This window comes from Acetobacter pasteurianus, assembly GCF_009914215.2.
Classification (GTDB): Bacteria; Pseudomonadota; Alphaproteobacteria; order Acetobacterales; family Acetobacteraceae; genus Acetobacter; species Acetobacter pasteurianus.
In genome coordinates, this window is record NZ_CP039846.2 from 746,246 (window position 1) to 803,916 (window position 57,671).

Sequence of the window (57,671 nt, forward strand, 5' to 3'; positions counted from 1 at the left end):
TCCAGAAGCCGCATCAGCAGCATGAAAACGAAAAACACGAACGCCAAATCCTGCTTTGCTGAAAAACCGGGCACACCCTTATGGCATGCCCGCATATCTGCCATTGGGCGCCTACAATACAGCTTGACAGCAAATTGGTAAGCCCTATACACCCAAAAATCTATGGAACAGGCGGGGCTGTAGCTCAGATGGGAGAGCGCCTCGTTCGCAATGAGGAGGTCAGGGGTTCGATTCCCCTCAGCTCCACCACCCTCCTGTTCAACCCCTTGTTTTTATTGGGGTTTTTGGTGGAAAGTGAAAACTTTCTTCACAAAGTTTTCACACCCCCCCCTCTTTTTTCATACCTTTTTTAGACCGTTCTGGGCTCATGCTTCCCAGCTTTTTCCATGCAGATTCAGTCAGCAGTTTCTGATTAGCTTCTCTAGTGTAACGCTCCACTTCTGAGAGCGTGTTATGGCCGGTAATGGCCTGAATTTCTGATGGCGTGCAGGCCCCATGCGAATAACATCGCTCCGCCGCTGGCCGGTGTAGAGAAACCGCGCTAACGTCAGGCGTGCGCGTGATCCGATAGGCCAGAAGTTCTCAAATATCCGAATGTCCTCTTCCGACCAGATGGGGAATGGGTTTTTCCGGTATTTCAGCATCTTGATATCCTTAACCGGATTATCCTGCCGCCAGCCGTGTTCAAATGCGTACTGAAACATCTGGCGCAGCACATTACGCAGAGCATTCGCCTGGGCGGGTGTATCGCTCGCTCATGCTTTCCAGTATTGCCAGAATATGGCGTGGCTGTAGCTTTATGGCCGTGCCATTCCAGAAAGCTCTCTATTAGCCTGTTGTAGGTTTTCTGTGATGCCGCAGTCAGCCCCTTAAACTGGCTGGAAGCCCTCCACGCAATGGCAAGCGCCTTCATGCTGAGTGGGATTGTTCTGGATGCGCCAACCTGTTCCCGCTCAGTCGTCAAGGCTTTCTGATAGGCCGCCCTGAATGGTTTTGAACCCGGATAGAAAAGGTAATTAGAGCGCATCCAGTGTGAAAAATTTACTTCCACGTTAAGGAAATAATTCTCACATTAATTATTTGCATATTTGACATCATTTTTTAACGGCACTCTATTTTGATCACTATTACTTACCTGCGGAACTACGTCTGCATTACGACTTTCAGCAATCGAACTATTTTCAAGCTTATCTATAAATAATGATATATTATTTTGGAAAGCGCGATTAGCTGATTCTCTAGCCCTAATAGCCCCTAGCCATGAGAAACCCATGGGCACTTTTCCTTTCGAGGCGATATTTTCTGAAAATAAAGAATTACCACTATCTCGATCAACAATGTTGTATCGGCACTCCATGTCCGTTTCCATCGTTGCACCAAATGTAGGAGTGTCCATCTTCATAATTGTTGCCTGAAGATTAACGTGTGTCTGTGCATTATCCCTAAATATTGCTGCTTTATCTATGGCTTCAGTTAATGCCTCTTTGAAGGCCGGCAATGTAAGATGCGTGCCTGAATCGATGGATCCAGTTTTTTCATCAGGATGCGCAATGCCTACTGTAATAGATTTCAAATCCTCTTTAATAATGTTTTTTGAAATCTGAATATTTTTGGCAGAAAAATTAAATGGCGGCAAACTACTACAGCCAGATAAAATAAAAGATAAAATTAATGCACCCGAAATTTTCGAAAAATATCTCATAACTACTCAACACCTCATTTACATTCTTTTCTAAAATAATAATTATTTTAAAAAAGATCAATTTTAACATATTTTATTTATTTTAAGAGATTCCTATATTCCTTTTTTTAGGCACACCCCTCCGCTTTTGATTATAATTTATTTGCCGACCAACTCTTTTTGGTTGATTTATGTAAAATAAATCTCACGGATTTTTTGCATGCCTTTCATACAAAAAACACATTACTACCTGCGCAATTATCGCTGCTTGATTTTATTTATCGGTTTGGCTTCATCCAATACACAGCTATCCCTAAAAAGGGTAATAGGACTTTCTGAACCAGAAAGAAAACACTACTCCTCTCAAGTCGCATTTACGCGTCCTCGCTAAACATCTTTCAGAAGCACCACAAGCTCTTCTAAGGTCAACCAAGGGCGTTGAGCATGGATCATACGATGACAATTCGCACATAATAACGCCAAGTCACCTAGCTTCGTAATTGTAGTTTCCGTCAAGTCGGCAAGAGGCTTCATGTGGTGGCATTCTATAAAACCTTCCCCACGTACGCCGTATTTTTCACCAAAATCGAAGCCGCAGGCTTCACAAGCTAAACGTCCTTTTCGGCGAAGGACATCGTTCTTTTTGGTCTGGATAATCTTATGAGAGCGCTCCCGCAAGTGATGCATACGGGTAAGAAGTCCTCCTTCTGATGCCTCTACTTCACCAGGCTCTAATAGCTCTCTATCCGCCGTTTTTACGCCTAAATTAAAGCCTGCATCTATCGCACATCGAATAGCATGTGCAGTTCCGGTAAGACGCTCAAAATCTCCGGCAAAACTGTCCCATACTTCACGCTCTATTCGATTTCCTGCCTTTAAGCCCGCTTTGGCTGCGTATAGAGGATCATGCGCACGGAGGTTCATTAGCTTCATTTTCACTCCGTTCTCATTCCGAAGTGTCGATCCTTCATGACCCTGAGCATGCCAGAACCGATTCAACATTTCGCTTAAGGCTCTCACTCTTGAATCGCCTTCTCGCGGCCAGGCTCCCTTTAGTTGTTTATATAGCTCAAGCGCCAGAATGATTTCATCACGTGTCCAAGGCGGATTACGTCTAGTGGTTTCTGATGCCATACCTTCAGTGAAGCCTTTTTCTTATTCAGGAATAAAATACACAAAAACAATATGCTGTTGCGCAATCCGCTTGAACATCTAACCTGAAAAGCGCTTGAAAACAGGCTCTATCTTTACGGATAGGGCCTGTTTGATACATTCATGCGCCTTATTGCAGGTGCGATGCTTCGGCTGAATATTCTTTTACTATTTGTAATGCTTCGGCCATTCCGGGAATTTCCACACTGCCTGCGCACACTTTTTCAAGGGCTTCGCGCAAGTTCTGTAAACTTTGCGGAGGCAGCCCGCTTACGGCAAGTTTTAAAACGTCTTTCAGCCCTTCAACCTGCATATAAAGCTTTTGCGGGTCTAGCTCGGTGCCAACCAGCATGCGGGCTTCATCATCAGTCATCTCAAATCATCCTGTTGTGTCTTTTTCCTGCTGCATCATGAACGCAGCACGCTGCCGTAGCAATGCTGGGCATCAACGCTACAGATAGCGGCATTGGCACGCTGAACCGAACAGTGTGCGGGAAATCTGCATATCTATTTAATATTAGATACCTATTTTCAGAACAGTATGAATCTATATTTTAAAAATTCTTGTATATAGAGAGCACACAGCGCCCTAACACCTTCACACGTCCCAAAAGACATACATCAATTTCAGCCAAGACACGTCTATGTTAAGGGGTAAGGTGTCTCTGAAAATTGTGTTGCCTCTTATCAGCAGATCACGTCAGACCGGATAAGTGTTGTCAGTGTATGGGAATGAAAAATCATATATAGATTTTCGGAATATTTCTTATTGATGACGTAAAAGAGTGTGGAAGATAAATATGCCTGCTAATATTAACACCCCGCCGCCGCCAACACGCAAGCCCACAACTTCAAGCCAGACACCCTATATTATTGCATGGTTTTTGTGCCTGGTTTTTTATCTTCTGCAATACTCTACACGCTCCGCCCCCAGCGTTATGGTGAGCGAGCTGGTTTCCTCCTTCGGGCTGACAACGGTGGGTTTGGGGTCCTTACTCGGGCTGTATTATTACACCTATTCCTTCTGCTCCATTATCTCGGGCGCGGCGGTAGACCGATGGGGGGCAAAATATACCATCTCGTTTGGGGCGCTGGTGCTGGCCGTGGGCACCTGCCTGTTTGGCTGGGGAGAAGAATGGATGGCAAGCCTTGGCCGCCTTATGCAGGGTGCGGGCTCGGCTTTTGCCTTTGTGGGCGCGGTTTATCTGGCGGCGCGGGGCTTTCCCAAAAAGTATCTGGCCACGGCTGTGGGGGCCACGCAGTGCGCGGGCATGCTGGGCGGCGCCATGGGGCAATCTACCGTGGCATGGCTAATTCATGGTGTTATCAACTGGCATTTTTACTGGATTGATACCGGGCTGCTGATTGCCCTGATAGCCGTTTTTCTGTTTGTCATGACCCCACAGGAAAAAAAGGCAGATACCACGCATGTGGCCCCGGCTTCTGGCTCCATGTTTGCGCCGTATAAAAGCGTGCTCACCAACCCGCAGTCCTATCTGTGCGGGCTGTGTGCGGGGCTGCTGTTTTTACCTACCACCGTGGGCAGCATGACATGGGGCATTACGTTTTTAACCCAAAGCTGGCACGTTGGGTACCATGAGGCCGTAATGCGGGCCGCCATGGTGCCTGTGGGCTGGATGTTTGGCTGCCCTGCCCTTGGCTATTTAACAGACAAGATCGGGCGCAGAAAACCCGTGCTGTTGGGCGGCATTATTGTTATGGCGCTTACGGTTGCGGCCATTATCTACCTGCCGGGCAACACCTTTCCGCCTTATGTGCTTGCCTTGCTTCTGGGCTTTTCTTCCGGTGCGGCCATGATCCCCTACACCATCATCAAGGAAGTAAATGCAGATGATGTAAAGGGCAGCGCCACAGGGGCCATTAACTTTTTGGTGTTTGTTATGAGCGCCATTGTCTCTCCGCTGTTTGCCGCATTCCTGCAACATCTAGGGCATGGGCGGCCGCTCAACGGGGCGGACTTTACAGAAGGCTTTAGCTTTGGCCTAGCCGGTATTGTGCTGGCAGGCGTGCTAACCTTTCTGCTGCGTGAAACCGGGCAGAAAAAGCCGTAAAACGCTGCAACTATTCCCAACAAAAACAGGCCCTACCCATAAGGGTAGAGCCTGCCTTTAAACATACCGAACTGATAAAATCAGGCAGAAAGCAGGTTTAAGTTTGCAGCTTTCTGATCTTCAGCAAGATACGGACCTGCTTGCTGAATGGTCATGGAAAGAATGCCCATATTGCCGTTGGTCAGATAATCCCCAAGCGGCAGCACGGCATCACCATTGGTCCATGCGCAATCTGTCCAATCTGAAGCATGCCAGCCAGCGGGCTTTTCAGCCTGAAGATGCGCCGTAATGTCATGCGTCAATGTAGCGCAGAACAGGCGCACATCCATAACAGCCACACCCATATAGCGGCGATCATCCACAAAAGGCCCAATCACATCTGCCGGGCGGCTGGCGCGGGAAACAACACGCACAAACTGCGTGCCAGAAGGCAGCATAAAGCTGTATTTCTTGGTTTCCTTACGCAGGGGCCGCACAATGGCACCTGTGTTTGTAACCAGATGCAGATCTGGATCTGTGGTTGTTTTTGCCGTTTGGGCACATACCGCGGGGCTGGCAATCTTACGGGCGCGTGCGCTCAAAGCATAAAACAGAGGCTCAACAAAAGCCCGCTCAACCCCCAGAGGGGCCCCTGCATCGTGCGCCCAGCTTTTGGCCTTACCACGCAGCGCAACAACCTTGCCAAGCTGGCGGAAGGAGGAACGGTTGCCTGTATCCAGATAGCTTTCTGTCTGCACGCCATCGGCCGTGATAACGGCGTGCTGCTCTGTTTCTACGTGATAATAATCGTAAGAGGTGATGGATTTATCGTAAAAGATGGAAACGCCATTCACCAGCATACGGGCTGGCACAAACTTGCCATTAAAGAACAGGCAATGTTCTGCCGTAACCAGCATATCCTTATAAGGCACGCCCGGGGCAATGGCGTTTTCAAGAATGCGCACAGGCCAACCGGCTTCATCATCCGCAAGATCGGCCTGCACATGTGCATGCGCTTTGCCTGCCCACACAACCGTGCGCGCAACATTTTTGTTATGCTGCCAATCAAAGGCAAGAACGTCATCACCAAGCTGGATGTTTTCAACCGCTTTTTCACCTTCTGGCGTGCGGATCATGCTGCCAGCAAGAAAGCAGGTAACGGTTACGGTATCTCCGTTAAAGGAATAATCATCCTTGGTGTAACCATCGGCAAAGGTCACGTTGGCCAGCACATCTCCGTTCTGGTCCACAATTTCATTGCCGTTATCGCTCCAGCTCAGGCTTGTGGTTTGACCATTGGAGAAAACAATCTGATCACGCGGAGACAGGTTGTTGATTGTGAGCGTTCCGCTGGCCGCATAATTGTTCACAATTAACGTATTATACGTACTGGAATCTGAGGGAGACGCCCCGAAGGTAACGGGAGCAGTCAATGTGCCAACAGACAGGGAACCACCATTTGCAATGGTAACGGTATTGCCCGACAGAGTGCCATTTACCGAAAAGTTGGTTGATTCAACGGTGAAGGATGTCGCATCGTTGGTAAGATTATTATTAATAGAAAGATAACCATCCCCCGTTAGCGTCACATCGCCTTTAACGGTCATGGTGACATCATGAAAATTCGAATTTTCAGTATCGCCTTCAGTCCAGCCACCGTAATTATGCGCAATAATATTGAGTGTAATGGGAGAGGCCGTACCGTCTAAAATAATATCGGTACTATCAGTGGCAAGATCACTCCAATTACCACTTGAATTGATTGTTACGGCCACGCCCTTACCCCCCATTTAAATATGACAAAGTGTATACAGTCGGGGAGGATGTTTAAGGTTTTCTTAACCTTATTTCAACAAAAATGTTTATGTATTTGCAACAAGTTAACTATGTTGAAACATATCTTCCCTTTTTTAACGGTGCACAGTATCGTTTCCGGCCAAATTTGCGGGGCATTCAGGCCGTTCCCACCATTCATCGCTTAAAAATGGGACTGATCTGGTTCTTTTTCTGTTACTGGATATGCTGAGGCATCAAGCAGGCTGGTGCCTTAAATGGTATATAAACCGGCCACGCCAATAAGGTGTATAATCCGTGCGGCCTTGTTTAACCCATTCCCCAACATGCGCTACACAGAGCTGAAACCGCTTTTGCCCAGCACAAGGACCGCACATGATAAATGCCCCCTCCCCCACGCCAGAAGAAGACTGGACAGAGGAAGACCCCATAGACGCAGAAATTGATGCCCGCGTGGCGCAGGTGCATCAGGCTGCCGGGTTGCCGCCAGAACGGCCCGCGCGCTTTGGCCCGATGGTTACCATTGTGCTGCCTATGATTATTGCGGGCATTCTGCTGATTATAGGCATATGGATGTTTGCTTACCCGATGTTTTTTAGCTGAGCCGGCTCTCCGCCTTATTTGCGCCGCAGGCCAACAACCTTACGCAACGGGGCTGTGAGCTTCCATGATGAGGACGCCCGCATGATCTCCACATCCCGCCGGGCCTGCTGCACTTCCTGCGCCAGATGTTCTTCGCGCAGGCTGCCATAAAACTGCGGGCCCTGCTTTTTAACACCTTCCAGCGTAGAACCCGCACAAATCACCTTTTTGGCTTCGGGGCTGAGCTCTGTGCAGAAAGGCTGCTGCATCATGTCCGGAATGGGGGAGGACAAAAAGTCATCCACCCGCATGTTGCCAAACTGGGCTTTGGCATCATCTGGCAGGCCGTTTTTCCAGTCCTCCATCATCCAGCGCAGGGCGTGGATAGGGTGAAAGTGGTCTTCCACAATGCAGTACTGGATATCACACCATTTTTCAAAAAGGCTGATATTTCCTTCAGGTGTGGCGTTAAAGTAGTGTGATGGATAACCGTGCACCGGCTGCAAAAACGGATAATCTATGCGCACAATGCCGCCGGGTTTGAGCACGCGGCAAATTTCAGCCGCAACCTCCCACGGGCGCTTGGTGTGTTCCAGCGTTGCGGCACACAGCACAAAATCAAACTGGGCATCGGCAAAAGGCAGGTTTTCGCCCACACACACCACATCGGTGCTCAGGGCAGGAAACACATCTACATTCACCATCTGCTCGGTTACGGTATCACGCAGCCCGGCCCCTACATCCAAAAACATCCAGTCCGGGTGTTCTTTTTGCAGGCCCGCAATATAGCCACCGTAATTATGGGCCGAAATAGGCGGAAAAGGCGGAATATGGAACTCCTGCCTTATGGCGTCTGTCATGTAATTGGCGGGCTGGCCATAGGTGCGCGGTGTTACGGGGTTCTGGCGGAAGGCAATGCGTTCCAGCTTGCGTTCACGCATGGCGGCCACCAGATCCTGATTGGCAGCCTGCATCCGCCCTTCGTGCTGGCCATGCTGGGCATAATGCTGGGGGGCAGAAAGCCCACACGCGGCCACATCCGGGTTGGCCTGCCAGTAGGCCAGATCATCCGCTGGAGTTTTAAAAACCGGTGTTCTGATAACTGGTACTTCGTTATAGGAACCGTCTTGCATCCGCTCTACCTTGCATACTGTGCGCGCCAAAGTTCCGCCCTATTGCCTGAACCCAAGCCCCACCCCTATACTTGGCACACCCTTGCCAAACGCTAAAGCCCCCTGCCATGTCTGTGTCTCTTTCTGCTTTTCCTTGTGTATTTCAGGCTGCTGGAGGCCGGGGGCTCATTGAAACCTCACCCCGCATGGGGGGAAACTTTGCCTTTGGCGGCACCCTGCCCGATGGCACCCACAGCCTGCTGACAGACTGGCACACAGATACCCCACCCATATACCGCTACAGCTTTGGCCCCGCAGTGTTTGACCCCGCACTGGCCCTGTTTGCGTGGGAAGGCCACCCCCTGCATGATACGGTTTACACCCAAGGCCTTGCAGCATTAGAGCGCTGGCACGCAGCCCCCACCAGCACACCGGTGGAGCAGCACCATTGCACCGCATGGGCCGGGTTTGACCACTGGAACACCAATTACTATCACTGGGTGGCACACACGGTTCCGGCCCTTTACTATTTTCTAAAACATGCTGGGCAGAACGATGTGTTTTTGCTGCCACCCCTTACCCCGTGGCAGGAACAGTTTGTAACCCTTGCAGGGCTTGCGCCAGAACGACGGCTGATCACCCACCCCGGCACGCGCTATGCCTTCCCCCGCGTGGTGTATACAGATTTTGTGCGTGGCAAAACGGATTTTACGGCATCCGCAACATCTCTCGCAGCCTATGCCGCGTTGCGTCAGGCCGCCAGCACCACGCCCACACGCGGGCGCTACCTGTTTTTGGAACGCGGCGAGGCCGCAAACCGCCATATGCCCAACGAGGCCGAATTGGCCGAGGCGCTAAGCACACTTGGCTTTACCCGCGTGCGCCCCGAATGCCTGCCCATAGCCCAGCAGATAGACCTGTTTGCACAGGCCGATATGGTAATGGGCTTTTTGGGCGCGGGCCTTGCCAATGTGGCGTGGTGCCAGCCCGGCACGCTGGTGTACGAACTGGTGCCCAGCCATCATCTCAACCCGTGTTTTCTGGCCATGTGTATTCAGGGTGGCTTGCAATATTGGGCAGACAAGGTGGAAACCGGCGTTGCGCATGAAGACCACTATACACCCGCCACCCTGCCCCTGCCTGTGGGCGAAATTGTGCGCCACGCACAAGCCCTGCTGCACTGGCGCAAAGGGCAGATTGGCTCAAGATAGCTGTCTGTATTTCTGTATATATATTCAATAAGATTCCGTTTCCGTTCCGAAAATGTTAGGCTGGTTTTTCATACGCCAAAAACCACCTAGCAGGAGCCCCCCTCATGCCAACCCTTATGATAAACGGCCAGCCGCACAGCGTGGACGTTGATGCCGATACGCCGTTACTTTGGGTGTTGCGCGATATTCTGGGCCTGAATGCCGCCAAGTTTGGCTGCGGCATTGCCCAGTGTGGGGCCTGCACCGTGTATGTAGATGGCAAGGCCGTGCGTGCGTGCAACCTGCCTGTTGGGCTGGTGGGAGAGCGCGCCATTACCACGCCAGAGGGGCTGGATATGGCAGACCCGATTGTACGGGCCATCAAATCTGCGTGGGTGGAACTGGATGTGGTGCAGTGCGGATACTGCCAGCCAGGGCAGGTTATGGCCGCCGTGGCCCTGCTACGCACCACCCCCAAACCCACGGATGAACAGATAGACAGCGCCATGTCTGGCAATATGTGCCGCTGTGGCACGTATATGCGTATTCGCGCAGCCATTCACCACGCAGCGGGAGAACTGGCATGAGCACACATTCCCCCTCATCCACCACGCGGTTAAAAACCAGCCGCAGGCGCGTGCTGCAAGCAGGCGGTGCATTGTTGCTGGCAACGCTATGGCCCACAGCACGCGGGCGGGCGGCTCAGGCCTCGCAGGCAGGCACCGGCGTGCTGGTGGAAGATGTTGCCACCCCCTTTGCACCCAATGCGTTTATTCGTATTGCCGCAGATAATACCATTACCCTCATTTTGCCAAATATCGAGATGGGGCAAGGTATTTACACATCATCCGTAATGCTAATGGCGGAAGAACTGGGGATAGACCCCTTTGCCGTGCAGATAGAGGCCGCACCCCCCGGTGGCGGTGCGGAAATTACCGGCGGTTCTACCTCTATCATGACAGAATGGTTGCCGTTGCGCCAAGCTGGTGCGTCAGCGCGCACCATGCTGGTACAGGCCGCGGCCTCACACTGGGGCGTTGCACCAGAAAGCTGCACAACCGCCAACGGGGCCGTGGTGCATACGCCCACTGGCCGCACCGTACCATTTGGTGATGTGGCAGAAGCTGCCGCCAAACTGCCCGTGCCCAAGGAGCCAAAATTAAAAGATGCCGCCAATTACACGCTTATTGGCCGCAAGCACCATCGGCTGGATAGCCAGATCAAGGTAGATGGTACCGCCCGCTTTGGCATGGATGTGCAGGTGCCGGGCATGAAAATTGGCACCGTGGCCGCCTGCCCCGTGCAAGGTGGCACTGTGCGCAGCATGAACCGCAACGCCGCCTTGGCTATAAATGGCGTACATGCTGTTCTGGTAACGGATAATAAAGATACCGTATGCGTGGTGGCAGAGCATTACTGGGCCGCGCGCAAGGGCCTGAAAGCCCTGCATATTCAGTGGGATTTTGGAAAAAACGCGGCCATTACCACCCAGACCATTTATGATGATCTGCACGCGGGGCTAAACGGCCCGGCCATTGTGGCCAACGCCAAGGCAGATGCGCCGGATGTAATTGGCAAATCTGGCACCACCTACACAGCCACCTATCAGCAGCCCTTATTGGCCCATTCCCCTATGGAGCCCATAAACTGCACCGCCCATGTGCGGCCAGATGGGTGCGATGTATGGGCAGGCACGCAGGTGGCCGAGCGCGCGCGAGATACCGCAGCCGAAATAACCGGCCTGCCTGCCAGCAAGATTACGGTGCACAGCCAGTATATTGGTGGCGGTTTTGGCCGCAGGCTGGAGCATGAATACGTCACCCAATGCGTGCAGTTTGCAAAACAGGTGCCCTACCCGCTGAAAATTATCTGGAGCCGGGAAGAAGATGTTACAAAGGACAGATATCGCCCAGCCTATGTTGATAAACTCACCGCCGCGCTGGATGACAAAGGGTATATCACCGCACTGCAACATCGCATTGTTGGCCCGGCCGTGGTGGCGCGGTGGGACCCGCCAGAACTGACAAAGGATGGGTATGATGAAGACCTCTCCCTTGCCACAGTGGTAACACCCTACACCTACCCCGCGTATCGGCTGGAATTTGCCCGGCGCGAGGCCCCCGGCATCACCACCGCATGGTGGCGCGGTGTAGGTGGCACACGCGGCCTGTTTGTGGTGGAAGGTTTTATAGATGAACTGGCCGCCCGCGCGGGGGCAGACCCGGTAGCCTATCGGCGCGCCATGGTGCAGAACAACCCGCGTGCGCTGGCAGTGCTGGAACGTGCCGCAGCAGATGCAGGCTGGGGCACACCCGTGCCCAAAGGCCGGGCGCGCGGTGTGGCCCTGCAGTTTGCGTTTGGATCCTACATGGCCAGCATTGCGGAAATTGAAATGCCCAGCCCGGATGAAGTAATTATCCACCGCGTGACTGCAGCCGTGGATTGCGGGCAGGTTATCAACCCGGACCAGGTGATTGCGCAAATAGAGGGCGGGCTGATTTTTGGCTTTTCCGCCGCCCTGTATAATGAGATCACGCTAGAAAACGGGCGTGTACAACAGCAAAACTTTAATACATGGCGCGTGATGCGCATGAACGAGGCCCCACGCCGCATTGATGTGGTGGTGATGCCCAGCAAGGAAGACCCCGGCGGCATTGGTGAGGTTGGCACCGCAGCCGCAGCCCCATTGCTGGCCAACGCCATGGCGGCGGCACAGGGGCGGCGTTACCGCAGCCTGCCCCTGCTTTCTGCCCGCAACACGGAAGAGAAAGAATAAGACCATGACACACGCTTTTTCTTTCCCACCCGCAAAACGTGTTTCCCTTTCTGGCACAGGTGCATTGGCCGCCCTGCTGCTGGCAACCTTATGCCTGCCCACACACGCAGCCCATGCCAACGCTGCGGAAGACGGCACACCCGGCAGCACACCGGTAGAACGCGGGCAGTACCTCACCCGTGCATCAGATTGCGAGGTCTGCCACACAGCCCCCGGCGGCATGCCTTATGCAGGCGGACGGGCGTTTAAGTTGCCGGGCATGGGGGTGGTGTATTCCACGAACATTACGGCAGATAAGCAGCATGGCGTTGGCGCATGGAGTGATGAGGAATTTGTTGCCGCCATAAAACAAGGTGTTTCCCCCGGCGGCAAGCACCTTTACCCCGCCATGCCCTACCCTGCGTATTCCCGCCTGAGTGATCAGGATGTGCGCGATATTCGGGCCTATCTGGCCACATTGCCTACATCTGCCAGCGCGGCACCAGAAAACAAGCTGCGTTTTCCTTTTTCCATACGCAGTTTGATGATTTTCTGGAACATCGTAAACGGCCCGGCCTCTGCCTACCCGGATGACACCACAAAATCCGACCAATGGAACCGTGGCCGCTGGCTGGTGGAAGGTGCAGGCCATTGTGCAGATTGCCACAGCCCGCGAACACTCACCTTTGGGCTTTCCACCAGCAAGGCATTTGGCGGGAATATGCTGAATGGCTGGCGCATCTATAACATTTCGTCCGACCGCAAAACCGGTATTGGCGGCTGGACAGATGCCGAACTGGCGCAATACCTTTCCACCGGCCATGCCGATGGCCATGGCACGGCATCTGGTGATATGGCGGATGTTATTGGCCACAGCCTGCGCTACCTTACCCCGGCGGATATTCAGGCTATGGTAACGTATCTGCGCAGCACAAAACCCGTGAGCACACCGCAGGATGCCGTAACCTTCCGCAATGTGGCCAGCGGAGATGCCAGCCTGCCGCAAAACAGCCGTGGCGCACGGCTTTATGCATCAGCCTGTGCGGGGTGCCATCTGCCCGATGGTACCGGGCGGCAAAGCAGCTTTGCCAGCATTGCGGGCGGGCGCTCATTGGGTGCGGATAATGGCCGTAACCTGATACAGGTTTTGGTAAATGGCAGCGGCCTGCAAACCGCAACAGGCGTGCAGATTATGCCGCACTTTACGGGGGGTGGCCTCAGCAACCGTGATCTGGCCGATCTTGCCGCGTTTGTGATGACACACTTTACCACCGCCCAACCGCATGATCTGGAAAAACAGGTTGAGCAGATTAAAAAAGATCAGGACTAATCTTTCCTGAAAACACAAAAAAACCGTGCCGGATGCGTTCTGCTCCGGCACGGTTTTTTGTATCTGCCACGCTTAAAGTATGTGGCGTGGCAGAGTTTGGATATTACGCGTTCAGGTAAATGGTTTTGGTGCGCACATAGGCTTCCAGCCCGTGCTGGCCGTCCTCACCCCCCAATCCGCTTTCACGATACCCGTGGTGGAAGCCCTGCGGTTCTTCACCCGATCCGCGGTTGACGTAAATTTCCCCAAAGTCCAGTTCCCGGCCCATACGTAGGATACGGGAGAGATCATTGGTGAACAGATAGGCGGAAAGCCCATAGCGACTATCATTGGCGCGGGTTAGGGCCTCATCAAAGTCTTTCACCTTGATAAGGGAGAGCACGGGGCCAAATACCTCGTCCTGCACAATGTCCATATCCGGGGTAATGTCTGTTAGCAATGTGGGGGCGTAGAAGGTGCCTTTATCAAAGGCGCCACCCGTTAGGCGTTTGCCACCCAGTTCCAGCTTTGCACCCTGTGATATGGCTTTTTGCACAATGCCATCCACTTTTTCCAGCTCGGTTTCGTTTACCTTGGGGCCCATATCTGTGGCATCATCCATGGGGTCACCCACCTTCAGGCTGGCAATGCGATCTTTCAGCGCTGTAGCAAAACGATCATACACATCTTCATGCACATAGGTGCGTTCGTTGGCTGTGCACACCTGCCCACCGTTGAAGAAGCGTGCTGTAACGGCGGCTTCCACCGCGGCGGGAATATCGGCATCTTCCATGACAATAAATGGGGCTTTACCACCTAGCTCCAGCCGCACTTCCTTAAGATGTTCGGCTGCGGCTGCCATGATTTTCTTACCCGCGGGGGTAGAGCCTGTCATGGTAATCAGCGGGGTATCCTTATGCGCTACCAGCGGCACGCCCACACCTTGGCCGCTGCCCGTAACCACATTTACCACACCGGCGGGAATACCGGCTTCCTGCACCAGTTCGGCCAGTGCCAGGCCAGAAAGCGGTGTGCCATCAGCGGGTTTGAGCACAATGGTGTTACCCGCAGCCAGTGCTGGTGCAATTTTACGAGCACACAGAGCCAGCGGGAAGTTCCATGCGGCAATGGCCCCCACTACGCCGTGCGGCACGCGGTCGATCAGGATTTTTTCACCTTCACGCTCACCGGGAATGATTTCCCCCTGAAGCCTGCGGGCATTTTCTGCAGCAAAGCGCAACAGGCCAGCGGCAAAATCTACCTCGGCGCGGGCTTCCTTAATGGGTTTGCCCATTTCCGATGTAATAATGGTGGCCAGACGTTCCTTATCCCGCTCTACAAGGTTTTTAAGTGCGTAAAGATAATCGGCCCGCTGGCTGGCAGGTTTGCTGCTCCAGCCCTTAAAGGCGGCTTTTGCGGCAGCCACGGCTTTATCTACATCCTGCGGGTTGCCTTCTGCGGCTTGGCCAACTTCTTCCCCCGTAGCGGGGCTTTTAATGGGTGTGTAATTGCCAGATGTGGGTTTTACCCATTCATTATTGATGAACAGATCCTGCTGTTTAACATCAGCCATGAGATGTTCTCCTTTTTTCTAAAATTCTGTTTGCAGTATGACGTACAGATACGTTCATTAAAAGTAATGATATATCAGTAAACCATTTACAAAAAGTGAATGGTTTTAGTATGCCTCTGCTGGGCAAATGGTGTTGATAAACCTGTGCAGCAAAGGTTTTGCACCATTGCGCCGCCATACGCAGTAAACCGGGGCCGGGCGTAGCCCCTGCACGGCAAGAACACGCACATCATCCGGTGCTTTATGCGCAAAAATGCTTTTGGGAAAACAGGAAATTCCAATACCATCGCGCACGCAGGCCCGAATGACATCGTAAGATTCCACTGTTTGAATAGCGCGGGGAACAAAGCCCTGCTCTGCCATCCAGCGTTCAAACGCACTGCGGTAAAAGCAATCTGTATGAAACAGAAGCACCGTGGTGCTGGGCCAGTGAATATCCTGCAAACTGCGGATATTCTGCGGGGCCACCAGCACCAGTTCTTCTGTAAAAACAAAGCGGCTTTCAAGAAGTGGATGCACAATGGGGCCATCTGTTATGGCCAGATCCAGTTCCTGATCATCCAGCATATGTTCCAGCGTATAGCTGGCACGGCGCAGCAGGCGTATTTCTACATCCGGGTGGGCGGCCATAAAGGCAGGCATGTATTGGGGCAAAAAATGCGCCAAGGCCACATCCAGCGCGCCTATACGCAAAATGCCACGCGGCACATCGGGTTGAAAAAAGTTTGCAAGGCTATGGGCTTTTTCCACAACCTCTTTTGCCTCATGGTAAAAAAGGCGGCCTTCTGGCGTGGGAATAAGCCGCCCTTTTTCACGCGCAAACAGATCCTGCCCCAAAAGCTGTTCCAGCTCCTTGAGCCGCGCCGTAATGTTGGATGCCACGCAGTGCATGCGGCGCGAGGCCGCAACCACCGAGCCCTCCTCCATCACGGCGCAGAAAATCTGCAACTGCGCCAGACGGAGTGCTTCCATGATAAATCAGAACTCTTCGTATGTTGCGGGGTCCTGCCCGTGGCTGCGGCCATCTGGGCGGGCAAGGGTTGCCATGTCCTTCATGTCCTGCTCTGTCAGGGAGAAATCAAAGATATCCATATTGGAAATCTGATGTTCCTTGCTGGCTGCTTTGGGAATAGGCACACAGCCAAGCTGATGGTGCCATCGCAGGATAACCTGCACGGTGGATTTGTTAAGCCGCTGGGCAATTTTTTGAATCAGCGGATCCTGCAGCAGCTTGTTGGCACGGCCAAGGGGGCTCCATGACTGCGTAAGAATGTTCAGCTTTTTGTGTAGCGCCCGCATATCATCCTGCGGGAAGTAGGGCGAAAGCTCAATCTGGTTTATGGATGGCAGAACGCCCGTTTCTTTCTGCAATTTTTCCAGATGTTCGGGCAGGAAGTTACACACGGCAATAGAGCGCACATAGCCGCGTTTCTTGGCTTCAATAAGCGCCTGCCATGCCTCTACATACTTGCCAACCTTGGGGTTGGGCCAGTGGATGTAATACAGATCGTAATAATCCAACTGCGCACGGTAGAGGGATTCCTCAATGGTTGTCAGCGCCTCATTATAATCATGGTGGCGGCCCGGCAGTTTGGAGGCAATGCGCAGGTCCTCCCGCTTTTTGCCGCTTTGACGTACAGCATGGCCTACGGCCCCTTCGTTTTCATAATTAAAGGCGCTATCCAGTGCGTGGTACCCTACATCCAATGCGCTGACCATTGCTTCCATGCCAGCTATACCGTTCAGCTTGTAGGTACCAAAGGTAATAACGGGAAAAGTAAGACCATCGTGCAGTGTGATATCGGGAATACCCAAAACGTGCTCTCCTGAATCTGGCGTTAAACGGTAACATGCTGGTTTTGCGTGTAAAACCATGCCACATGCTATCCCCAACGCCTACCCGGCGCAGAGGTTGCACAGGGCTGCGCTCATGCCAGCTTTGCACAGAGCGAACACGCCTTAGGGTAAAGGCGGCAAACCCAAAAGGTTTTCCCTTAGAGCACGAAAGATTTTTTCATAAACCGTTAGATCTTCGGTTTCCGGCAATGTCAGATTCAACATGATAGAAGGCAGTTCCGGGTGCATTGTAGTCTGCCCTGCAAGTGGCACCCCCGTAAGTGTGGCCTGTGGTGTGCTGTCCTTAGTATCTGGCGCGGAATCTTCTGCCTGAAGGCCAAAAATTTGCCCATGATCTTGAACAGCAGGTTCAGGCTGTTCTGTGCTTTTGGCCGGGGCGGCTACAAGCTTGTCTTTATCCTGCACAAGTAATCCGCTTTCCAGCAGAATATCTATCAGGCACCGCGCACCTGTTTGCGTATGCGCATGTTTTTTATGCACCGAAACATCAAGAATATGCGCAGACAAATCCTTTTCGCTCATGCCGCTTTGCAGGTGTTCCGTGGTCATAAGCGCCATGAGGGCAGAATTGCTGGAGATGGCCTCCCGCCAATATGCCTGTGCATCGGCCCCCATGGCGTATTCCAGCGCATGCCCCAGCTTTTGGCCCAAGGGGGTAACTGTTTTGTCTGCCGCACCTGCAATAATACCGATATCCATCAGAAACTTATTGTTTCTGCTAATGGCGGCAGACCCCATTTTGGTAAGGCGCGCAAGTATATCCAAGGTAGGGTTATCAGGCACATGGCTGTACGCGATAATAATCTTCTCCAGGCCTTCAAGAGAGATTTTTGGGAGATGAAAGGAGTCGGTCATGGTGGCACTCCTGCTCTTTTCCAGAACTTAATTTAAATCTGGCAAGTTATGATCAGAAGAGTCAATAAAAACTATTTGCGATTATTTATAATACGGTTGCCAAATATTTTACAAATACACATTCAACATCACGCGCGGTTGCGGCGCGTGTGCTGCATGTAGGTTTGCACCGTGCTGAACCCGCTCTCCCACGCGTTCAGCAAGCTTTCCAGATGCTCGCGGTTGTTCACCAACCCACGGGCAATAAGCGTGCCTTGCTGATCGAACAAAAACGCGGCAGGCAGTTTATCTACCTGCAAGGCACGGCCCAGCGCCGGATCATTGATAAACGCAGCAGCAGGTGTGTTGGTTTGCTGGGCAAAGTGCTGCTGAATGGTTGGGGCATCATCCCCCGCCAGCACCAGCTCCAGATTTTCACGCCCGCAGAAGTTGCGTGCGATAGGGATAACCTTGCGAGAGATCGGGCATGTTGCAGAAACAAACAGCACCAGCCGTGGCTTGGCACCCCCAGCCAGCGCCAGCACGCCGCCTGCCAATGTGTGAAAAGGCTGTGGCGGGCAGGCATCTCCCGGTTGCGGGCCGCGAGAGCTGGTAAGCGCGCCCACCGGCGCAATTTCCTGAAACAGGCGGCGGATACGGCGCAGCATCAGGCCCATAACAATGCAGGCCGCAAGCAGCACAACAGTAAGGGCAGCATTGGCGTATATCAGGTTCTGCACGGGCTGGTCCTTTATGTTGTGCCGGTGGTGGAGTGGCGTAGCGGGTTTTTAAAATGCCCAGATGGCATCACAGCTGAACCAGAACATGTTGTTCATGCCGTTATTGGCATAGTTCACGTTTGGATCATCCGTGGGGGAAACACGGTTAAAGGGCCGTGTGCCGTTAAGGGATTTATCAAGCCGCACTTCCGGGCGAATGGAAAAAGAACCTTTGGGCAGCTTAAGAAAACCGGGGCGATACGTAACACCCACCGTGAGTTCCCCATAAGTGGTGCCGGGTGCGTAATCATACGGATAGTTCTGGCCACGCAGTTCGTTCACGTAAGACATGGGGGATGTGTTGTTACCCACCACGCCGCCATTGTTATCGCGGAAGATTTCACCACGCGCGTTAAACGTCAGCTCATCGCTGAAATCATGCGCGAAATAGGCGGTCACACCGTACACATCATCACGCAGGTAATCATCATGGAAGTAGGTGGCGTTCAGGGTGACGGTGGTTTTATCGTTAATTTTGTAGGAGGCCAGAAGGTCTCCGATATATTCCATATCGTGGTTGGCTTCACGCCCAATGGCGTACACGCTCTGCTGCGGGCCAAAATAGCCAATGGCGGCAACATCCAGCTTGCCACCTGCAAGTTCTGTAAACTGGAAGCCAAAATACCCTTTGGGGCGGCTGTTGTTTTTGGCATGGCCAAAGGTGGTGGAGTTACCGGCGTTTACACCCAGCACAAGGGCTGCGTGGTCTGTCATGTGCCATGTGGCCAGAACACCCACGGTTTCAAACGGCACAATGTAATCGGATGAATAGTTGTAGGAATAAAAAGGCCGTTCCAGCGCATCTGTGCCTTCAAAACCCTGAATCCCGTATTGCTGGCCAATCTGCAGGTCTATCCCGCCTTTGGTCAGCCACGGCAGGTGGGCATCAATATGCGCCTGAGTGGGCGTCCACTGGTACATGCCTGTCAGGTTGCCATCGCCCATACCAATGGTAGGGTTAAAGCGGGCATCGGAGCCATACAGAACCTCGAACACAAAACCCAGACCATAGCCATCGCCCAGTTCTGTTACCGGGTGGGAGAGCGTGCCGGTAATCTGGTTCAGTGTGGCGGTGTTGGCCCTATCTACGTAAGACTGCGCCCAGTTACGGCCTGTTTTGGTCCATGGGTTGCCGTTTACGCCGGCTTCCACCACAATATGGCCTTCAACATCATCAAACCATGAGTGGCTGGAAGGGCTTTTCAGGTTCACCTCATCCTTCTGGGCCTGCTTTTTTTCTGCTGCTGTTTCTTCCACCGCCAAAGGGCGCTCGGCATCATCGGGGGTGGTTTTTTCCTGCGCAAATGCAGGCAGTGCTGCCAGTTGCAGGGCAAAACACATACCGGCGGACAAACGGTGGCGCAAACGCATGCTCCCTGATACTCCCATTATCCACAAACAACCGCGGCAGGGGGCGGGTTTGCTTCTGTTTTATAATATTGTGGCACCTAAGCCGTGATCTAGCCGAGAGCAGCCCTGCAGAACAGGGCTTGCCGTGTTACTTTACTGTTGCAGCCGCGCCATTGTTGCCGCGATGACACGCTGCCAAAGAACGCTCCAGCACATGGGCGCGGTTGGCCATAAAATCCGGCATGGAAAGCGGATGCTGGCGCCATTCATGCACTTCTGCCGCTGTATAGGGCTTAAAGCCCGGCGGCGTGCTTTTGCCGCCCAGATCAATCAGCACAAAGTTCATGACATCGGCTAACTGCTGATCATCCCGAATGAGGGACATGGAAACACCCGGCACCTGCACCAGATATTTCCGCCCTTCATCCGTGCAGGCAAAGCTGCCTACGCTATCGCGCAGCATAGGCACAAAGGTTGGGCCAGATACGCCTGCAATACCGTGGCACCCCCCGCAGTGTGAAAGATAGGCAACCTGCGTGGGGTTTAAACTTGTGGCCCCCGGCACGGCATCTGCCGCGCGTGCCACCCCGCCTGCCAAAGCCAGTGTTGCACACGCTGCAACAGCAGGCACGGCAAGGCGGAAAACAGCACGCAACATGATCAGGAAGCTTTCCCGATCACCGCAGCTGTGGAGCAGTTGTACATTTCAGACGTGCCCGTGCCAAAGCACCAGATGATATCGTTATTGGCCATGGGGCGGTAGGAAGGCTGGTCTCCATCCGTGTTCAGGCAGGTAACTTCGTTACAGGAATCCTGACCACAGCAATCACGATAGGCAATCATGTAGGAGTTGCCATCCTGCGGGTTGTAGCAGCTACCAATCCAGGATGTGGGAGAAGGTGCTGTGCCCGGCGGGCAGCTATGTACGCCACCACCACAGGTGGAGCACAAGTTGCCATCAATGGCGCAATACCGCCAGTAATCGCACGCATTGGCATCTTTGGCCTGCGCCTTGGAGCCAAACGGCGTTGTGGCCTTGGCCACAGCCTTGGCTGCGGAGGAAGAAGCCGCATTGGCGCGGCTTACCGGCAGCAGCGGAAACAGTGGCACGGCAGCGGCCACGCCGCCCAGCTTTGCCACCACGCCACGGCGGGATGTTTTGCCCGCAAAACGGCGGAGCAGAGATTCGGTCAACCGGTCAAACAGGGTGCCCTGTTCTGCGGAGTTCTTGTTTTCAGACGGCAGCATGAGACATTGCTCCTGTATCGGTCAGACCCTGCGGGGGTGTGGCGGTAATGTTGCCAAGCAGCCCTTCGATCTGACGCCGGGTATTCACGAGGTCTTTGGCCAGAATGGTGCCGCGTTCATCAAGCAGTACCATGGCTGGCATACGGTTAATTTGCAGCACAAGGGCCAGCTCCACGCCGGTTATCAGGGGGATACCCTGCATTTCCGGGCGGGCCGCCACCATGCTTTTCAGTTCAGGTTCGGGGCCATCGCCCACAAAAATAAGGTCCAGCCCACGTTCGGCAGCCACCTGCCGCGCAATGGGGATAACGCGCTTACACACTGGGCATTCCGCCGCCACAAACAGCAAAAGCTGCTTGGCACCTGCGGGCAGGGTATCCCCCACCACAAAAGGCTGGCCCTGTAGCGTATGCAAAACCAGACGCGGCACAATCTGCCCCACATCCAGCCCCGGCTTGGCTTCCTGATTCCCCAGCGGTGCAAGGCGTTCGTGCAGCACACCAATCTGGCGGGCCAAAGCCACCAGCATAACGGCAAGCCCAAGGGCCAGAACGGTGAGCAGCCCCTGCCAGATGTACAGAAACAGCATCATGCTTCCTGCCCTCCGCCAGATCCGGGTACGCGTTCTGGCGGCAGGGCCACCAGTGCCAGCCACACCAGATACAGCGCCACACCCGCCATAACGCCCTGCCCCCATACAAAGGCAGAAACGCCAGATGCAAAGCATGGGGCCAGCGCCAGCGGCACGCACAACACGGTGCGGGCTACCAGCTTCCATGAAAGGGTTTCAGACACCAGACCGGGTGTGCACCCGCAAGACAGGCTGGTGCGCCCACGGGCCACATTAATGCCCATGGCAAGCGCAAACACCACCAGCATGGCCGCAGCAGCCAAACCGCCAAACCCGGCGGCAAAGCCGGAAAACAGCGCCAGACCAGCCAGAACCTCTGCCCCGGCCAAGCCCCATGCCACAGCTTCGTATGACCATGAGGGCAAAAGCCGGTAAGAGGCCAGCGTGCCTAAAAACGCATCATGCCCACGCAGTTTGGAAACACCAGCCACCAAAAACATGGTGCCAATGCCCCCTGCGCACAGGGCAGCAAGCGGGGCTGTTTCAGCCAGCAGGCTCATCCTTCACCCGGCGCAACCGTAAAGATAAGGGATGTGCCAAGGGCCTTCATGGTACGCAGGGGCTTGCCCGTAAGCGCATCGGACACAAAGAAATCACCGTTATCTTCATTGGCGGTGAACATCAGCGGGTGTTCATCCTGCGTGACACCTACAAGGTTGCTGGCCACTTTAAGCGGATAGCGGCGGATGCGCTTGTGGGTTTGCGTGTCATACACCCACACTTCCGTGCCGTTATCTTTATGTGTCCAGAACGTGCCTTTGTGCATCAGCACGTACATCTGATGAGATGCCTTGTGCAGGGCGGCAATCTGCCAGCCACCGGGGCGCCATGTCACTTCAAACGGCTTGGAGGAATCGGGCGCAGCTTTCAGCCCCGCACCTTCCTGCAAGGACCACGGTTTTTCTACCGTGCTGTTTTCCCCCATTTTGGTGGGGTACACCATGCCGCTGTAGCTGATGAAGTAAGCCGTGCCATCTGCCGCAACAGTGGGGCTTTGTTCAAAAATGCCGTCCTTGTCGGGTTCAAAGAACGGTGCGGTGTGCGTCATGCCCACCTTGCCATCTGCCCCAAGGCTGACATTGGCCAGCGTGCCATCTGCACACAGGGAAGAGAAGCCGGAATTGCCCCACGGATACACCAGCGCGCAACCGGGAATTTCTACCGTCTGCGTAACTTTATGGGCAGTGTTGTCCACCACTTCCACTGCGTTGCTGGGGCTCATCTGATACACGTAGGCACGTGAACCATCGGCATTCAGCGCGAAGTCGTTCTTTTTAGGGGTGACCAGCGCGCGGGCGGGCAGTTTTTCATCGGATGTGAGCTTGAGCGTGCTGGCATCATATTCGGCCAGCAGATCGTTCCGTGCGCCGCGGTTGCCGCGTTCCCACGTGGTTTCTGCCACGTAAATGCGCTTGGCATCGGGCGTAAGGGCCATGTTGCCGTTATAGGCGGCCTGCACCATGCCCAGCAGTTTGCCGGAATCGGCATCCACTACATAAACGCGGCCATCCTTGTTGTGGGTGTAAACCGCATCTTCCACCAAAATGGTGTGGGGAGAATAAGGTGGCAGGGTAATAACGTCACTCTGCTCGGTCTGTAATACGGGTTCCGCTGCCTTGGCGGCGGTTCCTCCCATGGTCAGAATGGCTGCACTGCCCAGAAGAGCGCGCAGCAGGGAGGGACGGACTTTTTGAAGAGACATGCGAACTGTTTCTCTCGATACCGGAATGTTTCGGTATCATAGCGTTTCTCATTTCGTCCGCAAGACAAAACATGTGCTTTAAAGTGGGAGTGTTGTTTTGTTACAACGGCTCTATATTTTATTAAATATCAATCCATTACCATTGATCGTATATTCATCAACTGCCCTTTGGCCCTTTATATAAAACAGACTCCGAGGCACATAGGCGTTGCCGTAACCAGCGCGCTGCCGCGCCCTGCGGGCGTTTGTGATGCCACACCACAGCCAGGGGTACGGGCCTGTCTCCGGCATCAAACGCCAGGGGCGGCGTAACAATATCTGGCGCTGCGGGAGAGGCCGCCAAAATATGGTCTGAAATAAATGACCAACCGATATTGTGCTTCACCAGTTCCAGAATCACCCAGTGGCTTTCCACCCACCAGACCTCACCCGCCACGCGCAGATGTTGGCGCTCGCGCTCCTGCCCACGGGCGGCCACCATGATCTGCCGATACCGTTTAAGATCTTCCCACGCTACGGGGCCGCATTTGGCTAAGGGGTGGTTGCGCCCGCATACCAGTTTAAGCGGCACCCGCCCGATGGTGCGGAATGCCAGATCTGGCGGCATACGTGTTTGCTGCCACATCACCCCCAGATGCGCGGCCCCTTCCTGCACAAGCTGGCCGACATCCTCCATCAGCGGGAAAAGGATTTCCATTTCCACGTAGGGGAAGTGCTCGGCAAACTCGGCAAAAACCGGGCCGAGGGCGTATTCGGGGTATAGTTCATCTATAGCCACGACCAGCCGGTTTTCGACCTGATTTTCTAAAGAGCGGGCCACGCCTATCAGATGTTCGCGCCGGTCCAGCACCACCCGGGCCTCACGCAGCAGGCGTTCACCTTCTTGTGTCAATACAGGTGTGCGCCCGGTGCGTAGGAATAATTCCAGCCCCAGATCTACTTCCAGGTTGGCTACATGCGTGCTGATAGCAGATTGCGCACGCCCCAAACGGCGGGCTGCTGCGGAAAATGAGCCCGCATCTGCTGTGGCAACAAAGGCTTCAAGCTGTTCGAGCGAGACATTCATCCATCTGTTTTCCTGATGGTTCTTATCTTTCCTTTAACCGGGGTGACGATAGATTGCGCCGAATGTCAACGCAAACATTCACTTCCCTTCAGGCCGCTTCGGCCTCCTCTGCCATGGCAGATCATCACACCGCACAAACAGCTCCGGCTGTGGGCACGCGCGGCACGGCAGACCGTGTGCGCCACGTATTGCTGTTTGAGCTTATCGCACTGGCCATTGTTATCCCCACCGGCAGCACACTGTTTGGGCTGCACGAATCCTCCATGGGGGTTATTGGCATTGGCAGCGCCATAACCGCCACAATATGGAACTACCTTTATAACGTGGTGTTCGACCGCGTAATGGCGCGGCTTTATGCCACCACGCACAAAACAGTGCGCATACGCATTGTGCACACATTGCTGTTTGAAGCCGGATTGCAGGTTGTGCTGCTGCCCGCCATTGCATGGTACCTGCAGGAAAGCGTGCTGACGGCGTTTTCGCTCAGCATGTCCATTGCCGTGTTCTATCTGGTTTATGCGTTTGTATTTAACATGGCGTATGACCGGATCTTCCCCGTTCCGGCAGATCACCCGGCAACGGGCAAGGCCAACGGGTAAGCCGAACCGACCAAAAAATACCCCCTACCCTGCATGGCAGTGATAGGGGGTGAAACTTATGCAGAATAACGCATGCTTTTACGGCTGCTGCGCTGCCAGCCGGTCTTTTCTGACATAAATGAACTGATCATCCGGCATCTGCGTGTAGTCTTTTTCCAGCACCTGTAAAAAACAGGGCATAAACTTTTCTGCCGGATACGTACCCCAGACAACCCAGTGATCATAATAGATAACCGGGGGTTCATCCTTTGACAGATCCACGCAAATATCGCGCGTATATCCATGCCACGGATGGGCCGCATAATCGGCCTCCCACGGCAGGTAGGCGTGATATTTCTTCATGGAAAGGCGGTTGGCGTAAATATAAACATCGGGATTATACGGCAAAACAAGAATACGCTCATCCGGGGCCGCATATTTACGAATAAGTGTTGCAAAGCCCACGGTGGGGTTTTCCCTAAAGCGGTGCCAGCCTACCGCATGCCTTTGCGCCGCCGTTTGCCCAAATGGGGATGAAACCGCATGGCGCGCGCCAACAACCGTTAATGCCACACAGGCAACGGCCACAAAAACCATCACTTTGGGTTTGGATGCCAACACGCGCACAAGCAGCAAAGCCCCCAGACCCAAGGCCGCCATAAGGAATGAGCCGTTCTGGAACCCGACACTGCCACGCGCCTGCAGGCTAAGTATGCCAAGCAGGATAAACAGCGCCGCCACCCTATGCCGCCCGTATAACAGCAGCAACGCGCCACCCACAGCCAACATGCACACAGCTATTGTTTGAACAATACGATCTGGAGCCAAAGAAAAACGCAGGCTTTGCCAGAACTGGTTGACGTCCATTGGAATATAATGCGCGTACCACTGCTGATTGGCGATAAAATGGAACGCAACCATGCCGCCAATATCACCATATACCAGCAGCCAGAGCAGCATGATGGCAACAGCAGCCACACCCCCTAACATCATACCCACAACGGGGGCCTGATATTGCCGGGGGGCGGAAAGAAACACGCACAAGACAGCCAGAGCCAGCGCGGCGGAAAACAGGCCGAACGGATAAGCCGCAAAAGGCAGCAGCCCCAAGGCAGCCCCGCCCATAAAAGCCTGCATGCGCGAAACAGGAGCAGCACATGCAAGCGGCACTGCCAGCATGGCCAGCGCAATAACAGCCAGCGCCCCGCCTATTGTCCAGTAATCATCCAGATTAAGGCCCTGCACCACCCATACGCTGCCCACTGCCCCCAACCACAAGGCAGAAGCCAGATAACGCTGCCATTTCAACTGCAACAGCGGAGAGAAAAAGACCGCAGCCCCAGCCGCCGCCGCACAGGCGGTGGAAACCAGGCGCATCAACCATACCTGAGACCACCCCACAAAATGGCCCGCCACCCATGAAAGCGTAAAAACCAGCGGGCCGTGGGCATCTATGTATTCGCGGTAAAGTCTATCCCCACGATGCAGAGCAATGGCACCTAAAAAATGGCCAGATTCATCACCAAAGGGCAGATACCCAAGGCCTTCCATGTTTCTGTAAATAAAAAAGAACGTGCACAGCAGGAAGAGAACATACGATGTTCTTGTTATATTTTTATCCACGCATCCTCGCTTTTTAAATAAAGGCTTTTTTAAGATGCGCTCCTTATATTTTTAATATGAATAAAATTTATTATTTTTTTGTTCATATGCATAAATTTGATACGAACATTGCAAAAATCACACACCAAATACGTGCACCCCACCCCCATATGCACAGGCAGAACACAAGCAAATGAGAACTTCTTGCAAAAAATAATTGCGATTCATTCTTATTTGTGGTCAGGTCTTACACAGAATCGATCACCCACCACAAAGGTGCTGCGTATGGTTGTCTGCTCTTGCAATCGTCTCACCCACAAAGACGTTGAAGCTGCCGTGGCGGATGGAGCCACCCGCCCGCGTGAAATTTATGCCGCGCGCAACTGCAAGGCCCAGTGTGGGAACTGCGTAAAAGGCGTTGTCTGCCTGCTGCGTGAAGCCCGCCTGAAACACATGAAAAAGGCCGAAGTTCCGGCCCACATGGTGCCGGCTGCTGCTGGCGTGGCGCTGTCTGCCTAAGGCGCACAGGCTACGGCCTTATATCGTGCTTGCACCCTGGTTGGGGTTCTGGCACCGCTTAAAGAATGAAACACCGTATTCTGGTTATGGGCGCTGGCGCATGGGGTACTGCGCTGGCCCTGCACGCCGCCCGCACCGGGGCACAGGTTTATTTGTGGGCGCGTAACCCTGCCCGCCTACCCTCTGGCGCCATGCCGCGCCTTCCAGATTTTCCACTCCCAGATTCCATCACCGTTTCCTCTGCGCCGCCACCGGCAGATGTGGCCTGCGCGCTTATGGTTATTCCCACCCAACACATGGCCTCTGTTCTGCCATTGGTGCCTGCGGGCGTGCCTGCTGTGCTGTGCTGCAAGGGCATAGAACGCAGCACGCTGGCTTTTCCGCTGGATGTGCTGCACCGGCTGCGGCCAGATGTGCCGGGGGCTGTACTTTCTGGCCCCAACTTTGCGCGCGAGGTTGCGGCAGACCTTCCGGCAGCATCTGTTGTGGCCTCCGCCAATATGGAACTGGCACGCAAGCTGGTGGATCTGCTCTCCACCCCGCGCCTGCGCCTTTATGCCAGCGCAGATATTACTGGCGTGCAGCTTGGGGGCGCGGCCAAAAACGTAATTGCCGTGGCGGCGGGCATTACCATTGGCGCCGGGTTGGGAGAAAACGCCCGCGCGGCCCTTATTACCCGTGGGTTGGCAGAAATAACCCGCCTTGGCGTGGCCTTGGGGGCACAACCCGCCACACTGGCTGGCCTTGCCGGGTTGGGAGACCTGCTGCTGACCTGCACGGGTGAGGCCTCGCGCAATTATCAGATGGGTTTGGCCCTTGGCCGCGGTAACGCCACCCAAACCGCACTGGCCACCCTGCCCGGCGTGGCAGAAGGTGTAACCACAGCAGATGCCCTTCTGGCGCTGGCCCACCAGCACAAGGTGGATGTGCCCATTACCGCCTGCATTGCCGCTTTTCTGGAAGGCAGGATCACGCTGCCACAAGCGCAGGAACAGCTTTTAACCCGCCCCCTGCGCACGGAACTTGATGCCCCCTGAACACGTTGCACCCTGACATTCACATGGATGTGAGAATTGTGATCTTTCCATGTCAGGCCTTGCACCATGCCTTTATCGTACCACGTGTAAAGGCAGCACTTGGCAGCAACCAGTGTGGTGTTGCCAAAAAGTGAAAACAGGAGGTTCGTTCAGACCATGAGCACAACCACAGCAAAAGCAGCCGCAGCTAAAGAAGCCCATATCAAGGAATATCTTGGCACGCCAACAGACCTGAAGGCCGATAAGGTAAAGGCCGTAGCAGGTGGCTTGTCTGAAGTTCTGGCCGATGTGTTTGCCCTGTATATTAAAACCAAGAACTTTCATTGGCATATGAGCGGCCGCCATTTTCGGGATTACCACCTGCTTTTGGATGAACAGAGCCAGCAGATTTTTGCCATGACAGACCCCATGGCCGAGCGCGCCCGCAAGATTGGTGGCACCACCTTGCACTCGGTTGGGGAAATTGCCCGCAAAACCAAAATTTCTGATAACGATGCCCTGTACGTCACCCCAGAGGACATGTTGGCAGAACTGCGGGAAGATAACCTTACCCTTACCAAGCGCCTGCGCGCCGTGCATGCCATTGCATCCGATGCCGGAGATGTGGCCACAACCAGCCTGCTAGAAAACTGGATTGATGAAACCGAACGCCGCACGTGGTTCCTGTTTGAAAGCACGCGCCCGGTTTTTGGCCATAATGAGTAAATATTCAGGGTAATATCTAAAAGTTTTAAAAAAGAACTTTTCAGAAAAGCGGTCCATCATCTGGGCCGCTTTTTATATTTTGCAATATACAGCCAACACCATATGTATAAGACCCATAAAACAAGTGCAGATATATTTTATAATACGTTGTAATATATGGGTTTTTATAAAAATCATGCCTGATTCACATTTATCACATATCTAATATTCGGATAGATTTTAAGTATCTTTCATAAATTTATTTAAGATTAACAAACACCTTAAATAAAAAGAGGGAAATTCCTAACTTTTGTGAATTTTTATATAACTTTTGTTGTTTAGAAAATATTAATGTATTGGTGCAAAAATAATTAAGAATTTCTTATCTAAATTAGCTGGTTTTAAGCCACCAGCATATTAGAAGGCTTAAAAACATGGCAGATGACGTAACAACCATTTCCTCCAACACAAGCTGGCTCAATTATAACGGCGGCGGCACTCAAGATTCTGACACTCCGCCAGATAATGCCACATCTGGTTTAGGCACAGGCCCAACTTTGAACGTTACCAATGGGGCTTTGCTAGAAATTTCCGGCTACCTGAACCTAAATGCAGCCACCCTTAATATTACAGATGGCGCCACAGTTTCCGTTGTTCCCAATGGTCTTTTAGGTGGTGACCTAACTAACGCTGCAGGCGGCACCGTTAACATTGATGGCGGCACCCTGACGCTCAGCAATGAATTCAATGGCAACCAGTCTGTTTATAATATCACCAACGGTACATTATCCGTTGGCAATGATTTCAACGGCAATCAGGCTGTTTACAATATTTACAAAGGTGGCGTGCTAGATGCCGGCACCAATTATTCCAACATCAATGCCGGGCGCTATAATATTGAAGGCGGCACGGTTATATTCTCCGGCATTGCCAATATTGATGGTGGCAACAAGATTGATTTCCACAACATCCCCGGTGGGCAACTTGTTATTGGCAGCACATCTTTAAGCGATCTTTCAGGGGATTCCCTGAATGTCGAAAACTTTGTGTATGGAGACCAGATCAAGATTGCCTCCAGCACATCTTATAGTGATGACACGTTGTCCACTGCCGTGAGTGGGGATGATCTGCTTATCCAGTCCACCGTTGATGGTAAAACCACCACGGTTGTGACCATTAAAGGCTATGCAACATCTTCCGCCGCCAATGTAGAGCCCGCCCCCACCGTAACCTACAGCGATGGCTACATTCTGTTTGGTGAACAAAGCGATACTGGCGCATGTTTTCTGGCTGGCAGCATGGTACGCACCCCGCAGGGTTCTGTTGCTGTAGAAAACATTCAGGCAGGTACAGATATTTTTGTATATGACTGGAAAAGCAACACAGAGACCACACAGCAGGTTACGTGGGCCGGGCAAGCTTTTACGGTTGTAAATTCCAGCCTGCCAGATGATGAAGCCGGATATCCCGTACGCATTCTAAAAGATGCTTTGGCAGACGGCACGCCTTACAAGGATATGCTGGTAACGGCAGAACATTGCCTGTTCTTTAACGGGCGGTTTGTACCTGCGCGTATGCTGGTAAACGGTGCTTCCATTTTTTACGATAAGTCCATCACCTCTTATCCATATTACCATGTGGAAACAGCAGAACATGCCGTTATCTCTGTTGATGGTGTGCTGACAGAAAGCTATCTGGATACAGGCAACCGCCGCAGCTTCCGCCAGAACAGCAAGGTTGTGCAGTTGCACAGCAAAACACGCACATGGGAAGAAGATGCCGCTGCCCCATTGGGTGTGGATGTTGATTTTGTAAAACCGCTTTTTGATAACTTCAAAAACCGTGCAAGCCATGTGGCTGGCAGCCAGACACCCGCCGTACCCGGCACACTCACCACAGACCCCAACCTGCACTTGGTTACGCAAACAGGTGCGGTTATTCGGCCTGTGCGCTGCGCCAACCAGCATTACAGCTTTATGCTGCCACCTGGCACACGGTCTGTTCAGATTGTTTCACGCGCAAGCCGCCCGGCAGATGTCATTGGGCCTTTTGTGGATGATCGCCGCCAGTTGGGTGTTGCTGTAGCCGATATTCAGCTTGTAACAGCCCGCCAGCATGCAACCCCTATTACGGCGCATCTTCAGCCTAACAAACCGGCTGGCTGGCATAATACAGGTTGGGCCGAATGTGCATGGACAAACGGCAACGCCACCCTGCCGCTAGATGCACAAACAGAGCATAACGACATTGCCATGCTTTCCATCACCCTTCTGGCAACGGGTTCCTATCCGCTTGCGGCAGAAGTGCAGGAAAACGTGCAGAGACACTCTGCCTGATAGGTTCTTAAACCTTTCAGATACAAAAAGAGGCCCTGCTTTTATAAACAGGGCCTCTTTTATTTTGTCATCTTCCTAGAGCTGCACAGCAAAAATATCTTTTTTTCCTGCGGCCCTAAAAGTTACTCGCCTTTGCTGTTCAGCCCTTTTTCCTGCCGGTAGCGGTCATAATACTCACCGGCCATGCGGCGTAGGGCGGCCCCTATGGCTGCGTATTGATACTCGTTCAGATTGGCTAGCGAGGCACGGGCCGAGGGGCGTTTCACAGCAAAACCATCACCCGGCAGAAGCACAACGCCTGTTTCCTCTGCAATGCGGAACAGGATTGTCTGGTAATCCATGCGCGTCATCAACCAGCGGGCAAAGCGGGTGCCATAAAGCTGTGTAACCACATTTACCAGATCAATCAGCGTGTAATAATGCGTGCTGCCAGCATCATCCGGGGCTTTTACGCCCAAGTCTCGATACAGGGCGAGTTCGCGCCGGTGCAGCAGGCGTTTGAGCGCGTTTTTATATGCATCGCGCCCGTCTATCAGCGCAAACAGGGCAAACAGCACCATCTGCACCTGCTGCGGGGTGGAAAGCCCAGCCGTGTGGTTAAGGGCCACGGTGCGGCTATCTGCCACCAGCCTGTCCAGAAACTTCAGGCCGCGCACATCTGGCGTAAGCGAGGCATAGCGTTTGTCCAGCTCCACCTTTTCGGCTTCTGGCAATGCGGCCAAGGCCTCGTCCAGCACGTTTTGCTCGTGCATGGCAATAACGCCCAGACGCCAGCCCGTAGAACCAAAATACTTGGAGAAGGAATACACCAGAATGGTGTTGTGCGGGCAGATGGCGTAAATGGAGCGGAAATCATCTGCAAACGTGCCGTACACATCATCTGTTACAATAATGAGGTCTGGCCGTTTTTTAACAATCTCGGCAATGCGGGCCAGCCCTTCATCACTTATGCGCACGGATGGCGGATTGCTGGGGTTGACCACCAGAAAGATCTTAACGGAGGGATCAAGCAGCTTGTCCAGCTCTTCATCCGGGTATTGCCACCCCTGTTCCGGGCTGGCGTTAATGGCCACTTCCTGCAACTGGTAATCACGCAGTTCGGGAATTTCCACATACGGGGTAAACACCGGCATACCAATGGCCGCTTTATCACCCGGCTTGATCAGCCCGTTTTCACGCAATGATGCAAAAATATAGCTAATGGCCGCCGTGCCACCTTCCAGCGCAAACAGGTTTGTTGTGCTTTCTGGCATGGTGCCGCCTGCCATTTCGTGCAGCAGGTAATGGCGTACCACTTTTTCCGTATAACGCAGCATGCGCGGCGGTGTGGGGTAATCACACCCTAAGATACCGGATGTAATTTCCAGCAAAAACTCATCTGCTGGCAGGCCAAGCTGGTCGCGCACATAAGATACGGCACGGCGCAAAAAGGAAATGCCCGGCACGTTCTGGTTATCTGCCAAAAAGGCCTCAAACCGTGCCTCTATGCCCTCACGCCGGGGCACGCCGCCCACGCCTTCGGCCATGTAGGAAAAGGTAAGTGCGGAATCCGCCGCAGCAAACATGCCAAGCTGAAAAAACCCTTGCCGGGGCAGCGTTGCCAGAAAATTGGGGTTGCCACGCCCGGCATCCAGCATGGCGCGCTGGGCACGGCCAGAGGCCAGTTTTATGAGTTCATCTTTCAATTCAAACGGGCTGAGATGACGAAATTTTTGATACGCATCCGGCGTGGTAGACATGCGGGGTTTCCTTCCTGCGGAACTTCTTGCCACCATCAGCTTGCATGTCCTGTTCTGTTATGACCAGTGGGAAAGTGTAAAAAACAGCGGTTTTGCCCCGCGCATGGGGTAAAGTTACACTTCTTCATTCGGCGGGAGTGGTGCAGAAAGGCGGCTGGCCACAGCCAGAAGCACCGCTGTAATGGGGGAGGCAAAAATAAAGCCCCACATGCCCAAAAACGCACCAAAAATTGTTTGCGAAAGAATGGTAAGCGCAGGCGGCATCCGCACCGCACGTTTCTGAATGAAGGGAGACATTACATACCCTTCAAACGTCTGGATGGCGGCATACAGCCCCGCCACCATCATGGCCTCACGCGGACCAACGGAAAGTGCAATTAGCAGCGCAGGCACGGCCCCGATAAACGTGCCCAGATACGGCACAAAATTGGCCAGCCCCGCCACCAGCCCCAAAGGCAACGCCAGCGGCATACCCAGCAGGGAAAGGCCGCTCCATGTCAAACACCCCACAACCGTCATATCCAGCATCTGCCCTGCTACCCAAGCGGTAAGGGCGTGGCCGGTTGTCAGCAGCACGGTGCGCATGGTGCTGCGGTAAGCCACGGGCGTTATGCGCAAAATGCCGTTGGCATACAGGTGGGGGGAAAGCGCAAAATACACCCCGGCAATAATAATCACCACCATGGTCCCTACCGAACCAAAGGTGGAGGTGAGCACGTTGGTCATGGAGCCTGCAAAATCCATGCCGTTATCTGTGCCCGCATGGCCATCGGGCACCATGTTGCCACCCAGAAAACGCGGAAAATGGTCTAGCACGGCATGGCCCAGCGGGTTGCTGTTCAGCATGTTGTGCAGGGCATCGCGTTCGCTGGTTAAGGCCTCATGCAGGTGCGAAAGCTGCACCATCAGTTCCGGGCCGGACACATGCACCACAAGGGAAAGCGCGCCCACAAGCACCAGCACAAACAGCATGACAGAAAACCACTGCGGAATATGCAGCAAGCGCGAGAGAACACGCGCTGCGGCATGCAGCACCACCGCCACAAGGGCAGAGGCAAATACCACCATCACCACAGCACCGCCGGAGCTTACAAACAGCCCTGCCGCCGTAACCGTAACCACCATAACTGCCAGCCGGTAAAAACGGCGCACCGTGTTTTCCAGCTTGTGAACAGATGCCTCCAGCCCCGCAAGCTGCGGTGCCTCTGGCACATGGGGCGCAGAAGCGGCTGGCGTTGTAATGGATGGGGTGGGGGCGCTGCTATCTGGCGGTTGCACGGCGTGTTTTCTCCTGCCTGCGGGGCGGAAGAACGGAGGGCGCATTGCACCTTCTGCCTACCACCGGCATTTGTGCCGTTGTGCTGCAAAATGGCGCCGCCCACACCCTTTTTTCTTGCAACGCAGGCTAAACGTGGCGGCCCACCCTGCCTGTTTTACCTGTTAACGTGCCAGATACATAAAAGGGCCACCCACTGGGCAGCCCTTATTATGAACAATCATGTTTTTATAAAATGATGCTTATTTCTTCTTACGCGTAGCGGCAGAGGGCGGCACGCCCAGCCAGTTTTCCATAACGGCCACGTTGCGCATGTTGGCCTTAAAGGCAATGTCCAGCAGATCACCCGCCACGGGCACCACATCCACTGCGGCTTCTATGGCAATATTGCCCACCATGCGCAGCAGGAGTTTAAGCGGCAGGCCCATGCGCCAGGCCTCCCACACCACATAAAAGGAAAGCAGGCCCATAACCGTGCTGCCACCGCCGGGCACCAGCCCCACAATGGCATCTGCCCCTACGCGCACACGGGTGCCGGGCAGCCTGATGGCGGCATCCAGCAACCACGCAAAACGCCGCACCCTTTTAAGGCGGCGCAATGCATCCGCAGAGGGCTGCCCGTTAGCAGACTGCCCACTATGAAAAGAGGAAAACCCGGTATGAGCCAGAGCGTGTGTTGTCATGCCCCTTTACGTAAGTAGGGGGCATAACGCTTTCAAGATGCCCAGCCGCTTGTATGGTCCATAGCTGTGGCGCCACCAGCAGATGTTGCCCGCTGCGGATCTGGCCTGAAATCCAGCGCCAGACCGTTCATGCAATAGCGCTGGCCTGTTGGGGGCGGACCATCGGGAAAGACATGGCCCAGATGCCCTTCACACTGTGCGCAATGGGCTTCTGTGCGCACCATGCCGTGGCTGGTATCTTTATGCGTGGCAACGGCATTGGGTTCTGCCGCCCAGAAGGAAGGCCAGCCGCTGCCGCTTTCATACTTGGTGGCAGAACGGAACAGCAAAGACCCACAAGCCGCGCAATGATACGCACCCTCGCGCTTTTCATGGTTCAGCGGGCTGGAGCCGGGATACTCCGTTCCGTGGCCAAACAGAATCTGCTCCTGCTCTGGCGTAAGCGGGCCACGCGGGCCGCACCCACCGGCACCGCAGCTGCCTGATAAAGAATCTGACATGGCTAATCGCCTTTCCTGCCGTGTTTACAATTATACATTATGGCACCAACAACGCGCATGGCTATAGCTTGGTACCTTCACACTCTAGCGACCATCAGAACCCGCACCGTTACAAAAATAGAGCCCACCCCATTGCATGTGCCCCTCTATACCGGCACCACATGACATATGGTTGATGCACACTCCCCCGCCCCTGTTCTGGTTCTGCTGCGAGATGATTACCGCGTGGCCGATAACCCCGCCCTGCACGCAGCCTGTGCCACCGGGCAACCCGTATTGTGCGCATATGTGCAGGATGCCGCTTTGCAGGATGCCACTGGCACCCGCATTGCAGATTGGGCACAGGCGGCCTGTGCCCAACTGGCCGCTAGTTTGCACGAACAGGGGCAAACCCTGTTTATGCTCTCCGGGCCAACGCGGCTTTCTGTTCCCGCATTGGCGCAGGCCGTAAATGCCACAGATGTGTTCTGGAACCGCCGGTACGATGCCCCCGGCATTGCCGCAGATACGGATGTGCATGCCAGCCTGAAAAAACAGGGCGTGACCGTACATTCCTGCACGGGCCGCCTGTTGTTTGAACCCTGGGCCATACGCACACAGGCCGGCCAGCCTTACCGTGTGTTTACAGCATGGTGGCGCGCTGCGCGGAATTTGCCAGAACCGCCGCCCCCACTGCCTGCTCCAGATATGCACGGCAAAAACTATGCGCCCGTCCGCACCCTTACGCTGCCCGATGGTGTGCGCCTGCACCGTGTTGGCACAAAGCCCCCTGCTCTGCCTCCCGGCTGGACAAGTGGAGAAAAAGCCGCCCACGCCAACCTGCACCGGTTTATAGAAAACGCACTGGCAGATTACGAAACACAGCGCGATAGAGCAGATGCCCCGCATGGTACATCTCTGCTTTCACCTTATATTCGGGTGGGGCAGATTTCTGTACGGCAGATCTGGCACGCCATACGCCATGCTGAACACCAGAACCCACACCTAGCCACCGCTGCCGAAAAGTTTTTGGCAGAACTGGGCTGGCGTGATTTTGCGTGGATGCAGATGTTCACCACGCCCGACCTTGCCACTCGCAACCTGCGTGCGGAATTTGACCACATGCCGTGGCGGGCAGATGCCGCAGATCTGGCTGCGTGGCAGCAAGGGCAAACGGGGTTTCCGCTGGTGGATGCCGGAATGCGCCAACTGGCCCGCACGGGCTGGATGCACAACCGCGTGCGCATGGTTGTGGCCTCCTTTTTAACCAAACATCTGCTAACAGACTGGCGAGAAGGCGAACGCTGGTTTTACGCCCAGCTTTTGGATGCAGATGCCGCCGTAAACGCCATGAACTGGCAATGGGGCGCTGGCACGGGCATTGATGCCGCCCCGTGGTTTCGTATTTTCAACCCGGTGGGGCAATCTGAAAAATATGATCCAGCAGGCCAGTATATTCGCACATGGGTGCCGGAACTGGTGGCGCTGGATAACAAAACCATTCACACACCGTGGAAAAGCACGCAACGCTTAAAGTATCCGGCCCCGATTGTGGACCTTAAACTGGGCCGCCTGCGTGCCTTGGAGTGCTGGAAAAACCTGCCCAAATAATAAACAGGCCCTACCCCCGTAAGAGATAGAGCCTGTTCTTAATGGTAACTTTTAAAATCAGGCAGAAAGAACCTGTACCTGTTTTTCTGATTCATCCAGCAGGTATGGGCCTGCGGCGCGAACAGTCAGAGACAGAAGGCCCATGCTTCCTTTGGTGAAATCACCCAAGGGCAGCACGGCGTTGCCGTTTGTCCATGCACAATCTGTCCAGTCCGTATCATGCCAGCCTTCGGGCTTGTGGGCCTGAAGATGCGCTGTGATGGGATGCAGCTTTTTGGCAGTGATAAAATGCACATCTGCCACAGCCACACCCATCTGGCGCCGATCATCCACAAACGGGCCGATCACATCTGCCGGGCGGCTAGCGCGGGAAACAATGCGCACAGATTGCGTATTGGCAGGCAGCATAAAGCTGTAACGCTGGCCTTCATGCCGCATGGGGCGAATAATGGCCCCTGCCTGCGTAACCAGATGCAGGTTGGGATCTGCCACCACAACGGCCTGTTCTGTAGGCATCTGGCAACCGGTTACGCTGTTTTCACGCGCTTCCAGCTTGTAGAACAGAGGTTCAACAAAAGCACGATCCACACAAAGCGGTGCACCTGCATCTTCTACCCAGCTCTGCACTGCGCCACGTAGCGTTGCAACCTTACCTTCCTGACGGAAAGCGCGGCGGTTACCGGTATCCAGATAGCTTTCTGTGAGCATGCCATCAGCCGTGATGACGGAATGCTGCTCTGTTTCCACATGGTAGTAATCGTAAGAAGTGATGGATTTATCGTAAAAGATGGAAACCCCGTTTACCAGCATACGCACCGGCACAAACTTGCCCTCAAAAAACAGGCAATGTTCGGCGGTAATCAGCATATCCTTGTAAGGCACGCCATCGGCAATGGCATCCTTAAGAACGCGCACAGGGTATCCGGCTTCATCATCCGGCAGCCCAGCCCGCACCATGGCGTGTGCCTTGCCAACCCATACAACCGGGTGTGTGACTTCCCTGTTATGTTTCCAATCAAACGTAACAAGCTGATCACCAATCTGGATATCTTCTACCGCAACATCACCTTCGGAGGTGCGGATCATGCTGCCAGCAAGGAAGCATGTCACAATTGTAGTGCCGCCCTGGTTATCATTAACCAGATTGAAACCCGTTTCTTCAACATTCGGTATGTTCAGCGTGACAGTATATGTATCACCTGTTGTGGCATCTTTTGTTGTGATCGCAACAGTATTTTTGTCAGCATATACCCATTTTGCATTATCAAATGTCACATACTGCAGATCAATCTGGCTGTCTTTGGTCCAACCGTTAATGGTTGTCGTAACATTTGTATCTGTAGAGGTATTCAGCCCGGTAATTGTTAAACCACTTGTATAGCCGTCTCCCAGATCAACAGTGCCGCCTGTATTGCCCGTGATAGAAGCCGTGGCACCACTTGAGAGTGTGAGCGTGTCCGTTAACGTCGCGCCGGAACTAAAATTAACCGTGCCACCGGATGAAACCGTAACATCAGCAACAGATCCGCCCGTAATAGCTCCGGAACCACCAGAAGCAATGTTGATATCGGAAACTGTTCCGCCGCTTACGTTGGCATGTCCATTATTATTAATGTTAATAATGCCATCTACTGTGCCAGCAGACACAGTCATGGTAGCGCCACTCTGGAACGTGCCACCAGACAGTGTGCCGCCAGTCATTGTAATACCACCGCCTGTTGCGGAAAGGTTATTTACAGTGCCGCTAATAAGGGTGACGTTACCGTAATCGTGCGTTGTGGCATCTGTAACCGTGCCGCCATCAACCTCAATGGTACCTTGTGTGCCGTCATCAGTACCTGAAGCAAATACACCAGAAGCTGTAGCGCCAGAATCAATCTGGATTTTTCCATCATAGATGGAGCCGCCAGAAATATATCCATCAACCTGTGTGAAACCCGATACTATCGTTGTATCGTAAGCAGAGCCCCCAGCAGAAACCCACAGGCTGCCATCCGTTGCATTTATGTTGGAAATAACACCGCCTTTAGAAACCCGTATCTGGCCGCCATTGCTCAGTGTTCCGCCAGAAAAAATGCCATCTACAAAAACACTGCCACCATCAATAGTGTTTCCGTAAGCACTTGCATTGCTATTCACATACAATGATGCACTTGTACCGTTAACAGTCGTGCCTGAGGCCGTTCCACCATCCAGAACTGTCAGCTTACCATTGTTAAGAGTGGTGCCAGAAACATACCCGCCTGCAGACATGTCTCCGCCAGATGCAACCGTGGTGGTTGTGGCACTCCCGTTGGCATCGACATAAAATTCGCCACCATTGATGATTGTATTTGTTGCGCTTGCCGGGCCACCACTTAGAGCAACTTCAAATCTAGCTCCGCTTTCCACGGTGGCATGGTCAACAGTTCCCTGTTCTGCCAAAATTTTACCACCGGATGAGGCAGTAATTCCGCTGGCAATAGCGTTGGTGCCCTTGGCATCAATTGTGCCGCCAGAATCAACTGTGCCACCATTTACGGTGCCATCATTAATAATAAGGTAACCCTTACCATCAAGATTGCTCGTATTGGAAACATCTGCCGTATTAATGGTAGCGCCGTCATTTACCTCAACGTATCCGCCATCTAATGTCAGCCCGTTAAGGGTGGCGCCACTATCTACCGCAATATATCCACCACTATTGGCTGTCCAATTTGAGGCCGTGCCACCATAGACATACCCATTGCCACCTGCGGCACTAATGTTTGTAGCCGTTCCGCCAGCATCTACTTCAATACTATCGCTGCCGGTTACGTAAACATTACTGATAGAGTCACCATATGTATCGCTGGGAATTTTTGCATTCCCAGTAATCTGAGATGGATTTGTTGTATCACTCATTTTCATTAGGCTTTCTGTGTCAGGATATGCTTGCACTGCTCAATCACCTGTTGTGCCGTGATCAGTCGGGTGCATTCGAACTGCCTTGGCGTTCCTGCATGACGCGGGCACCACAGGAAATCCTGGTGATTGAAGCGCTCTTTGGGGTCATTCCAGCACGAATTGCAGGTGTGCCAGTTAATGACCCGATAAGGCGTATGAAACTCAGTGGTAGGATGGCTGAAGCCCGCGATCATGAGCACAGGTGTGCCGGCGGACCACGCAAGCCATGACAGGCCAGAACCAAGACCAATAAAAAACGCGGCATGCTTGAGCCAACGAGCACGTTCTGCCAACGGGCGGTTGCCTGTCTGGTCTTCCACCCCATAGGGGATGTGGTTCCAGACAATACCTGTACCGTGGACCTTTTCCCGATCAATGCAGATAACCCGATAGCCCTGCGCCTTTAGCCAGGAAACAACTTCCCCCCACCCATTCGGATTATTCCAGTATTTGGCCTGAGATGAAGCCTGCGCAGCAATACAGACATAAGGCTCTGCAATGGGGCGGCCTTCATCGGGAAAGCTTATACGCGCTGGTTCTTCATCCGGGTTCACACCCAAGATGTAAGCTGCTGTTTTATGCAGCCCAACCAGCCTGAAATCTGTGGGTTGCCAATCACAGGCTACATCATCAAAAAACAGGCCCAGATAATAGGTAGCGTAAGCGTTTTGCGTGAGCGCTTGCTGCGTGACCTCTTCTGGCGTGAAAAATTCAATATCTGGATACGCCTCTTTAAAAAGAGGTCTGATCAGATCTGAAAGAGCGCAGGTTACGCGGGCCTGATGCTTGGCTGCAAAGCGGGCCGCATATGGCATCCATGCCAGAGTATCTCCCAGCGTGCCGACCGGGAAAAGAATAAGAACGTTTTGTCCCGTCACATCCATTTCATGCGTGAAAACAAGCTGTTCTTCGGGCTGGGTTTCTTTCCAAACCTGTATGCCAAAACGCACAAACCAACGTTTGGCAGAACGGACAAAGGCATCTTCCAGACCACCTTTTTCAAAAAGGATATTGCCCGTATCCAAATCTGTTAAACGAATATGCCATGTTCCGTTATCGGGTTTGGGCAACAAAACCCGGCACCCCTCATTAAAATCATACAAAATGCCTTCGGGCCCTACCTGTGTCGGGGTTGTGGCCACGGGAGGATAAGGTGCTTTTGCTGGTTGTGGATTTTCGGCTTTTGGTGCGGAAGATGCAGTTTGTTCTGAATTAGAAATGGAAAGTGCATCCAAATTTTCGCTCATCATAAATTATGCCTGCTTCCAAAACTGTTATGTGCGCAAAAGCCCGCGAAAAATCAGGCACTTCGTTAAAATATATTTGCACCCTAGAATCTAAATTCTTGTTAGACAAACAAAAACCACAATGCAACCAAAAAACAAACACATTTCGTGATATTAATAACGTACCAAAATAGTCCAATATAACTTTGCTGTTCTTAACTAGAAAAAATAAGGACGGGTGCATTCTGTAGCAGAATCACCTATCAACATATTACCTAAACATTACGTACAATAATGCGCAACACCCCGTGGTTTGTATGCATGGCAGATATGGGGCCAAACATTATTGACTGCCACCACACAACAACATGCACCTAAGCGGTTGATCTTTTATAGCGGCAAAACTACGCTTACCTTGTTTTTCCAAAACAGCTTTAGTGCAGCTACATCATGCCAAAACCTTTACGCCTGATATGACATTTGCCGATCTGCTGGTCATGCTGGCGTATCTAACTGCCCTGCCCCTTCTGGCGTTGGGGCTTGCTGGCCGCCAGACCTCCGCCACCGCATACCTTGAAGGGCATGGTGATCTGCCGTGGTGGGCGCTGTGCCTGTCCCTTGTGGCAACAGAAACCTCCACCCTTACGCTTATCAGCGTGCCGGGCATTGCCTATGGCAGCGGCATGGTTTTTGTGGGGTTGGCGCTGGGGTATCTGATAGGCCGCGCCATTGTGGCATGGAAATTTCTACCCCTTTACCAGTCCGGCAAAATGCTGAGCGCGTATGATTGGCTGGGCCAGCGCTTTGGCGCTTCCATGCAGCGCATGGCGTCCTCCACATTCCTCATCACCCGTTTGCTGGCCGAGGCGGTGCGCCTGTTTGCAGGCATGTTGCCTTTAGCCGCCATGCTGGATGCCACACATATGGGCCTGCCCCATGCCGTGCTGCTGGGCGGCATTATGCTTGTTACGCTGTTTTATACGCTGTGCGGTGGCCTGCGCGCTGTTGTGTGGTCAGACAGTATTCAGTTTGGGCTGTATCTGTTTGGCTCTGCGGCCTGCCTTGCGCTACTATGGCACGCGGCCCCTGCTGGCGTTCTGCACACACTGCATGCTGCCGGGCGGTTTGATTTGTTTATTGGCCACACGCCACCTTTCACAAGTTCTTTTACGCCTCTGGCGGCTCTTTTGGGTGGCACGGTGCTTTCCGTGGCCTCGCACGGAACAGATCAGCTTATGGTGCAACGCGTGCTGGCAGCCCGCTGCCTGCGTGATGCCCGGCTGGCCCTTATGGGCAGTGCTGTGGGTGTGGGCCTTTTGTTTGCCCTGCTTTCTGGCGTGGGCGTGCTGCTATGGGTGCATCATGGTGGGGCTACCCTGCATCAGGCCGGGTTTGCCGCGCCGGATGCTGTTTTTCCCGCCTATATTGCGCAGGAACTGCCCTCCGGCCTGCGCGGGCTGATGCTGGCTGGCGTGCTGGCAGCCACCATGGGGTCTCTCTCCGCCACGCTTTCCGCCATGACAGCCGCCACTGTGGGAGACTTTGCAGCCCCCTGCGCATGGGCTGCCCGCAGGCTTGGCCTTTCCGGCCTTGGGTTTGCACGGGTTATCACCCTATTCTGGTCTGGGGCGTTAGTGCTTTGCGCGGGCATGTTTGCACAGGGCAGCCAATCTGCCGTGCTTGTGGGGCTTTCCATTGCCGCATGTGGGTATGGCCCCATGCTTGCCAGCTTTATAGCGGGCATGGCGTGGCCCGGTTTAAAAGCCCGCACCCTAGCCCCCGCCTTTGGCCTGAGTGTACCGCTTATGGTGCTGGCCATGATGTATCTGCACCCCTACGGCAAACCCCTGGCGTTTGTCTGGCTGATTGTGCTGGGCATGATCACACTGTTTGGGCTGGTCGGCCTGCGCTATGTGATGCAGAAGAAAAGTCACCGTTAGTTTTATAAAGGTTTCCGCTTATGCTCCAGCCTGCCTCTGTTCCACTTGCCCACACAGAAACGCTGGATGCCCGCTATACGGATCTGGACATATGGCCCACAGGCACGGTGCTGGAAGCCCTGCTGGAAAGCCAGCTTGGCGCCGTTGCGGCTGTAAAATCCGCCCTGCCACAACTGGAAACCGCCATTACCGCCGCCGTGCCGCGGCTGGAAGCCGGAGGCCGCCTGTTTTACGTGGGGGCAGGCACATCGGGCCGCATTGGGTTGCAGGATGGGGTAGAGCTTATTCCCACCTATGGCTGGCCTGCCGAACGGCTGGTGCTGATGTTGGCGGGAGGCGATGCCGCACTGTTCAACCCCGTGGAAGGGGCCGAGGATGATGAGGCCGAAGCCCACCGCGCCATAAGTGCCCACACGCCCACAGCGCAGGATGTTGTGATAGGTGTGGCCGCCAGCGGTGGCACGCCTTACACCTGCGCCGCGCTGGAAACCGCGAAGGAAGCAGGTAGCCTGTGCATTGGCATGTCATGCAGCCCCAACACACGCCTTTTGAATGCGGAATACCCGGTGCTGATCCAGACCGGGCCGGAAGTGGTGGCAGGCTCTACCCGCATGAAGGCCGGTACGGCGCAAAAGGTTACACTCAACTTGCTCTCCACCACGTTAATGATCCGATTGGGCCATACATGGCGCGGGCAGATGGTGGATATGCGCATTGTTAACGCCAAGCTGGTGCGGCGTGCGCACCGCATGTTGCGCCATCTTACGGGTTGCACACAGGCACAGGCGGAAGAGGCCCTGCAACAGGCCAATGGCAGCATCAAACTGGCTGTGCTGCTACGCCACGGGCTGGATGTTACCCAGGCTCAGCAACTTTTGGCTTTGTGTGGCGGGCATTTGCGCAAGGCTCTGGCGCGTATTGCCGCACAAACACCCGCAAAGGCCCACGCCTGATGCCCGCCCAACCCACCATTCTGGCGCTGGATGGCGGCGGCACCCATACGCGTGCGGTGGTGATAGCGCCCGATGCTACCGTGCTGGCACAAGCCACCGGCCCCGGCTGCAACCCGTTTGACAGGCCAGAATGGGCCGAAAACCTGCGCCACCTTTTAGAGCAGATGCCCCGCGCCACGTTACAATCCGCCGCGCTGGGCATGGCAGGGTATGATGCCGCACGCCCTTCCTCCGCCCAGCAGGAACAGGTGGCGCGCGCTACCCTTGGCCCTGATGTGCGGCTGTGGCTGGAAAACGATGTAGAAACCGCACATCGCGCCGCCTTTGCCGGGCAGGCCGGTGTGTTTGTGCTGGCGGGCACCGGGTCTGTTGCCATGGCGGTTGGTGCAAATGGGCAAACAGCACGCGCTGGTGGCTGGGGCTGGCTTTTGGGGGATGAAGGCGGCGGATACTGGATAGGCCGCAAAGCCCTAGGCTACGCCACGCAGTATCTGGATGATCCTTCCGTGCCCTTTGCTGCTTTTGCACAAGCACTGCTGCACAGCCTGAACCTGCCCACCACAGGCCCCACCGCGCCAGATGCCCTGCGGGAATGGCTGCGTACCCGCACACACCCGCGCTCCGCCGTGGGCGATGTAGCAGCAACCGTGCACACACTGGCCCTAAATGAAGACACATATGCCATAGCCCTGCTGCGTGCCGCTGGTGGGCATTTGGCGGAACTGGCCCATACAACCGCCAAACAGGTGAGCAACCTGCCACCTTCTCCCCTGCCCTTGGCATGGAGTTACGGCGGCAGCGTGATGCACAACCCCGTTGTGCTGCAAACCGTGACATCCCTGTTGGGGGCAGAACCGCACCCAGCCACGCTGCCCCCTATTGGTGGGGCAGTATTAAAAGCAGCCCAACTGGCCGGATGGCACACTGATGCCACATGGATCTGCCAACTTGCCCGCAATCTCACGCATGGAAAGGCGATTGCATGATAAAGGGGTTTTCCATCCGCATTGGTTTACGTGTTCTGGCCGCCGGGTGCGCCATTGGCGTGCTGGCAAGTTTTGGCGCATATCCTGCCCCCGCCAAAGCAGATACAACACCGCCCGCAGCGTTTAATGCGCCACGGCCGCCGGTTATCATGCCCGCACCCAGCACCTTGCAAACGGATGGATCTGCCTTTGCCCTACCTGCCAAGTGGCAAGTTATCTGGCAAAACCCGCCTACCCCGCTTTTAACCCGTGCCACGCAACGCTTTGCAAATCGCATGAGCGTCGTGGCCGGGCAGGCTGTTACACTCGAAAATGCGGGAAAGGACAAAGACACTTTCCCCCTCCACATCCAGTATGCGCGTGAGGCCACGTTCCCCGCCCCCACAATGCGGGAGGATTATACGCTGGATGTGGGGCCAGATGGCATAACCCTCACCGCGCAAGGCCCTGCCGGTGTGCTGCACGGCTTGGCCAGCATTGTGCAGCTTGTGCGGCGCGAGGCCACAGGCCCCGTTATGGCGCAGGCGCATATTCAGGATAGTCCGCGTTTTGCATGGCGGGGGCTGATGCTGGATGTCAGCCGTCATTTCATGTCCATCCCCACCATTGAACGGCAGCTTGATGCCATGGAAATGGTGAAACTGAATGTGCTGCACCTGCATCTTTCAGATGGCGCGGCGTTTCGGGTAGAAAGCAGGCATTACCCACGCCTGCAAAAAATCAGCAGTCACGGGCAGTATTACACGCAGGCCGAAATCCGTAATCTGGTGCAGTATGCGGCAGACAGGGGCGTGCGCATTGTGCCGGAGTTTGATACGCCGGGGCACAGCTTTGCCATGCTACTGGCCTACCCTCAATACGCCTCTGTCCTGCCCATGAACACGACAGACCGGGCCGAGATCAACCGCGCGGCGCTGGACCCCACAAACCCCGCCACCTATACTTTTGTGCGCGGCCTGTATGCTGAAATGTCCGCCCTGTTCCCGGACCCCGTGTTCCATATTGGTGGGGATGAGGTGGTGGCCAAACAGTGGACACTCACACCCCGCATTGCGCACTACATGCAGGCACATCATTTTGCCACACCGGCTGATCTGCAAGCCAGTTTTACAAACCGCGTGGCGCAGATGCTCAAAGCCGATGGTAAAACCGTTATGGGGTGGGATGAGATATTGGCCGCCAACGTGCCGCCCCACACCATTATAGAAAGTTGGCGCGGCCCAGCCAACACGGCAAAAGCAGCAGAGGCAGGTTTGCCGGTGGTGGTTTCCGGCCCTTATTATCTGGACAGGCTGCTCCCGGCCTCCGCCTATTATGAGACAGACCCGCTAGACACCCGCAAGGATGCCGCAGAAGCACAGGCGGCAGCCCAGACAACCGGCCCCGGCGGCACCATTGCCCCCCCAACGGATACCAAGCCCGAAGCCCCTGTACCGCCCTTAACCAAGCAGCAGAAAACCTTGATACTGGGGGCCGAAGGTGCGTTGTGGACAGAGGTGGTGGATGAAGACATGCTGGATGCCCGCCTATGGCCCCGCATGGCCGCTGTGGCGGAGCGTTTTTGGTCCACCCCGCAAAACTGCGTGCCTCAAACCCTGTATGGCAGGCTGGCCGTAACGCGGGACAAACTGGACCTTCTGGGCCTGAAAAGCCAGGAAGATGCTGATGCCCTGCTAGAGCGTCTGGCAGCGGGTGAAACACAGGCCCCGCATGTGCTGCTGAGTGCTGTTTCCCCTATTCGCAATTACGCCCATAACCACGAATTTTTACAAATTCGCCATAAGCAGACGGCCACGGAGCAGGATTTAAACACCCCGGCAGATATTGCCAGACCGGATAGCTTTGAGGCCGAAAAGTTTAATGCAGAAGCAGTGGCTTTTGTAAACGGCAAGGTAGAACTGCGGCCAGAACTAGAGCGGCAGCTCACAATCTGGGCGGATAATGATGCTGCGTTTCATCAGGTTGCAGCCCGCCATGCTGCCCTTACGCCCGCACTGGCAGCATCTGCCCGTCTGGCCGCTTTGGCGCGTGCCGGGCTGGCGGCACTGGGTGCAGAGCGCACCCCCGGGTGGCGTGAACAGGCGCGGGAAACACTGGATGCCGCACGCAAGGACATTGCAGCATCTTCCTCCATCCATGTTGTCACCAACACGCCCCAACCTGCGGGGGATCTCATCCAGCGCATTGTGCCGGGTGTGGAAGCACTTGTAACACGTGAGGGCGGATTAACCCTGCCCTGATCATACATTTTGCAAATACTACTTTGATTGTGCCGTGCATAAATCCCACGGCACAACAGCGTTTTCTACCCGCCGAGTGGTTACACCGTAAGTTTGGCGCACCATCTCATCCGTTAAACTGGCGGGCGGGATGGTGTGGCGTATACGCCCCTGCTGCATCAGCACCAGTGTTTTGCAAAAACGTGTGGCCAGCAGCAGATCATGCAGCACCACCACAACACACGTGCCCTGATCTGCCAGTTTGCAAAACACCTGCATAACGGCCAAGGCATGTGCCGGGTCCAGCGCTGCTACGGGTTCATCCGCCAGCAAGATGGGGGCCTGCACGGCCAAGGCACGCGCCAGCATCAGCCGTGCACGCTCCCCGCCAGAAAGCTGGCTGGCCGGGCGCTCTGCCAAATCCTGCAGCCCCACTTCTGCCAAGGCCTGTGCCACCGCCGGATGATGCAAGGCCTGTGCTGAAGATTCCCCATAGGGCAGACGCCCCAATGATGCCACCTCCCGCACTGGCATGGGCGGAAACGATGGCACATCTTGGGGCATATACGCCATAAGCCGCGCACGCTGGGCCAGTGTAAGCTGCTGCAACGGTGCGCCATCACACACCACCTGCCCCTGCGTGGCGGGCAGCAACCCGGCCATAATGCGCAACAATGTGCTTTTGCCTGCACCATTGGGGCCTATAAGCGCCGTCACACTCCCGGCCTCAAACCGCATATTGGCAGATTGGAGAAGCTGCGCACCTTCTATGCTGAAGCCAACATTCTGCACATTCAGCATGACAGCATATTCCGTTTTCTAAACAGGATCACACGGTGGAAGAACACAGGCGCACCCACCAAAGCCGTAACCACGCCCAACTGTAACTCCGTGCGCCCGGCCATTAACCGCACAGCCAAGTCTGCCGCCAACAAAAGTGCCGCACCGCCCAAAAAGGCTGGCACCATCAGCCGAGATGGCCGATGCCCCGCCAAAGGCCGCAGCAAATGCGGCACCACCAACCCCACAAACCCGATAGCGCCAGAAACCGCCACGCAGGACCCCACAGCCAAGGCTGTGCCCACAACCACGCGCATTTGCACGCCCCTTACACCACCCAACTGAAAGCCGAGGCTCTGGGCAACGTCTTCCCCCATTGTCAGGGCATCCAGCGCGCGGCCACAGCCCATAAGCAGGGCGCAGCCTGCCACCACACCGGGCAAGGCCAGTAGCACATCATTTAATGTGCGATCTGTTAAAGACCCCATAAGCCAGTGCATAATTTCAAACGTGGCATAGGGGCTGGGCACCAGGTTGAGCACCAGCGCCGTAAGGGCGGCAGTAAAACTGCTGACAGCCGCACCGGCCAGCAGCAACACCAAAGCCCCCCCACGCCCTACCAACGCCACCAGCAACATGGCCGTAACCAATGCACCAGCTAAACCGCCCAGCGGCAGCAAAGCCGAGGCAATTTGAAAAAGCCCTGTATAAAACACGCACACAGCCCCAAGGGCCGCCCCGCCTGAAACACCTAAAAGGCCCGGATCAGCCAGCGGGTTGCGCAAATAGCCTTGCAGCACCGCACCACTTAGCCCCAACGTACCGCCGACCATAAGGGCCAGCAACATACGCGGCAGGCGCAACTGCCCCATAATCACCGCGCCAATGGAATGGGCACCGCTCCACCAATCCGCCAAAGCCGCAGGCACGTTAATGCTGCTTTCCCCCCACCACAGAGAGGCCATAGCCATAACAGCCACCAGCAACGCCAGCAGGGTGTTCAGCACAACGGGGCGCAGGGGCTTCATGGTTGAGTTTCCTTTACCTTGAGCTGTGCGATGGGATTATCTGAAACATGCCTTGCAGCATCAGCCATAATACCATCCCGCGCATGGCGTAATGTGGCCACGGCATCCAGCGTTTGCGGCAACCCACAGAGCCACAGACGGGCTGGCACATCCACAACATGCGGCGGTGCAAACATAGCCAGCATAACCGGGTTGGACAGCATGGCCTGTGCAAGGGAATGGCCGGGACCGGAGGGGTCTCTTACCAATAAATCCGGGTGATAGGCCAAAAGCACCTCTAGCGGCACGCGCCCACCCAAAGGGGGTGTGCCTGCCGTGGTGGCAAAGTTGCGCAAACCGGCATGGGCCAGCACATCATCTGGCAGACTATGAGCGTGCACCACAAAACCATTGGCCTCATACACCACGGCTATGGGGTCTGATACCTGGCGGGTTGTAGCTATTTCTGCCAACCTTGCCTGAAACGCCGCCACAAGCTGCCGCCCGCGTTCTGGTTGCCCCACCGCATTGGCAACTTGCATGATCTGGTCTGGAATATCCGCCAAGGAGGATGCAGGTGGCAACGTAAGCACCTTGGCTCCTACCTCCTTGGCGGCACGCACAGCCAAGCGGGCTGTAAAGCGGCCTGCCAGCACCACATCCGGCTTGGCGGCCAGCACCGTTTCTGCAGTGGATTGCAACACTGGCACATCCTGCGCCTGCTGGCACAACACAGATTCCGTACAATCCCGCGCAAGGGTGGATACGCCTATAATATCCTTATGGTTTGCCAACATAAGGGCCAGCTGATCTGTGCACAGGTTGAGCGATGCCACACGCTCCGCCCGTGCCACACCGGGTGCAAACACTGCAAGGGCTGCACCCAATGCACACACAACCACCCGGCGAAGGAAGACGGAAAGCTGCATCAGTAATTCAGCGTAAAGCCGCCATAGCCTGCGCGGCCGGGCTGAAGGTAGCCTATGGGGCTTTCATACTGGCGGTTGAGCAGATTATCCGCCCGCGCAAATACGGTAACATAGCGGTTGATTTTATAACTAGCTGCCAGATCTATGGTGAAATATCCGTGGTCTTTGCCGCATGTGCTGCAATACTGGTACGTATCGGAAATAACCGGCGTATCGCGCGAACCGCTGACATACAGAATATTGCCCGAAAGCGAGAGCCCATCCACCGGTTGCCATGTGGTGTTAAAGTTGAACTTGTGCTGCGGGCGGCGCTGGAGGGCTTGGCCGGTAGAGGCATCTCGCGCGTGGGTCCATGTATAGTTCAGGTTGAAATCCAGCGTATCCAGCGCTTTCCAGTCCAGATACGCTTCTACGCCATACATGCGCGCACGGGCCACGTTATTGTAGGAATAGGTGGAATAGTAATTTTCGTAAGAGCTGACAGACTGGATAAGATTGCGCACGTGGTTTTCATACCATGTGGCCCCAAAATGCAGTTTATCATGCGCCAAGGTTTGTTCCACGCCCACATCATACCCTATCAGGCGTTCGGCCCGCAGGTTGGGGTTACCCTTTTCCGCATAGCTGGTGGAAATCTGATTGGCAAAAAGCTGATACAATGAAGGACCATGAAAGCCGCTACCCGCACTGGCCTTGATAACCGTGCCGCTGTGCGGAATATGAATGGCCGGAGCCACGCGCCACGTCACGTAATTGCCGTAGCGGGAATTGGCATCATACCGGATATTGGCCGCGCCATATAAAATCTTGTTCCAGTTGCCCTGATACTGCCCGTAGCCCGCTGTAGTATCCATGCCCGCACTGGTGCTGAACGGTGTGGAAGATGCTGCACTCCCCCCTTGGCTGGAATTGAACGTATCATGAAAATGCTCTGCCCCCACAAGCAGAGATCCATATTTGTCCAGATTAACAGTGCCGTGCCAGTCTATTTTAATGCGGCTGGTGCGGTAATATGTGGGGTCATACTGCAAGGCATCGCCTTCCAGCGTGGTGCCGGTTTCTGTCCAGCTTCTGCGGCCCGTCATATACCCCAGACCAATCACCTGATCGAACCTGCCCCCGAAGGAGGACAGATGCGCCGTGCCCCGCACAATGGCCTGATTTTGCGTGGTGTGTTCACGCTCGCTTCCCACATCACCGTAATATCCTAGGCGGCTGTAATATTCATCTTCCATATTATAGGCGCTGTAGGTGTGCAGGTTGCTCTGAATCAGCCGAGCCGTGAGCCCCAGATCAAAATTATGGGTGACATCATAGCCAAGGCGAATGTTAGCGGAGCGGTTATCGTTTCTGTCCCCCCGGTGGCGCTGTTCCTTGTCTGCGCCAAAATAGCGGCCGATATAGCGTGGGATTTCATGAAAACCATCCTGCCGGTAATGGGAAAGCTCAACATTGTAATGGAACTTTCCCTTACTGCCGCGCGCGCCCATAACTTGGTTAAACGTGCCGTAAGATCCACCTTCCACCCGCACAAAAGGCGTAAACCTGCCCTGCCCCTGTGCTGTGGTAATATCAATAACCCCGGCCATGGCATCTGCCCCGTACAGGCCGCTTTGTGGCCCGCGCAGAATTTCTATGCGGCCCATGCCATCGGTTACAAACTGAGCAGCATCAAACGCACCAGAGGTGGAACTGCCATCGTTAATATCCATGCCATCCAGCCGCACTTTCACCTCGTTGGCATTGTTGCCGCGCATGAAAATGGAGGTGGTGCCGCCAAAGCCGCCAGAGCGCACCACATTCAACCCCGGTTGGCGGGCCAGAATATCTGTAAGCGTACGGCGCTGCTGGGTGAGGATCTGCTGTTCGGTCACAATCGTCATGGCCGTGCCAATTTCATCCGCCCGCATGGGGTGGCGTGCTGCACTTACCGTAACGTAATCCGGGTAAGCCTGTGTGCTGCGGGCCTGCACAGCCTGCGTGCCCTCCGCCCCGGTAGAAACAGGCGCATTTTGCGCCGGAGCGGTGGAAGCCACTTTGGCAGCAACAGTGTTTTTACCCGTTGATGTGGTGGGGTTTGCAACATCTGCGGCCATAGCGGCAGTGGTTTCTACCAGCAACAGGGAAGAGCCAGTAAGCAAAAGAGTTTTTAGGCGCATGGGTTAAGGCAATCTCGCGGTTTAACAGCGTTGCCACGAGACTTGGCCCGGCTTTTTCCACCACAGGGCACAAACCACCCCATTGGCTGACCGCTTGCCCAGCCTGCCAGCACACCCCGGCTGACATGCCCCGTCTGCAACTGTGTGCTGATGGCAGGTCTCCTGGCTTGCGGTTTTTCGGTTGTGGCACCCCTTCCCGGAAAGGTTTGTTCCAGTGGGCCAGCGCTTGGCGCTGTGTGTGCACATCCATGCCGCTTACAGTTGCGGGGACAGCCCGGGAATATCGCAAAACCATTGCAGGCAATGGCGCGGGCACCCGGTTCCCTTTTCATTCCCCTAGGGGGGAAACCATCATGCGGTGTGGTTTACAGGCTGGGGGTGGCTTGTCAACAAAAGCACACCCCAGCGCGGCGGCTGGCTTTAGGCTTCACGCGGGAGGCGCTGGGACTGGGAGCGAATAACCTGCTCCTCATAATCCAGTTCCTGCTGGAGCTTCCATTCTGTCTGGTCATTGATCTCGCTGCGTGATGTCATATCCCGCATGGCCTGCCGTTCGGCCCGTAGCAGTTGCAGGCGCAGCGCCAGTTCCATACGCGCATGGCGTAGCGCGCGGCTGCGGTCTAGCGGCGTGATGCGCGGCGTTTCGTCCTCTTCTTCCAAACGGCTGTGATAAAGCTGGTACAGGCGGTCTATCACCTCCTGCCGCAGGGCTTCATCTGCGGCATTTTGCCCCTCCGGCTTGGCAAGTGCTGTGCCTTTGGGGGTGGGGACTGGCGGTTGCGCCCGCGCTTTTGTCAGCACCGCAAGGGCTGCGCGTATCAGCTTCTGGCGGGCCATGTTTTCTTCCTGCGCGTTCTTGTCCACCGTTTCCTGCGGCAAAAAGCGCAGGCACAGCGGGATGAACACGCTGGCTGCCAACAGGGAGAGAACAATTACGCCTGTAGCGGCCACCACCACGGCATCGCGCATGGGAAAGGCATCCGTGCCATCTGTGCCTTCTGGCAGGGAAAGCACAGCCGCCAGCGTAACGGCCCCGCGCACGCCAGCGAATGTCAGCAACATGCTGCCTGCAAAACCTGTGGGTTCAAACGGCAGGCTGCCAATGCGCGCCACCACCCAACGGCCAAAAACGGATGTCCATACACCTGCAAAGCGCATGGCCAGCATGATGGCGTATATCTGCACCACAAACAGGCCAACCTGCCACAAGGCCACATCGTATTTATGGCCCAGCGCCACGCCATGTTGCAGAAGTTCTGGCAACTGCATGCCCAGAAACAAAAAGATAAGCGCGTTAAAAACGTAGCTGACAATGTTCCAGACTGTTGTGGCCTGCAGGCGGGTAAAAGTGGCGGTGTCCTCTATCATGCCGGAAAGTTTGAGCACCATGCAGCCTGCCACGGCGGCCAGAATGCCCGAACATTCAACCGCTTCTGCCGCGGCGTACATTAAAAACGGCAAGAGCAGCACAAAGATGATCTGGGATTGCGGATCATCATACCCACGGCGCACCAGCACGCGGTTGAGCTTAACAGCCAGCCATGCCACCGCAGCGCCTACCAGCAGACCACCCAGCGCCACCATTAAGAATGTGCCAAAAGCCTGCCTGTATGAGAACTCACCCGTAAGGGCATCGGCCATGGCAAAGCGAAAGCACACAAGGCCGGAGGCATCATTAAACAGGGCCTCGCCCGATAAAATCTGCAACAGCCGGTTGGGCACCTTGCGCCCTTCAATAAGGCTGGAAACCGCCACCGTATCTGTGGGGGAAAGTGCGGCCGCCAGTGTAAAGCAGATGGGCAGGCCCAGCTCTGGCACAATCCAGTGGATGGCATAGCCACATACCAGCGTGCTGAGCACCACAAGCCCAAAGGCCAGAAACAGAATGGGGCCGCGCAGTTCTGCAAACTCACGCAATGGCATGCGAAATGAATCTGCAAACAACAATGGCGGCAGAAACACAAACATGAACATGTCTGGCTGCAGGCTGACATGCATGCCCGCCACCGCAGCAAACACACCCAGAATGATAAGGATAACCGGCTGCGGCACCTTCTGTTTAAACAGGGCAACAAGCAGGCTGCTGACTGCCGCCAGCAAAAGCAGCAGCAGAATGTTTTCTATGGTCAACATGGCCTGCGCTCTTTGGGCGTGTTTAGGTGTTTATGCAACGGACATTCTGCACATACACGCTCGCTTTACGGAATAGCGGAAACAGGGCGCAAAACCTGCTGGCGCACCAGCTCTTCCAACCATGTAGCAAACACCTGCACCCGCATGGAAAGATGCCGCCTGTGCGGGTAAAGCAGCGCCATAGGCAATGGGGCCGCACGCCACTGGGGCAGTATTTCCACCAACTGGCCTGTGTGCAGGTAAGAGCGCACATCGTAAGCGGGTATCTGAATAACCCCCAGCCCGGCCAGTGTGCAGGCAATGAGGGCCTCTGCGCTGTTAACCGTTACGCGGCCCGGCACATCCAGCATGTGGGTGTGGCCGTGTTCCTCCCACTCCCACTGTTCTACCCGACCATTCTGGGGGGAGGCATAACGCACGGCCTCGTGCCCTTTCAGCAAATCTGTCGGGCATTGGGGCGTGCCATGCTGCTTAAGATATGTGGGGCTGGCCACGTTTATGAGTTCAAGCTCCCCCATGCGGCGGGCAATCAGGCCAGAATCCTGCAAGGGGCCAACGCGCAGCACGCAATCCAACCCATCTTCCACCAAGTTCACGGCCCTGTCCGTTACCCCTAGCTCTACCGAAAGACCGGGATATGTTGCCAAAAAATCGGGCAAGGCCGGGGCTACAATCAGCCGCCCAATGCGGCCGGGCATATTGACGCGCAGCACACCCTGCACAGCGCTTTCACTCTGGCGGAACAGGTTTTCCGCTTCCTCCACATCCGCCACAAGGCGCAGACAGTGTTCGTAAAACGCGGCGCCATCTGGCGTGGGGGTAACGGTGCGTGTTGTGCGCGTAAGCAAACGTGCCCCCACGCGGCTTTCTAGCTGCTGCACGGCAGCGGATACGCTGGAACGCGGCATGCCCAAGGTTTCTGCCGCGTGGGTAAAACTGGCGGCCTCTACCACACGGGCAAAAATGCGAAAAAGATCTATTCTATCCATGCGCGTTAGCCTTTTGGGCTGCCACCCGATTGTTCGGGAAATCTGGCAAGTGTTGTCAGAACAGGCAGCTTTATCCGCCTACTGTAGCTGATACGGTAGCAAGAGAAAACGGGAGCCACATCCATCGGCCCCCGATACATGCAAGGGAGCACCCAACATGGTAGACCACAGCATTAAAGGCAAAACCGTTCTGATAGCCGGTGGGGCCAAAAATCTGGGCGGGCTGATTGCGCGGGATCTGGCAGAACATGGCGCCAAGGCCATTGCCATCCATTACCATAGCGCGGCCAGCAAGCCAGAAGCCGATGCCACAGTGGCCGCTGTAAAAGCGGCAGGCGCGCAGGCTGAGGCTTTTCAGGCTGATCTGACACAACCCGGAGCAGTAGCCAAACTATTTGCAGATGCAAAAACGGCTTTTGGTGCGCCAGACATTGCCATTAACACCGTGGGCAAAGTGCTGAAAAAGCCGATTGCAGACACCACAGATGAAGAATTTGATGCCATGTTCACCATCAACACCAAGGTGGCGTATCAGTTCATCCGTGAAGCCGGAAAACATCTGGCCGATAATGGCAAGCTGCTCACATTGGTCACATCTTTGCTGGGGGCTTACACGCCGTTCTATTCCACCTATGCGGGTTCCAAGGCTGCGGTAGAACACTTCACCCGTGCAGCCTCCAAGGAATATGGCGCGCGTGGCATTTCTGTTAACGCCATTGGCCCTGGCCCCATGGATACGCCGTTCTTTTACGGGCAGGAAGGCGCAGATGCCGTGGCTTACCACAAAACCGCTGCGGCACTTTCTCCCTTTAGCAAAACAGGCCTGACAGACATTGAAGATATTGCACCCTATGTGCGCTTTATTGTTTCTGAAGGTTGGTGGATGACTGGCCAGACCATTTTGGTAAACGGCGGGTACACCACAAAATAAAACCGGCTTTGTGCCCGTTGCAGCACACGCCATGTGCAGGGAGGCCACGTGCAAAGCGTGGCCTCCTTTTTTGTGCCCTGCCCTCAATGCAAAGCTGTTGCGCGCGTGCAACAGCCCACAGAAAGCTGAGCAAACAGGGTTCATTCCTGTTGTAATGTTATAGTGTTACATAATACATGCTGCGCCTCCACCACACTCAACCAAGGCAGCGCACAGCATGATGGTTCGATCAGCCGCTCTTCTTCTCTGCTCTACTGTTTTTACTGCTCTGGGCAGCAGCATGGCCCTGGCTGAAACCACCACGACCACGACGGAAACGAAACAGCAGCAGAAGCCCACGGAAACAAAGCCGCAAACCGTAAAAGTTATTGCGCATGACAAGAACGATGCCGAGCAGGTGATTGTAACCGCGCATCTGGACCGCATGCGTTCAGAACTTTCGCCCTCTACCGGGGCCACGGTGCACAAGTTCAGCCGGCAGGCGCTGGAAACCATTCCGGGGGGTGATAACGCACCGCTCAATCAGGTTCTGCTGCAAGCGCCCGGCGTAGCACAGGACAGCTACGGGCAGATCCATGTGCGTGGTGACCATAACGAGGTGCAGTTCCGGCTGGATGGCGTGCAGTTGCCGGAGGGGTTGAGCGTATTTGGGCAAGCGTTGATGACACGCTTTGCAGATAACATGTCCCTCACCACAGGGGCGTTGCCCAGCCAGTTCGGGTTTTTGCAGGCGGCTGTGGTGGATATCAACACCAAGAACGGCACCACCAATTCGGGCGGCAATCTCTCGCTTTACGGTGGGGCGCGGGATTACTTCTTCCCTTCCCTGCAATATGGTTTTCATAAAGGGAAGTGGGATTTCTTTGCCACGGCGGATTATGTGCATGACCGTACGGGCATTGAAAATACAACATCCTCCTTCAACGCCATCCATGATTTAAGCGAGCAGTATCACTTTCTGGGCCATCTGCGTTACACGGCGGATGAAGATACGCGTATCAGCTTTATTGCCGGTATTTCCAACGCAGAATACCAGTTGCCCAACAACCCTGGCCAGCAAACCCAGTTTGCCATGCCCGCCTATTCTGGCAGCGATCTGGCACAGCAGTTGAATGGCAGCGTGGACAGTGCGCATCTGGATGAACACCAGAAGCAGATTACAGATTTTGCCATTCTGGCGTTGCAGAAAGAGATGGGGGACTTCAGCCTGCAAAGCTCCGTGTTCTCCCGCTACAGCAGCCTGCGCTATTCCCCCGACTGGCTGGGAGATCTGGTTTACAACGG

General features: G+C 54.7%; 50 protein-coding genes, 1 tRNA gene and 1 riboswitch (2 of these 52 running past the window's edge). Of the genes, 19 read left to right on the forward strand and 32 right to left on the reverse strand.

What is annotated here, in order from left to right; translation table 11 throughout:
- Nucleotides 1-104 carry the 5' end (the start) of a YggT family protein gene (locus FCN51_RS16945; RefSeq protein ID WP_003628894.1) on the reverse strand. 259 nt of this gene lie to the left of the window's left edge, so 104 of the gene's 363 nt are visible here — the first part of the coding sequence; its start codon is at nucleotides 102-104; its stop codon lies off the left edge, out of view.
- A 69-nt stretch (nucleotides 105-173) separates the two neighbouring features.
- Between FCN51_RS16945 and FCN51_RS16950 the strand changes: the two genes are divergently transcribed.
- A tRNA-Ala gene (locus tag FCN51_RS16950) sits at nucleotides 174-249 on the forward strand.
- 149 nt (nucleotides 250-398) lie between these two features.
- Here the strand turns inward: FCN51_RS16950 and FCN51_RS16955 are convergent.
- The 4 genes from FCN51_RS16955 to FCN51_RS16970 form a co-directional block, all read right to left on the reverse strand.
- Nucleotides 399-704, reverse strand: a complete 306-nt coding sequence (locus FCN51_RS16955; protein WP_160256424.1) for a hypothetical protein — start codon at nucleotides 702-704, stop codon at nucleotides 399-401.
- 368 nt (nucleotides 705-1,072) lie between these two features.
- The gene (locus FCN51_RS16960; RefSeq protein WP_012812495.1) at nucleotides 1,073-1,702 is read right to left on the reverse strand and encodes a hypothetical protein; all 630 of its coding nucleotides are present in this window, start codon (nucleotides 1,700-1,702) and stop codon (nucleotides 1,073-1,075) included.
- Nucleotides 1,703-2,068: 366 nt separating this feature from the next.
- Nucleotides 2,069-2,815 carry an HNH endonuclease gene (locus tag FCN51_RS16965; RefSeq protein ID WP_160256425.1) on the reverse strand — a complete coding sequence of 249 codons (747 nt, stop codon included), beginning with the start codon at nucleotides 2,813-2,815 and terminating at the stop codon, nucleotides 2,069-2,071.
- A 148-nt stretch (nucleotides 2,816-2,963) separates the two neighbouring features.
- Nucleotides 2,964-3,206 (reverse strand): hypothetical protein, encoded by a 243-nt coding sequence (locus tag FCN51_RS16970; protein ID WP_160256426.1) that lies wholly within the window; start codon nucleotides 3,204-3,206, stop codon nucleotides 2,964-2,966.
- Nucleotides 3,207-3,633: 427 nt separating this feature from the next.
- Between FCN51_RS16970 and FCN51_RS16975 the strand changes: the two genes are divergently transcribed.
- Nucleotides 3,634-4,905 carry an MFS transporter gene (locus tag FCN51_RS16975; protein ID WP_124305635.1) on the forward strand — a complete coding sequence of 424 codons (1,272 nt, stop codon included), beginning with the start codon at nucleotides 3,634-3,636 and terminating at the stop codon, nucleotides 4,903-4,905.
- 80 nt (nucleotides 4,906-4,985) lie between these two features.
- On the opposite strand, the gene FCN51_RS16980 is transcribed toward FCN51_RS16975, so the two are convergent.
- Nucleotides 4,986-6,674, reverse strand: coding sequence for a Hint domain-containing protein (locus tag FCN51_RS16980; RefSeq protein WP_160256427.1), 1,689 nt, complete (start codon nucleotides 6,672-6,674; stop codon nucleotides 4,986-4,988).
- Between the two features lie 379 nt (nucleotides 6,675-7,053).
- On the opposite strand from FCN51_RS16980, the gene FCN51_RS16985 reads away from it, so the two are divergent.
- Entirely contained in the window at nucleotides 7,054-7,281 is a 228-nt protein-coding gene (locus tag FCN51_RS16985; RefSeq protein ID WP_003625973.1) for a hypothetical protein, read from the forward strand.
- A 14-nt stretch (nucleotides 7,282-7,295) separates the two neighbouring features.
- Here FCN51_RS16985 and FCN51_RS16990 read toward each other — a convergent pair whose 3' ends face one another.
- A complete protein-coding gene (locus FCN51_RS16990) occupies nucleotides 7,296-8,393 on the reverse strand; it encodes a class I SAM-dependent methyltransferase (RefSeq protein WP_124295041.1) in 1,098 nt (365 codons plus the stop codon).
- 107 nt (nucleotides 8,394-8,500) lie between these two features.
- On the opposite strand from FCN51_RS16990, the gene FCN51_RS16995 reads away from it, so the two are divergent.
- From FCN51_RS16995 to FCN51_RS17010, 4 genes are all read left to right on the forward strand, one after another.
- Entirely contained in the window at nucleotides 8,501-9,583 is a 1,083-nt protein-coding gene (locus FCN51_RS16995) for a glycosyltransferase family 61 protein (RefSeq protein ID WP_160256428.1), read from the forward strand.
- Nucleotides 9,584-9,687: 104 nt separating this feature from the next.
- Complete coding sequence (locus tag FCN51_RS17000) at nucleotides 9,688-10,149, forward strand: (2Fe-2S)-binding protein (protein ID WP_003625977.1); 462 nt, start codon at nucleotides 9,688-9,690, stop codon at nucleotides 10,147-10,149.
- Nucleotides 10,146-12,338 (forward strand): xanthine dehydrogenase family protein molybdopterin-binding subunit, encoded by a 2,193-nt coding sequence (locus FCN51_RS17005; protein WP_160256429.1) that lies wholly within the window; start codon nucleotides 10,146-10,148, stop codon nucleotides 12,336-12,338. The genes FCN51_RS17000 and FCN51_RS17005 overlap by 4 nt, the downstream gene beginning before the upstream one ends.
- Nucleotides 12,339-12,342: 4 nt before the next feature.
- Nucleotides 12,343-13,647 carry a c-type cytochrome gene (locus tag FCN51_RS17010; protein ID WP_160256430.1) on the forward strand — a complete coding sequence of 435 codons (1,305 nt, stop codon included), beginning with the start codon at nucleotides 12,343-12,345 and terminating at the stop codon, nucleotides 13,645-13,647.
- Between the two features lie 103 nt (nucleotides 13,648-13,750).
- Here the strand turns inward: FCN51_RS17010 and aldA are convergent, their stop codons facing one another.
- The 12 genes from aldA to FCN51_RS17070 form a co-directional block, all read right to left on the reverse strand.
- Nucleotides 13,751-15,199 (reverse strand): aldehyde dehydrogenase, encoded by a 1,449-nt coding sequence (gene aldA, locus FCN51_RS17015; RefSeq protein ID WP_160256431.1) that lies wholly within the window; start codon nucleotides 15,197-15,199, stop codon nucleotides 13,751-13,753.
- Nucleotides 15,200-15,304: 105 nt separating this feature from the next.
- Nucleotides 15,305-16,171, reverse strand: coding sequence for a LysR family transcriptional regulator (locus FCN51_RS17020; protein ID WP_003628872.1), 867 nt, complete (start codon nucleotides 16,169-16,171; stop codon nucleotides 15,305-15,307).
- 6 nt (nucleotides 16,172-16,177) lie between these two features.
- A complete protein-coding gene (locus FCN51_RS17025) occupies nucleotides 16,178-17,074 on the reverse strand; it encodes an aldo/keto reductase (RefSeq protein WP_003628870.1) in 897 nt (298 codons plus the stop codon).
- Between the two features lie 84 nt (nucleotides 17,075-17,158).
- Nucleotides 17,159-17,911, reverse strand: a complete 753-nt coding sequence (locus tag FCN51_RS17030; RefSeq protein ID WP_160256432.1) for a hypothetical protein — start codon at nucleotides 17,909-17,911, stop codon at nucleotides 17,159-17,161.
- Nucleotides 17,912-18,039: 128 nt separating this feature from the next.
- Nucleotides 18,040-18,630: a thioredoxin domain-containing protein gene (locus FCN51_RS17035; RefSeq protein ID WP_012812484.1), complete on the reverse strand. Its 591-nt coding sequence runs from the start codon at nucleotides 18,628-18,630 to the stop codon at nucleotides 18,040-18,042.
- A gap of 48 nt (nucleotides 18,631-18,678) precedes the next feature.
- Entirely contained in the window at nucleotides 18,679-20,058 is a 1,380-nt protein-coding gene (locus FCN51_RS17040) for an outer membrane beta-barrel protein (RefSeq protein WP_012812483.1), read from the reverse strand.
- 109 nt (nucleotides 20,059-20,167) lie between these two features.
- A complete protein-coding gene (locus FCN51_RS17045) occupies nucleotides 20,168-20,677 on the reverse strand; it encodes a c-type cytochrome (RefSeq protein WP_012812482.1) in 510 nt (169 codons plus the stop codon).
- Nucleotides 20,678-20,679: 2 nt separating this feature from the next.
- Nucleotides 20,680-21,267 (reverse strand): methylamine dehydrogenase (amicyanin) small subunit, encoded by a 588-nt coding sequence (mauA, locus tag FCN51_RS17050; RefSeq protein WP_003625995.1) that lies wholly within the window; start codon nucleotides 21,265-21,267, stop codon nucleotides 20,680-20,682.
- The gene (locus tag FCN51_RS17055) at nucleotides 21,254-21,856 is read right to left on the reverse strand and encodes a redoxin family protein (RefSeq protein ID WP_012812481.1); all 603 of its coding nucleotides are present in this window, start codon (nucleotides 21,854-21,856) and stop codon (nucleotides 21,254-21,256) included. Before FCN51_RS17055 ends, mauA begins: the two co-directional genes overlap by 14 nt.
- Nucleotides 21,856-22,398, reverse strand: a complete 543-nt coding sequence (locus tag FCN51_RS17060; RefSeq protein WP_160256433.1) for a MauE/DoxX family redox-associated membrane protein — start codon at nucleotides 22,396-22,398, stop codon at nucleotides 21,856-21,858. Before FCN51_RS17060 ends, FCN51_RS17055 begins: the two co-directional genes overlap by 1 nt.
- Nucleotides 22,395-23,600 carry an amine dehydrogenase large subunit gene (locus tag FCN51_RS17065; protein ID WP_012812480.1) on the reverse strand — a complete coding sequence of 402 codons (1,206 nt, stop codon included), beginning with the start codon at nucleotides 23,598-23,600 and terminating at the stop codon, nucleotides 22,395-22,397. Before FCN51_RS17065 ends, FCN51_RS17060 begins: the two co-directional genes overlap by 4 nt.
- Before the next feature lie 157 nt (nucleotides 23,601-23,757).
- Nucleotides 23,758-24,666: a LysR family transcriptional regulator gene (locus FCN51_RS17070; RefSeq protein ID WP_160256434.1), complete on the reverse strand. Its 909-nt coding sequence runs from the start codon at nucleotides 24,664-24,666 to the stop codon at nucleotides 23,758-23,760.
- A 62-nt stretch (nucleotides 24,667-24,728) separates the two neighbouring features.
- Between FCN51_RS17070 and FCN51_RS17075 the strand changes: the two genes are divergently transcribed.
- The gene (locus FCN51_RS17075) at nucleotides 24,729-25,265 is read left to right on the forward strand and encodes a PACE efflux transporter (RefSeq protein ID WP_003628855.1); all 537 of its coding nucleotides are present in this window, start codon (nucleotides 24,729-24,731) and stop codon (nucleotides 25,263-25,265) included.
- 78 nt (nucleotides 25,266-25,343) lie between these two features.
- Here FCN51_RS17075 and FCN51_RS17080 read toward each other — a convergent pair whose 3' ends face one another.
- Nucleotides 25,344-26,795 carry a hypothetical protein gene (locus FCN51_RS17080; RefSeq protein ID WP_160256435.1) on the reverse strand — a complete coding sequence of 484 codons (1,452 nt, stop codon included), beginning with the start codon at nucleotides 26,793-26,795 and terminating at the stop codon, nucleotides 25,344-25,346.
- 336 nt (nucleotides 26,796-27,131) lie between these two features.
- Between FCN51_RS17080 and FCN51_RS17085 the strand changes: the two genes are divergently transcribed.
- The 4 genes from FCN51_RS17085 to FCN51_RS17100 all read left to right on the forward strand — a co-directional run bounded on the left by FCN51_RS17085 (nucleotide 27,132) and on the right by FCN51_RS17100 (nucleotide 31,422).
- Entirely contained in the window at nucleotides 27,132-27,365 is a 234-nt protein-coding gene (locus tag FCN51_RS17085; RefSeq protein WP_012812477.1) for a (2Fe-2S)-binding protein, read from the forward strand.
- Nucleotides 27,366-27,430: 65 nt separating this feature from the next.
- On the forward strand, nucleotides 27,431-28,402 hold the full coding sequence (locus FCN51_RS17090) for an NAD(P)H-dependent glycerol-3-phosphate dehydrogenase (protein WP_160256436.1): 972 nt from the start codon (nucleotides 27,431-27,433) through the stop codon (nucleotides 28,400-28,402).
- Between the two features lie 156 nt (nucleotides 28,403-28,558).
- Entirely contained in the window at nucleotides 28,559-29,107 is a 549-nt protein-coding gene (locus FCN51_RS17095) for a Dps family protein (RefSeq protein ID WP_003626015.1), read from the forward strand.
- A gap of 413 nt (nucleotides 29,108-29,520) precedes the next feature.
- Entirely contained in the window at nucleotides 29,521-31,422 is a 1,902-nt protein-coding gene (locus tag FCN51_RS17100) for a Hint domain-containing protein (protein ID WP_160256437.1), read from the forward strand.
- Nucleotides 31,423-31,544: 122 nt separating this feature from the next.
- Here FCN51_RS17100 and FCN51_RS17105 read toward each other — a convergent pair whose 3' ends face one another.
- From FCN51_RS17105 to msrB, 4 genes are all read right to left on the reverse strand, one after another.
- Nucleotides 31,545-33,161: a bifunctional aspartate transaminase/aspartate 4-decarboxylase gene (locus FCN51_RS17105; protein WP_003627107.1), complete on the reverse strand. Its 1,617-nt coding sequence runs from the start codon at nucleotides 33,159-33,161 to the stop codon at nucleotides 31,545-31,547.
- A 114-nt stretch (nucleotides 33,162-33,275) separates the two neighbouring features.
- Nucleotides 33,276-34,484: an AI-2E family transporter gene (locus FCN51_RS17110; RefSeq protein WP_124295029.1), complete on the reverse strand. Its 1,209-nt coding sequence runs from the start codon at nucleotides 34,482-34,484 to the stop codon at nucleotides 33,276-33,278.
- Nucleotides 34,485-34,679: 195 nt separating this feature from the next.
- Nucleotides 34,680-35,120, reverse strand: a complete 441-nt coding sequence (locus tag FCN51_RS17115; protein WP_160256438.1) for a DUF4112 domain-containing protein — start codon at nucleotides 35,118-35,120, stop codon at nucleotides 34,680-34,682.
- A gap of 32 nt (nucleotides 35,121-35,152) precedes the next feature.
- Nucleotides 35,153-35,620 (reverse strand): peptide-methionine (R)-S-oxide reductase MsrB, encoded by a 468-nt coding sequence (gene msrB, locus FCN51_RS17120; protein WP_003627097.1) that lies wholly within the window; start codon nucleotides 35,618-35,620, stop codon nucleotides 35,153-35,155.
- Nucleotides 35,621-35,788: 168 nt separating this feature from the next.
- On the opposite strand from msrB, the gene FCN51_RS17125 reads away from it, so the two are divergent.
- Nucleotides 35,789-37,210, forward strand: coding sequence for a cryptochrome/photolyase family protein (locus FCN51_RS17125; RefSeq protein WP_160256439.1), 1,422 nt, complete (start codon nucleotides 35,789-35,791; stop codon nucleotides 37,208-37,210).
- A gap of 57 nt (nucleotides 37,211-37,267) precedes the next feature.
- On the opposite strand, the gene FCN51_RS17130 is transcribed toward FCN51_RS17125, so the two are convergent.
- Together FCN51_RS17130 and FCN51_RS17135 are read right to left on the reverse strand one after the other, a co-directional pair.
- The gene (locus FCN51_RS17130) at nucleotides 37,268-40,093 is read right to left on the reverse strand and encodes a Hint domain-containing protein (protein WP_236661355.1); all 2,826 of its coding nucleotides are present in this window, start codon (nucleotides 40,091-40,093) and stop codon (nucleotides 37,268-37,270) included.
- Nucleotides 40,094-40,098: 5 nt separating this feature from the next.
- Entirely contained in the window at nucleotides 40,099-41,385 is a 1,287-nt protein-coding gene (locus FCN51_RS17135; RefSeq protein ID WP_160256440.1) for an autotransporter strand-loop-strand O-heptosyltransferase, read from the reverse strand.
- A 449-nt stretch (nucleotides 41,386-41,834) separates the two neighbouring features.
- On the opposite strand from FCN51_RS17135, the gene FCN51_RS17140 reads away from it, so the two are divergent.
- Genes FCN51_RS17140 through FCN51_RS17155 form a run of 4 tightly spaced genes read left to right on the forward strand, consistent with a single transcriptional unit; the run spans nucleotide 41,835 to nucleotide 47,480 of the window.
- On the forward strand, nucleotides 41,835-43,301 hold the full coding sequence (locus FCN51_RS17140; RefSeq protein WP_408863979.1) for a sodium:solute symporter: 1,467 nt from the start codon (nucleotides 41,835-41,837) through the stop codon (nucleotides 43,299-43,301).
- Between the two features lie 20 nt (nucleotides 43,302-43,321).
- Nucleotides 43,322-44,254 carry an N-acetylmuramic acid 6-phosphate etherase gene (locus FCN51_RS17145; RefSeq protein ID WP_160256442.1) on the forward strand — a complete coding sequence of 311 codons (933 nt, stop codon included), beginning with the start codon at nucleotides 43,322-43,324 and terminating at the stop codon, nucleotides 44,252-44,254.
- The gene (locus FCN51_RS17150; protein WP_310257981.1) at nucleotides 44,185-45,240 is read left to right on the forward strand and encodes an N-acetylglucosamine kinase; all 1,056 of its coding nucleotides are present in this window, start codon (nucleotides 44,185-44,187) and stop codon (nucleotides 45,238-45,240) included. The genes FCN51_RS17145 and FCN51_RS17150 overlap by 70 nt, the downstream gene beginning before the upstream one ends.
- Nucleotides 45,237-47,480 carry a beta-N-acetylhexosaminidase gene (locus FCN51_RS17155; protein WP_160256444.1) on the forward strand — a complete coding sequence of 748 codons (2,244 nt, stop codon included), beginning with the start codon at nucleotides 45,237-45,239 and terminating at the stop codon, nucleotides 47,478-47,480. Before FCN51_RS17150 ends, FCN51_RS17155 begins: the two co-directional genes overlap by 4 nt.
- 18 nt (nucleotides 47,481-47,498) lie before the next feature.
- Here FCN51_RS17155 and FCN51_RS17160 read toward each other — a convergent pair whose 3' ends face one another.
- The 6 genes from FCN51_RS17160 to FCN51_RS17185 all read right to left on the reverse strand — a co-directional run bounded on the left by FCN51_RS17160 (nucleotide 47,499) and on the right by FCN51_RS17185 (nucleotide 55,456).
- Entirely contained in the window at nucleotides 47,499-48,260 is a 762-nt protein-coding gene (locus FCN51_RS17160; protein ID WP_160256445.1) for an ABC transporter ATP-binding protein, read from the reverse strand.
- Nucleotides 48,254-49,267, reverse strand: coding sequence for a FecCD family ABC transporter permease (locus FCN51_RS17165; RefSeq protein ID WP_160256446.1), 1,014 nt, complete (start codon nucleotides 49,265-49,267; stop codon nucleotides 48,254-48,256). Before FCN51_RS17165 ends, FCN51_RS17160 begins: the two co-directional genes overlap by 7 nt.
- Nucleotides 49,264-50,175, reverse strand: a complete 912-nt coding sequence (locus FCN51_RS17170) for an ABC transporter substrate-binding protein (protein ID WP_160256447.1) — start codon at nucleotides 50,173-50,175, stop codon at nucleotides 49,264-49,266. Before FCN51_RS17170 ends, FCN51_RS17165 begins: the two co-directional genes overlap by 4 nt.
- The gene (locus tag FCN51_RS17175; RefSeq protein ID WP_160256448.1) at nucleotides 50,175-52,334 is read right to left on the reverse strand and encodes a TonB-dependent receptor plug domain-containing protein; all 2,160 of its coding nucleotides are present in this window, start codon (nucleotides 52,332-52,334) and stop codon (nucleotides 50,175-50,177) included. The genes FCN51_RS17170 and FCN51_RS17175 overlap by 1 nt, the downstream gene beginning before the upstream one ends.
- A 135-nt stretch (nucleotides 52,335-52,469) precedes the next feature.
- A riboswitch (cobalamin riboswitch) is annotated at nucleotides 52,470-52,702 on the reverse strand.
- Between the two features lie 52 nt (nucleotides 52,703-52,754).
- Nucleotides 52,755-54,467 (reverse strand): Na+/H+ antiporter, encoded by a 1,713-nt coding sequence (locus FCN51_RS17180; protein WP_160256449.1) that lies wholly within the window; start codon nucleotides 54,465-54,467, stop codon nucleotides 52,755-52,757.
- Between the two features lie 65 nt (nucleotides 54,468-54,532).
- Nucleotides 54,533-55,456, reverse strand: a complete 924-nt coding sequence (locus FCN51_RS17185) for a LysR family transcriptional regulator (RefSeq protein WP_160256450.1) — start codon at nucleotides 55,454-55,456, stop codon at nucleotides 54,533-54,535.
- 157 nt (nucleotides 55,457-55,613) lie between these two features.
- On the opposite strand from FCN51_RS17185, the gene FCN51_RS17190 reads away from it, so the two are divergent.
- Together FCN51_RS17190 and FCN51_RS17195 are read left to right on the forward strand one after the other, a co-directional pair.
- Nucleotides 55,614-56,387 (forward strand): SDR family oxidoreductase, encoded by a 774-nt coding sequence (locus tag FCN51_RS17190; protein WP_160256451.1) that lies wholly within the window; start codon nucleotides 55,614-55,616, stop codon nucleotides 56,385-56,387.
- A gap of 217 nt (nucleotides 56,388-56,604) precedes the next feature.
- Nucleotides 56,605-57,671 carry the beginning of a TonB-dependent receptor gene (locus FCN51_RS17195; protein ID WP_012812458.1) on the forward strand. It continues 1,183 nt past the right edge of the window, so only the first 1,067 of its 2,250 coding nucleotides appear in the window; it begins with the start codon at nucleotides 56,605-56,607; the stop codon falls past the right edge of the window.

Bases quoted from the DNA above. Each gene is read 5' to 3' on its own strand.
- FCN51_RS16955 (WP_160256424.1), bottom strand. From the start codon at position 704: ATGTTTCAGTACGCATTTGAACACGGCTGGCGGCAGGATAATCCGGTT.
- FCN51_RS16960 (WP_012812495.1), bottom strand. From the start codon at position 1,702: ATGAGATATTTTTCGAAAATTTCGGGTGCATTAATTTTATCTTTTATT.
- FCN51_RS16965 (WP_160256425.1), bottom strand. From the start codon at position 2,815: ATGGCATCAGAAACCACTAGACGTAATCCGCCTTGGACACGTGATGAA.
- FCN51_RS16970 (WP_160256426.1), bottom strand. From the start codon at position 3,206: ATGACTGATGATGAAGCCCGCATGCTGGTTGGCACCGAGCTAGACCCG.
- FCN51_RS16975 (WP_124305635.1), top strand. From the start codon at position 3,634: ATGCCTGCTAATATTAACACCCCGCCGCCGCCAACACGCAAGCCCACA.
- FCN51_RS16980 (WP_160256427.1), bottom strand. From the start codon at position 6,674: ATGGGGGGTAAGGGCGTGGCCGTAACAATCAATTCAAGTGGTAATTGG.
- FCN51_RS16985 (WP_003625973.1), top strand. From the start codon at position 7,054: ATGATAAATGCCCCCTCCCCCACGCCAGAAGAAGACTGGACAGAGGAA.
- FCN51_RS16990 (WP_124295041.1), bottom strand. From the start codon at position 8,393: ATGCAAGACGGTTCCTATAACGAAGTACCAGTTATCAGAACACCGGTT.
- FCN51_RS16995 (WP_160256428.1), top strand. From the start codon at position 8,501: ATGTCTGTGTCTCTTTCTGCTTTTCCTTGTGTATTTCAGGCTGCTGGA.
- FCN51_RS17000 (WP_003625977.1), top strand. From the start codon at position 9,688: ATGCCAACCCTTATGATAAACGGCCAGCCGCACAGCGTGGACGTTGAT.
- FCN51_RS17005 (WP_160256429.1), top strand. From the start codon at position 10,146: ATGAGCACACATTCCCCCTCATCCACCACGCGGTTAAAAACCAGCCGC.
- FCN51_RS17010 (WP_160256430.1), top strand. From the start codon at position 12,343: ATGACACACGCTTTTTCTTTCCCACCCGCAAAACGTGTTTCCCTTTCT.
- aldA (WP_160256431.1), bottom strand. From the start codon at position 15,199: ATGGCTGATGTTAAACAGCAGGATCTGTTCATCAATAATGAATGGGTA.
- FCN51_RS17020 (WP_003628872.1), bottom strand. From the start codon at position 16,171: ATGGAAGCACTCCGTCTGGCGCAGTTGCAGATTTTCTGCGCCGTGATG.
- FCN51_RS17025 (WP_003628870.1), bottom strand. From the start codon at position 17,074: ATGGTTTTACACGCAAAACCAGCATGTTACCGTTTAACGCCAGATTCA.
- FCN51_RS17030 (WP_160256432.1), bottom strand. From the start codon at position 17,911: ATGACCGACTCCTTTCATCTCCCAAAAATCTCTCTTGAAGGCCTGGAG.
- FCN51_RS17040 (WP_012812483.1), bottom strand. From the start codon at position 20,058: ATGGGAGTATCAGGGAGCATGCGTTTGCGCCACCGTTTGTCCGCCGGT.
- FCN51_RS17045 (WP_012812482.1), bottom strand. From the start codon at position 20,677: ATGTTGCGTGCTGTTTTCCGCCTTGCCGTGCCTGCTGTTGCAGCGTGT.
- mauA (WP_003625995.1), bottom strand. From the start codon at position 21,267: ATGCTGCCGTCTGAAAACAAGAACTCCGCAGAACAGGGCACCCTGTTT.
- FCN51_RS17055 (WP_012812481.1), bottom strand. From the start codon at position 21,856: ATGCTGTTTCTGTACATCTGGCAGGGGCTGCTCACCGTTCTGGCCCTT.
- FCN51_RS17060 (WP_160256433.1), bottom strand. From the start codon at position 22,398: ATGAGCCTGCTGGCTGAAACAGCCCCGCTTGCTGCCCTGTGCGCAGGG.
- FCN51_RS17065 (WP_012812480.1), bottom strand. From the start codon at position 23,600: ATGTCTCTTCAAAAAGTCCGTCCCTCCCTGCTGCGCGCTCTTCTGGGC.
- FCN51_RS17070 (WP_160256434.1), bottom strand. From the start codon at position 24,666: ATGAATGTCTCGCTCGAACAGCTTGAAGCCTTTGTTGCCACAGCAGAT.
- FCN51_RS17075 (WP_003628855.1), top strand. From the start codon at position 24,729: ATGTCAACGCAAACATTCACTTCCCTTCAGGCCGCTTCGGCCTCCTCT.
- FCN51_RS17080 (WP_160256435.1), bottom strand. From the start codon at position 26,795: ATGGAAGGCCTTGGGTATCTGCCCTTTGGTGATGAATCTGGCCATTTT.
- FCN51_RS17085 (WP_012812477.1), top strand. From the start codon at position 27,132: ATGGTTGTCTGCTCTTGCAATCGTCTCACCCACAAAGACGTTGAAGCT.
- FCN51_RS17090 (WP_160256436.1), top strand. From the start codon at position 27,431: ATGAAACACCGTATTCTGGTTATGGGCGCTGGCGCATGGGGTACTGCG.
- FCN51_RS17095 (WP_003626015.1), top strand. From the start codon at position 28,559: ATGAGCACAACCACAGCAAAAGCAGCCGCAGCTAAAGAAGCCCATATC.
- FCN51_RS17100 (WP_160256437.1), top strand. From the start codon at position 29,521: ATGGCAGATGACGTAACAACCATTTCCTCCAACACAAGCTGGCTCAAT.
- FCN51_RS17105 (WP_003627107.1), bottom strand. From the start codon at position 33,161: ATGTCTACCACGCCGGATGCGTATCAAAAATTTCGTCATCTCAGCCCG.
- FCN51_RS17110 (WP_124295029.1), bottom strand. From the start codon at position 34,484: ATGCGCCCTCCGTTCTTCCGCCCCGCAGGCAGGAGAAAACACGCCGTG.
- FCN51_RS17115 (WP_160256438.1), bottom strand. From the start codon at position 35,120: ATGACAACACACGCTCTGGCTCATACCGGGTTTTCCTCTTTTCATAGT.
- msrB (WP_003627097.1), bottom strand. From the start codon at position 35,620: ATGTCAGATTCTTTATCAGGCAGCTGCGGTGCCGGTGGGTGCGGCCCG.
- FCN51_RS17125 (WP_160256439.1), top strand. From the start codon at position 35,789: ATGGTTGATGCACACTCCCCCGCCCCTGTTCTGGTTCTGCTGCGAGAT.
- FCN51_RS17130 (WP_236661355.1), bottom strand. From the start codon at position 40,093: ATGAGTGATACAACAAATCCATCTCAGATTACTGGGAATGCAAAAATT.
- FCN51_RS17135 (WP_160256440.1), bottom strand. From the start codon at position 41,385: ATGATGAGCGAAAATTTGGATGCACTTTCCATTTCTAATTCAGAACAA.
- FCN51_RS17140 (WP_408863979.1), top strand. From the start codon at position 41,835: ATGACATTTGCCGATCTGCTGGTCATGCTGGCGTATCTAACTGCCCTG.
- FCN51_RS17145 (WP_160256442.1), top strand. From the start codon at position 43,322: ATGCTCCAGCCTGCCTCTGTTCCACTTGCCCACACAGAAACGCTGGAT.
- FCN51_RS17155 (WP_160256444.1), top strand. From the start codon at position 45,237: ATGATAAAGGGGTTTTCCATCCGCATTGGTTTACGTGTTCTGGCCGCC.
- FCN51_RS17160 (WP_160256445.1), bottom strand. From the start codon at position 48,260: ATGCTGAATGTGCAGAATGTTGGCTTCAGCATAGAAGGTGCGCAGCTT.
- FCN51_RS17165 (WP_160256446.1), bottom strand. From the start codon at position 49,267: ATGAAGCCCCTGCGCCCCGTTGTGCTGAACACCCTGCTGGCGTTGCTG.
- FCN51_RS17170 (WP_160256447.1), bottom strand. From the start codon at position 50,175: ATGCAGCTTTCCGTCTTCCTTCGCCGGGTGGTTGTGTGTGCATTGGGT.
- FCN51_RS17175 (WP_160256448.1), bottom strand. From the start codon at position 52,334: ATGCGCCTAAAAACTCTTTTGCTTACTGGCTCTTCCCTGTTGCTGGTA.
- FCN51_RS17180 (WP_160256449.1), bottom strand. From the start codon at position 54,467: ATGTTGACCATAGAAAACATTCTGCTGCTGCTTTTGCTGGCGGCAGTC.
- FCN51_RS17185 (WP_160256450.1), bottom strand. From the start codon at position 55,456: ATGGATAGAATAGATCTTTTTCGCATTTTTGCCCGTGTGGTAGAGGCC.
- FCN51_RS17190 (WP_160256451.1), top strand. From the start codon at position 55,614: ATGGTAGACCACAGCATTAAAGGCAAAACCGTTCTGATAGCCGGTGGG.